At 68.2% G+C, this 56157-nt stretch carries 58 protein-coding genes, 1 tRNA gene and 1 pseudogene (1 of these 60 running past the window's edge); 23 read left to right on the plus strand and 37 right to left on the minus strand.

Annotation, left to right across the window (positions count from 1 at the left end):
* The 5 genes from NI2_RS02870 to NI2_RS02890 all read right to left on the minus strand — a co-directional run.
* Nucleotides 1-1119 carry the 5' portion of an MATE family efflux transporter gene (locus NI2_RS02870; RefSeq protein ID WP_067485545.1) on the minus strand. It extends 273 nt beyond the left edge of the window, so the window shows 1119 of its 1392 coding nt (coding positions 1-1119); the start codon lies at nucleotides 1117-1119; its stop codon lies beyond the left edge, outside the window.
* Between the two features lie 37 nt (nucleotides 1120-1156).
* Nucleotides 1157-2191 (minus strand): PLP-dependent cysteine synthase family protein, encoded by a 1035-nt coding sequence (locus NI2_RS02875; RefSeq protein WP_067485546.1) that lies wholly within the window; start codon nucleotides 2189-2191, stop codon nucleotides 1157-1159.
* A 24-nt stretch (nucleotides 2192-2215) separates the two neighbouring features.
* Complete coding sequence (locus NI2_RS02880) at nucleotides 2216-3514, minus strand: alanine racemase (RefSeq protein WP_067485547.1); 1299 nt, start codon at nucleotides 3512-3514, stop codon at nucleotides 2216-2218.
* Between the two features lie 77 nt (nucleotides 3515-3591).
* Nucleotides 3592-4602, minus strand: a complete 1011-nt coding sequence (locus NI2_RS02885; RefSeq protein ID WP_174552174.1) for an ornithine cyclodeaminase family protein — start codon at nucleotides 4600-4602, stop codon at nucleotides 3592-3594.
* Complete coding sequence (locus NI2_RS02890) at nucleotides 4574-5689, minus strand: TauD/TfdA family dioxygenase (protein ID WP_084475803.1); 1116 nt, start codon at nucleotides 5687-5689, stop codon at nucleotides 4574-4576. The genes NI2_RS02885 and NI2_RS02890 overlap by 29 nt, the downstream gene beginning before the upstream one ends.
* 302 nt (nucleotides 5690-5991) lie before the next feature.
* On the opposite strand from NI2_RS02890, the gene NI2_RS02895 reads away from it, so the two are divergent.
* The 9 genes from NI2_RS02895 to NI2_RS02940 all read left to right on the plus strand — a co-directional run bounded on the left by NI2_RS02895 (nucleotide 5992) and on the right by NI2_RS02940 (nucleotide 16888).
* The gene (locus NI2_RS02895; RefSeq protein ID WP_067485548.1) at nucleotides 5992-7500 is read left to right on the plus strand and encodes an ABC transporter substrate-binding protein; all 1509 of its coding nucleotides are present in this window, start codon (nucleotides 5992-5994) and stop codon (nucleotides 7498-7500) included.
* Entirely contained in the window at nucleotides 7497-8435 is a 939-nt protein-coding gene (locus NI2_RS02900; RefSeq protein WP_084475805.1) for an ABC transporter permease, read from the plus strand. The genes NI2_RS02895 and NI2_RS02900 overlap by 4 nt, the downstream gene beginning before the upstream one ends.
* Before the next feature lie 211 nt (nucleotides 8436-8646).
* Nucleotides 8647-11379, plus strand: coding sequence for an ABC transporter ATP-binding protein/permease (locus tag NI2_RS34870; RefSeq protein WP_243749752.1), 2733 nt, complete (start codon nucleotides 8647-8649; stop codon nucleotides 11377-11379).
* A gap of 210 nt (nucleotides 11380-11589) precedes the next feature.
* On the plus strand, nucleotides 11590-12579 hold the full coding sequence (locus NI2_RS02915) for a hypothetical protein (protein ID WP_067485550.1): 990 nt from the start codon (nucleotides 11590-11592) through the stop codon (nucleotides 12577-12579).
* 67 nt (nucleotides 12580-12646) lie between these two features.
* On the plus strand, nucleotides 12647-13357 hold the full coding sequence (locus NI2_RS02920; RefSeq protein WP_067485552.1) for a lytic transglycosylase domain-containing protein: 711 nt from the start codon (nucleotides 12647-12649) through the stop codon (nucleotides 13355-13357).
* Between the two features lie 115 nt (nucleotides 13358-13472).
* Complete coding sequence (gene eno / locus NI2_RS02925) at nucleotides 13473-14759, plus strand: phosphopyruvate hydratase (protein ID WP_067485554.1); 1287 nt, start codon at nucleotides 13473-13475, stop codon at nucleotides 14757-14759.
* A gap of 44 nt (nucleotides 14760-14803) precedes the next feature.
* Nucleotides 14804-15376: an FtsB family cell division protein gene (locus NI2_RS02930; RefSeq protein ID WP_067485556.1), complete on the plus strand. Its 573-nt coding sequence runs from the start codon at nucleotides 14804-14806 to the stop codon at nucleotides 15374-15376.
* Entirely contained in the window at nucleotides 15377-15898 is a 522-nt protein-coding gene (locus tag NI2_RS02935; RefSeq protein ID WP_067485558.1) for a DUF501 domain-containing protein, read from the plus strand. It begins immediately after the preceding gene.
* A 39-nt stretch (nucleotides 15899-15937) separates the two neighbouring features.
* A complete protein-coding gene (locus tag NI2_RS02940) occupies nucleotides 15938-16888 on the plus strand; it encodes a Ppx/GppA phosphatase family protein (RefSeq protein ID WP_067485560.1) in 951 nt (316 codons plus the stop codon).
* A 12-nt stretch (nucleotides 16889-16900) separates the two neighbouring features.
* On the opposite strand, the gene NI2_RS02945 is transcribed toward NI2_RS02940, so the two are convergent.
* From NI2_RS02945 to NI2_RS02980, 9 genes and pseudogenes are all read right to left on the minus strand, one after another.
* Nucleotides 16901-18439, minus strand: coding sequence for a molybdopterin-dependent oxidoreductase (locus NI2_RS02945; protein WP_243749751.1), 1539 nt, complete (start codon nucleotides 18437-18439; stop codon nucleotides 16901-16903).
* 48 nt (nucleotides 18440-18487) lie between these two features.
* Nucleotides 18488-19213 (minus strand): anti-sigma factor, encoded by a 726-nt coding sequence (locus NI2_RS02950; protein ID WP_084475807.1) that lies wholly within the window; start codon nucleotides 19211-19213, stop codon nucleotides 18488-18490.
* Nucleotides 19210-19860, minus strand: coding sequence for an ECF RNA polymerase sigma factor SigK (gene sigK / locus NI2_RS02955; protein WP_067485566.1), 651 nt, complete (start codon nucleotides 19858-19860; stop codon nucleotides 19210-19212). The genes NI2_RS02950 and sigK overlap by 4 nt, the downstream gene beginning before the upstream one ends.
* A 116-nt stretch (nucleotides 19861-19976) precedes the next feature.
* Complete coding sequence (locus NI2_RS02960; protein WP_067485568.1) at nucleotides 19977-20618, minus strand: fasciclin domain-containing protein; 642 nt, start codon at nucleotides 20616-20618, stop codon at nucleotides 19977-19979.
* Between the two features lie 87 nt (nucleotides 20619-20705).
* Nucleotides 20706-20786: pseudogene (locus tag NI2_RS35830) on the minus strand (YdeI/OmpD-associated family protein); the annotation flags it as partial.
* 8 nt (nucleotides 20787-20794) lie between these two features.
* Complete coding sequence (locus NI2_RS02965; RefSeq protein ID WP_067485570.1) at nucleotides 20795-22306, minus strand: flavin-containing monooxygenase; 1512 nt, start codon at nucleotides 22304-22306, stop codon at nucleotides 20795-20797.
* 64 nt (nucleotides 22307-22370) lie between these two features.
* A complete protein-coding gene (locus tag NI2_RS02970; protein WP_067485572.1) occupies nucleotides 22371-22937 on the minus strand; it encodes an NAD(P)/FAD-dependent oxidoreductase in 567 nt (188 codons plus the stop codon).
* Entirely contained in the window at nucleotides 22934-23857 is a 924-nt protein-coding gene (locus NI2_RS02975; protein WP_067485574.1) for a reductase, read from the minus strand. Before NI2_RS02975 ends, NI2_RS02970 begins: the two co-directional genes overlap by 4 nt.
* Before the next feature lie 22 nt (nucleotides 23858-23879).
* On the minus strand, nucleotides 23880-24707 hold the full coding sequence (locus NI2_RS02980; RefSeq protein WP_067485576.1) for an SDR family NAD(P)-dependent oxidoreductase: 828 nt from the start codon (nucleotides 24705-24707) through the stop codon (nucleotides 23880-23882).
* A gap of 108 nt (nucleotides 24708-24815) precedes the next feature.
* Between NI2_RS02980 and NI2_RS02985 the strand changes: the two genes are divergently transcribed.
* The 3 genes from NI2_RS02985 (at nucleotide 24816) to NI2_RS02995 (ending at nucleotide 27315) form a co-directional block, all read left to right on the plus strand.
* Nucleotides 24816-25460 (plus strand): TetR/AcrR family transcriptional regulator, encoded by a 645-nt coding sequence (locus tag NI2_RS02985; RefSeq protein ID WP_371851932.1) that lies wholly within the window; start codon nucleotides 24816-24818, stop codon nucleotides 25458-25460.
* Nucleotides 25461-25634: 174 nt separating this feature from the next.
* On the plus strand, nucleotides 25635-26369 hold the full coding sequence (locus NI2_RS02990; RefSeq protein WP_067485580.1) for a dienelactone hydrolase family protein: 735 nt from the start codon (nucleotides 25635-25637) through the stop codon (nucleotides 26367-26369).
* 310 nt (nucleotides 26370-26679) lie between these two features.
* Nucleotides 26680-27315 carry a class III extradiol ring-cleavage dioxygenase family protein gene (locus NI2_RS02995; protein ID WP_067485582.1) on the plus strand — a complete coding sequence of 212 codons (636 nt, stop codon included), beginning with the start codon at nucleotides 26680-26682 and terminating at the stop codon, nucleotides 27313-27315.
* A gap of 14 nt (nucleotides 27316-27329) precedes the next feature.
* Here the strand turns inward: NI2_RS02995 and NI2_RS03000 are convergent, their stop codons facing one another.
* Complete coding sequence (locus NI2_RS03000) at nucleotides 27330-27878, minus strand: carboxymuconolactone decarboxylase family protein (protein WP_067485958.1); 549 nt, start codon at nucleotides 27876-27878, stop codon at nucleotides 27330-27332.
* A gap of 70 nt (nucleotides 27879-27948) precedes the next feature.
* Here NI2_RS03000 and NI2_RS33505 point away from each other — a divergent pair, with 70 nt between their 5' ends.
* On the plus strand, nucleotides 27949-28098 hold the full coding sequence (locus NI2_RS33505) for a hypothetical protein (RefSeq protein ID WP_157104643.1): 150 nt from the start codon (nucleotides 27949-27951) through the stop codon (nucleotides 28096-28098).
* 87 nt (nucleotides 28099-28185) lie between these two features.
* On the opposite strand, the gene NI2_RS03005 is transcribed toward NI2_RS33505, so the two are convergent.
* The 4 genes from NI2_RS03005 to NI2_RS03020 form a co-directional block, all read right to left on the minus strand.
* Nucleotides 28186-28884: a class I SAM-dependent DNA methyltransferase gene (locus NI2_RS03005; protein WP_067485584.1), complete on the minus strand. Its 699-nt coding sequence runs from the start codon at nucleotides 28882-28884 to the stop codon at nucleotides 28186-28188.
* 206 nt (nucleotides 28885-29090) lie between these two features.
* A tRNA-Leu gene (locus NI2_RS03010) sits at nucleotides 29091-29164 on the minus strand.
* 116 nt (nucleotides 29165-29280) lie between these two features.
* Nucleotides 29281-30738: an amino acid permease gene (locus NI2_RS03015; RefSeq protein WP_133733927.1), complete on the minus strand. Its 1458-nt coding sequence runs from the start codon at nucleotides 30736-30738 to the stop codon at nucleotides 29281-29283.
* Between the two features lie 89 nt (nucleotides 30739-30827).
* Entirely contained in the window at nucleotides 30828-32315 is a 1488-nt protein-coding gene (locus NI2_RS03020) for a peptide MFS transporter (RefSeq protein WP_084475811.1), read from the minus strand.
* 124 nt (nucleotides 32316-32439) lie between these two features.
* On the opposite strand from NI2_RS03020, the gene NI2_RS03025 reads away from it, so the two are divergent.
* The gene (locus tag NI2_RS03025; RefSeq protein WP_067485588.1) at nucleotides 32440-32880 is read left to right on the plus strand and encodes an SRPBCC family protein; all 441 of its coding nucleotides are present in this window, start codon (nucleotides 32440-32442) and stop codon (nucleotides 32878-32880) included.
* Nucleotides 32881-32898: 18 nt separating this feature from the next.
* Here NI2_RS03025 and NI2_RS03030 read toward each other — a convergent pair whose 3' ends face one another.
* The 9 genes from NI2_RS03030 to NI2_RS03065 form a co-directional block, all read right to left on the minus strand.
* On the minus strand, nucleotides 32899-33108 hold the full coding sequence (locus NI2_RS03030) for a hypothetical protein (RefSeq protein ID WP_067485590.1): 210 nt from the start codon (nucleotides 33106-33108) through the stop codon (nucleotides 32899-32901).
* A gap of 29 nt (nucleotides 33109-33137) precedes the next feature.
* Complete coding sequence (locus NI2_RS34350) at nucleotides 33138-33293, minus strand: DUF6131 family protein (RefSeq protein ID WP_166655728.1); 156 nt, start codon at nucleotides 33291-33293, stop codon at nucleotides 33138-33140.
* A 175-nt stretch (nucleotides 33294-33468) separates the two neighbouring features.
* Nucleotides 33469-33741 (minus strand): hypothetical protein, encoded by a 273-nt coding sequence (locus tag NI2_RS03035; protein ID WP_133733844.1) that lies wholly within the window; start codon nucleotides 33739-33741, stop codon nucleotides 33469-33471.
* 61 nt (nucleotides 33742-33802) lie between these two features.
* Nucleotides 33803-34528 carry a GntR family transcriptional regulator gene (locus NI2_RS03040; RefSeq protein WP_067485594.1) on the minus strand — a complete coding sequence of 242 codons (726 nt, stop codon included), beginning with the start codon at nucleotides 34526-34528 and terminating at the stop codon, nucleotides 33803-33805.
* A 70-nt stretch (nucleotides 34529-34598) separates the two neighbouring features.
* Entirely contained in the window at nucleotides 34599-35897 is a 1299-nt protein-coding gene (locus tag NI2_RS03045) for a serine hydrolase domain-containing protein (RefSeq protein WP_067485962.1), read from the minus strand.
* A gap of 93 nt (nucleotides 35898-35990) precedes the next feature.
* A complete protein-coding gene (locus tag NI2_RS03050; RefSeq protein WP_067485963.1) occupies nucleotides 35991-36506 on the minus strand; it encodes an Rv2240c family protein in 516 nt (171 codons plus the stop codon).
* Nucleotides 36507-36624: 118 nt separating this feature from the next.
* Complete coding sequence (locus NI2_RS03055) at nucleotides 36625-37221, minus strand: DUF305 domain-containing protein (protein ID WP_067485596.1); 597 nt, start codon at nucleotides 37219-37221, stop codon at nucleotides 36625-36627.
* A gap of 60 nt (nucleotides 37222-37281) precedes the next feature.
* The gene (locus tag NI2_RS03060; RefSeq protein WP_067485598.1) at nucleotides 37282-37704 is read right to left on the minus strand and encodes a DUF6153 family protein; all 423 of its coding nucleotides are present in this window, start codon (nucleotides 37702-37704) and stop codon (nucleotides 37282-37284) included.
* Between the two features lie 62 nt (nucleotides 37705-37766).
* A complete protein-coding gene (locus NI2_RS03065) occupies nucleotides 37767-38345 on the minus strand; it encodes an AMIN-like domain-containing (lipo)protein (RefSeq protein WP_067485600.1) in 579 nt (192 codons plus the stop codon).
* 231 nt (nucleotides 38346-38576) lie between these two features.
* On the opposite strand from NI2_RS03065, the gene NI2_RS03070 reads away from it, so the two are divergent.
* The gene (locus tag NI2_RS03070) at nucleotides 38577-39725 is read left to right on the plus strand and encodes a class I SAM-dependent methyltransferase (RefSeq protein ID WP_067485602.1); all 1149 of its coding nucleotides are present in this window, start codon (nucleotides 38577-38579) and stop codon (nucleotides 39723-39725) included.
* 148 nt (nucleotides 39726-39873) lie between these two features.
* Nucleotides 39874-40728, plus strand: coding sequence for a Bax inhibitor-1/YccA family protein (locus NI2_RS03075; RefSeq protein WP_067485966.1), 855 nt, complete (start codon nucleotides 39874-39876; stop codon nucleotides 40726-40728).
* Between the two features lie 70 nt (nucleotides 40729-40798).
* Here the strand turns inward: NI2_RS03075 and NI2_RS03080 are convergent, their stop codons facing one another.
* Together NI2_RS03080 and NI2_RS03085 are read right to left on the minus strand one after the other, a co-directional pair.
* Complete coding sequence (locus tag NI2_RS03080; RefSeq protein WP_067485604.1) at nucleotides 40799-42019, minus strand: acetyl-CoA C-acetyltransferase; 1221 nt, start codon at nucleotides 42017-42019, stop codon at nucleotides 40799-40801.
* Nucleotides 42020-42068: 49 nt separating this feature from the next.
* A complete protein-coding gene (locus tag NI2_RS03085) occupies nucleotides 42069-42950 on the minus strand; it encodes an SGNH/GDSL hydrolase family protein (protein ID WP_067485606.1) in 882 nt (293 codons plus the stop codon).
* Between the two features lie 34 nt (nucleotides 42951-42984).
* On the opposite strand from NI2_RS03085, the gene NI2_RS03090 reads away from it, so the two are divergent.
* Both NI2_RS03090 and NI2_RS03095 read left to right on the plus strand, forming a co-directional pair.
* Nucleotides 42985-44388, plus strand: coding sequence for an MFS transporter (locus tag NI2_RS03090; RefSeq protein WP_067485608.1), 1404 nt, complete (start codon nucleotides 42985-42987; stop codon nucleotides 44386-44388).
* Between the two features lie 73 nt (nucleotides 44389-44461).
* Entirely contained in the window at nucleotides 44462-45844 is a 1383-nt protein-coding gene (locus NI2_RS03095) for a cystathionine beta-synthase (protein ID WP_067485967.1), read from the plus strand.
* Between the two features lie 94 nt (nucleotides 45845-45938).
* Here NI2_RS03095 and NI2_RS35520 read toward each other — a convergent pair whose 3' ends face one another.
* Complete coding sequence (locus tag NI2_RS35520) at nucleotides 45939-46238, minus strand: hypothetical protein (protein ID WP_174552175.1); 300 nt, start codon at nucleotides 46236-46238, stop codon at nucleotides 45939-45941.
* Nucleotides 46239-46942: 704 nt separating this feature from the next.
* Between NI2_RS35520 and NI2_RS03100 the strand changes: the two genes are divergently transcribed.
* Nucleotides 46943-47656 (plus strand): hypothetical protein, encoded by a 714-nt coding sequence (locus tag NI2_RS03100; RefSeq protein WP_067485610.1) that lies wholly within the window; start codon nucleotides 46943-46945, stop codon nucleotides 47654-47656.
* A complete protein-coding gene (locus NI2_RS03105) occupies nucleotides 47640-48083 on the plus strand; it encodes an XRE family transcriptional regulator (protein WP_208115318.1) in 444 nt (147 codons plus the stop codon). Before NI2_RS03100 ends, NI2_RS03105 begins: the two co-directional genes overlap by 17 nt.
* Before the next feature lie 199 nt (nucleotides 48084-48282).
* On the opposite strand, the gene erm is transcribed toward NI2_RS03105, so the two are convergent.
* The 3 genes from erm to NI2_RS03120 form a co-directional block, all read right to left on the minus strand.
* Nucleotides 48283-49104, minus strand: a complete 822-nt coding sequence (erm, locus tag NI2_RS03110; protein ID WP_067485612.1) for a 23S ribosomal RNA methyltransferase Erm — start codon at nucleotides 49102-49104, stop codon at nucleotides 48283-48285.
* 186 nt (nucleotides 49105-49290) lie between these two features.
* Entirely contained in the window at nucleotides 49291-50460 is a 1170-nt protein-coding gene (locus tag NI2_RS03115) for an NAD(P)-binding protein (RefSeq protein ID WP_067485614.1), read from the minus strand.
* Entirely contained in the window at nucleotides 50457-51095 is a 639-nt protein-coding gene (locus tag NI2_RS03120; protein WP_133733843.1) for a TetR/AcrR family transcriptional regulator, read from the minus strand. Before NI2_RS03120 ends, NI2_RS03115 begins: the two co-directional genes overlap by 4 nt.
* 199 nt (nucleotides 51096-51294) lie before the next feature.
* Here NI2_RS03120 and NI2_RS03125 point away from each other — a divergent pair, with 199 nt between their 5' ends.
* Nucleotides 51295-52164, plus strand: coding sequence for a mechanosensitive ion channel family protein (locus tag NI2_RS03125; RefSeq protein ID WP_067485618.1), 870 nt, complete (start codon nucleotides 51295-51297; stop codon nucleotides 52162-52164).
* A gap of 59 nt (nucleotides 52165-52223) precedes the next feature.
* On the opposite strand, the gene NI2_RS03130 is transcribed toward NI2_RS03125, so the two are convergent.
* A complete protein-coding gene (locus NI2_RS03130; RefSeq protein ID WP_067485976.1) occupies nucleotides 52224-52571 on the minus strand; it encodes a DUF6401 family natural product biosynthesis protein in 348 nt (115 codons plus the stop codon).
* Between the two features lie 161 nt (nucleotides 52572-52732).
* On the opposite strand from NI2_RS03130, the gene NI2_RS03135 reads away from it, so the two are divergent.
* Entirely contained in the window at nucleotides 52733-53041 is a 309-nt protein-coding gene (locus NI2_RS03135) for a hypothetical protein (RefSeq protein WP_067485620.1), read from the plus strand.
* 21 nt (nucleotides 53042-53062) lie between these two features.
* Here the strand turns inward: NI2_RS03135 and NI2_RS03140 are convergent, their stop codons facing one another.
* On the minus strand, nucleotides 53063-54244 hold the full coding sequence (locus NI2_RS03140; RefSeq protein ID WP_067485621.1) for an acyl-CoA dehydrogenase family protein: 1182 nt from the start codon (nucleotides 54242-54244) through the stop codon (nucleotides 53063-53065).
* Nucleotides 54245-54343: 99 nt separating this feature from the next.
* Here NI2_RS03140 and NI2_RS03145 point away from each other — a divergent pair, with 99 nt between their 5' ends.
* Nucleotides 54344-55486: a cystathionine gamma-synthase gene (locus NI2_RS03145; protein WP_067485623.1), complete on the plus strand. Its 1143-nt coding sequence runs from the start codon at nucleotides 54344-54346 to the stop codon at nucleotides 55484-55486.
* Between the two features lie 95 nt (nucleotides 55487-55581).
* On the opposite strand, the gene greA is transcribed toward NI2_RS03145, so the two are convergent.
* Nucleotides 55582-56073 carry a transcription elongation factor GreA gene (gene greA / locus NI2_RS03150; protein WP_067485978.1) on the minus strand — a complete coding sequence of 164 codons (492 nt, stop codon included), beginning with the start codon at nucleotides 56071-56073 and terminating at the stop codon, nucleotides 55582-55584.
* Between the last annotated feature and the right edge of the window lie 84 nt (nucleotides 56074-56157).

A 56157-nucleotide genomic window follows, 5' to 3' on the forward strand; every position in this document is an offset into this window, starting at 1 on the left:
GAAGAACTGCAGCACGATGCCGATGAGCAACAGCGTGTGAGCGATGTCCACGGTCGCGGTGTCGGAGGTGTCGAGGAACGGCGCGAGCACCACGTCGGGAGCAAGGACGTAGACCGCGCCCGTGACGACGGCGAGCACGCCCGCGTGGCGCAGGGCGAGCCAGGCCAGCGACCTGGCGTGGCTGTACTCGTCGCGCCCGACGGCGTGGCTGACCAGGATCGACGCACCGTGCGACAGGCCGATCGCGACCTGGAAGACGATGTAGATGATCTGGTACACGACGTTGTGCGCGGCCAGGGCGGCCGGGCCGAAACTGCCCATCACCAGCGCCAGCACCGAGAACATGCCCGCCTCGGAACCATAGGTCAGTGCGATGGGAGTGCCGAGGCGCAGTTCCTCGCGCACGGTCGCCCAGCGCACCGGCCACGGGGTTCGCGGCAGGGTGGCGCCGAGCTGTTCGTCGCGGCGCACCATCGCCCAGAACACCCCGAAGGTGATCAGGAAGACCAGTGAGGTGGCGATGCCGACGCCGGTCAGGCCGGAGGCCGGGATGCCTGCCCAGCCGTGGATGAAGGCGAGCGCGAGCACCAGGTTCAGCACGACCGAACCCAGCGTCACCATCAACAGCGCCTGGGGACGCTGCATGCCCACGGTGTACTGACGCAACACCTGGAACCACAGGCACGGCAGCAGGCCGGGGGCCAGCGCGATCATCATCGGCCGGGCCAGGTCGAGAACGGCGGTGTCCTGCCCGAGCCACGACAGTGCCCAGCCGAGACCGATCAGCACCGCACCGCCGAGCAGGCCGGCGATGGTGGCGATGACGAACGCCGCCCGGACCACCGCGCGCACCTCGTCGTCGGCCGACTCGCCGCGTTTGCCCGCCGCGCCGAGAGCGCCGGCGATCTGATTTCCGGTCCCGGTGATCAGGCCGACACACATGGTGCGGATCTGGTTGAACAACACCAGCGCCAGGCCGCCCGCCGCGACCTCCGCGACACCGAGCGTGCCCATCAGCACGAGATTGGTGGTCGACACCGCGATCTGGGCCAGCTGGGTCAACGCGATCGGCGTCGCCAGCTTGGCCAGTGCGTTGGTGTCGGTGTTCTTGCCGTTCACCAGCGCTCCCCGGTCTCCGTTTCGCGCGCGATCGCGCTCACCTGACCTCCATCAGTTCGTCGTGGCGCCGCAGCGGCGAGTACCGGCGCAGCAGTGTGGTGACCTCGCATTCGGCGGCCGGATCGAGCAACTCGCGCGCGCTCATCCAGTCGTCGTCGAACACGGTGTCCAAGTATTTCTCGCCACCGTCGCACACGATGGTGACCACGGTGGAACCGGCCGGGAATTCCTCGAGCCGGGCCAGAGCATTGTGCACCGAACCGCCCGCGGAACCACCGATCAGCAGCCCGTGTGTCCTGGCGACGGCGCGGGCGGTGGCGAACGCGTCGACATCGCTCACCTTCACCCCCTCGTCGAGCAGGCTGTAGTCGACCGCGGTGCCGATGGTCGCGCCCGGCGGGGTGCCGGTGCCCGACTGCCAGTACGGGCCGCCCTCGCCGCCGAAGGCGATCGACCCGACCGGTTCGACCCCGATCACCTTCGGCACGCAGCCCAGTTCGCGCAGGCGAGTGGCGGTGCCGAACAGCGACCCGCCGGTGCCGACCGCCGACAGCAGGATGTCGACCCGCTCCACCTCGGCCAGCAATTCCTCGGCGACCGCGTAGTAGCCGACGGCGTTGGCGTCGTTGTTGTGCTGTTCGGTGAAGAAGGCGTCGTCGCGGGCGGCGGCCATCGCCTCGGCGAGGTCCTCCCGTGCCGAGGTGGCCAGTTCGTCGTCACCGTCGTCGGCGACGAACACCAGGTCGGTGCCCATGGCCTTCATCGCGCGCAGTTTGTCCTTACAGGCGTGGTTGTCGACCACGGCGGTGAACCGATAGCCACGTTCGGCCGCGACCACCGCCAAGCCGAGCCCGGTATTGCCGGACGTAGATTCGATGATATGCCCGCCATCGCGCAGCAAACCGCGCCGCTCGGCATCGTCGACCATCGAGCGGGCCATGCGGATCTTGGCGGCGCCGGTGGGGTTGAACTGTTCGAGCTTGAGCAGCAGGCGGGTGCCGCTGTCGGTGACGGCCAGCTCGAACAGGGGAGTGCGGCCGATCAGATCCGTCACGCGCGTGACGAGAGCCATGGGGTTTCCTCCATCGGGAGTGGATCAGCGGGAAGTGGTGTCGAGGGTCCAGCGCAGCCGGTCGGCGCGCTCACGCAGCACGACCTTGGGCGGCAGGGGGAGTTCGTGGAACGGTGACTCGTTGGAATCCATCTGATACCCGGCGGTGTTCGGGTAGATCAGCAGGTCGCCGACGTGAGCGCGGCGGGGCAGCGGGATTCGCCGCCTGCTGAGGAGGTCGGATTCCAGGCAGGTCGTCGCGCCGACGCAGGTGGGGGTGGTTGCGCCGGGTCGCTGCGGCCACAGCACCGGGTCGGGGAGGTATTCGCTGGCGAACCACTGTTCGGACAGGCTCAGGCTGGTGCCGTCGACGGTGAGAATGTCGTACGGGTGACCCTGTGCCGTACGGGTTTTCACGCCTTGCACGCGAAATACGGAACTGCCCGCGCGATCGAGCAGAGCGCGTCCCGGCTCGACAGCCAGGCGTATATCGTTGTCGCGCAGCCTTTTCGCGAGGCCGTTGTGTGCAAGGACGGCGCTGAGCATGTCGGCACCCGGTGACGGGAAGTGATAGGGGTAGTAGTCCTCCGCAGGCGCGCCGCCGTGAAACCAGTTGTCGCTGAGCGTCTCCCGGAAACGAGACCACGAATCGGCATCGAGGTAGTCCACGCCGAAGCCGCCGCCGATCGAGATGATGTCGGCGGGATGACCCTCGGATCGTGCCCTCAGGCAGTGGTCGACCAGAGCTGTGGCTTGTTCGGCGCGGGCGGTGGCGTCGTACCCGGACAGGTGGAAGCTGAAGCCGGACAAGCTGATCGGGCCGCTCGAAGTCACGGCCCGGATCGCCTGCTCGAGTTCCCGGCGATCCAGACCGAACCGGCTCGTCGATCCCTCCGGCAGCACACGAAGCACGATCCGGGCAGGCGGGCCGAGCGCGGCGAGCCGGTCGAGTTCGTCGACGGCATCGATCGCGATGAGCGCGCCATGACGTGCGGCCAGCCACAGCAGATCGTCGGACTTCGCGGGGCCGGTGACCATCAGATCCTCACCGCGCACGCCCTGCGCCAGCGCCGCTACGAGCTCGCCGGTACTGGCCACATCCACTCCTGCACCGGATTCCGCGCAGGCCCGGACCACACAGGCCGCCTTGTTCGCCTTCTTCCCGAAGTAGACGAGCCCGTCGACCCCCCCTTCGGTGAACGCCGACTGGAAAGCCCCGACATTCACCGCGACCCGCTCCGGGAACAGCACGTGGAACGGTCCGCCGACCGCTTCGGCGATGTCGCCGAGCAGCAGTGGATCATCGAGCAGCCGTTGCTCCACCGCATCGATGTAGGCGGGCATCGGCGGTGCGCAATGGGGCAGGCCATCGGTTGCGCTGGAACGGTATTCGTCGACTGCCTGGGCGGAATCGGCTCCGGCTAATCCCACAGCGGCACCTCCGTGCCCCGCCCCTCGGCGATCGCGCGCGCCGCCAGCGCATGCGCTACCGCGATATCGGTGAGCACCAGCCCGCTGTTGTAGACGAAGATCTTCTCGTCGTCGGAGCGGCGAGCCGTGGCCGCGCGGGTGAGGATCTGGGGGAGTTCGGCGTCGACCGAGCGCAGTGTGCCGTCGGGGCCTGCCATGTCGGTGCCGGTCAGCGCCATCTGTGCGGCACTGGTCGCCACCACCCGATCGGCGTCGACCAGCGTCGACGGTGCCAGCCCGTATCCCACGAGCACCGCGACGGAGCCCGGTGCCAGATGGGAGGATTCGAGTGCGACCTCCGTGCCGGGACCGGCCGTCGCCAGCACCACATCGGCGGTGGGTGCCGCCGCGTACGGATCGTCCACCTGTTCCAGTACCGCGTGCGGCACCTCGGCGGCCAGTTGCGCGTGCACCGCCGCCAGGCCCTCGGCGTGCGTGCCGTACACCATCAGCTTGCGTAGCTGCGGGTTCGCCGCGAGCAGGTGTGGCAGCGCGTTGCGCCCCTGCGTTCCGGTACCGATGAGCAACGCGCTCTCCGCACCACGGCGGACCGTCTCGCGCACCAGCAGCGCCGATACCGCCGGAGTGCGCAACGCGCCGACCCGGGCGCAATCCATCATCGCGATGGGGGCGCCGGTGGTGTCGTCGTAGAGGGTGATGGTGGTGTAGTACCGCTTGGTGCTGCGGTCGTGTCCCGGGTCGAACTTGTAGGAGGTCTTCATCGCCACCACGCGGCGGCGACCGTCGCGGCCGAGCATCGCGTAGGACACCGACGAGCCACCCGGATCGGCGACGCTCAGCTTGCGCGGGTTGTCGGATTCGCCCGCGGCGAAGGCGAGATAGGCATCCTCGACGGCCCGTACCACCTCGGCGGGCGTGATCGGCACATCGGCCAGATCGCTGCGCGAGAGCACTCGGAGCCCGACGCTGCGGTCACGGTTGTTCAACGGATCCTCGTTCATCTGCACTGTCCTGCCCTGCCGTCCGATCGGTGCGCGCCCGATACGGCGCGATCACCTCTTGCCCGTACCCATTCTCGGACGCTTCCTCCCTCCGCCGACGACGTTCCGGCAGGCGGATATTGACGCGCTTGAGCCACCGATCGGTGCCGTCGTAGCGGGCGCGGAACGGCACCCGGCCGTGCACGGCCACATCGTTGTCGACGAGCAGGAGCTCGCCGGGGGCCAGTGCCGGAGCGTGACAGACGCGCGCGAGTTCGGCGGTGAGCCGGGCGTAGGCGGCGCGGAACGCCGGGTCCGCGTCGTCGAGCGGGGTATAGGCGGGGTCGTATCTAATTGTTTCGCAACCGTTTTCGTCCACCCAGACGGTAGGCAGCGGTGGCGCGAACGATCCGAAGTCGGTGCCGTAGGAGACATCGGGCAGGATCGGTACCGTCGGGGTGGCCAGGATGCGGCGGTCCTCGTCGCCGAGTTCGACCTCGCGGATCGAGGACACGGTGGTAGCCACGCGATCCGGATTGCGCACGCACGCCAGCATCAGCAGATTGGCGCGTTCGGCGTGGAAGGCGTCCTCGGAGTGCGGGCTCAGCAGCGTCGCGCTGCTGGCACCGGACTGTTCGTGTTCGTGTCCGGCGGCGGGCACGATGTTGTTGACCAGCCGTCCGTTCTGCTGACCGAGCCAGCCGAACAGCTCACCCGCGCACCGCGCGAGCAGCAGCAGGACGATGTCGAGTTCCAGCGAACCGAGGTGGGTCGAATCGCCCGCCGAGACGGCCGCGCGCTGCCAATCCGCAGGCGTCGGACCGAATTCGGCGTCGCTCACGCGCAGTCCCCGCACCACGGTCGCGCCCGCCGCGGTGGCGGGTGGGCGGACGGCGTGTCGCACGGATGCCGGGAGTTCGCCGGCGCGCCGATCGATCTCGGCCAGCAGGGCGGGATCGTGCAGGGTCTCGGTATGCGGTAGGTCACTCAGTTGATGTCGGATCTCGGCGGCGAGGCGGCGAACGGCCTGGGCGGCGTCCGGCTCGAACTCGCGGTACTCGATGTCGTGCAGGTGAATCGTTTTACGTTCGGAGAGAACGCTTTTCACCGGCCTTCCCTTCTTCGCATCGGTCGAACGCGGGTGGTGGAGACTCGATGAGCGAAGGTAATGCCTGGCAATGGATTAGGCAAGACTTACCTAACATGCTCTCATGGCAAATAGCTTATGGGTATGACGCCGATTTCTACCCGAAGTCGCTGGCAGTCGCCGAATCGGGGGCCGTGGGCGGCGTGGCGGAACGGTCTCGGTCGAAAGGAAGGCCACCACCGGGCCACTGTTTTAGGCTAGCCTCGCCTAGTTTGCGGCGCCCGGTGAAGGGGTTCGGCGCCCGCCGCTCGAGGAGGAACACCATGGGTTTCACACGCAGGCAGTTGCTGCAATCCGGCATCGGTCTCACCGCTGTGCTGCTGGCCGCCGCGTGCACCAGCGGCGAGGAGTCGAACGGAACCGTCGAGCCGGGCGGCACGCTGCGCGTCGGCGCGCTCGGCACCGCCGCGCGTAGTGAACGCGATCCGCACGCCAATCTCAGCAACGAGAGCGACTTCCTGATCGCCTCGCTCGTCTACGACGCGCTGACCGTCCCCGGCGACGACCCGAATGTCGTGCCGCGCCTGGCCTCGCGATGGGAGGCCGACGCCGAGAACCGCCGCTGGACCTTCACCATCGCCGAGGGCTCCAAGTTCCACAACGGCGCGCCGGTCACCGCCGAGGACGTGGTGTGGTCGATGCGGCGGCTGCGGTCGGTGGGCGGGGCGTCGAAGATGCCGGTCGCCGAGAACGACATCGTCGCCGACGGCCCGAACCGCGTGGTGTTCACCGTGCCCGCACCCAATACCCAACTGCCGCTGCTGCTTCGGCTGATGACCTTCACCGTCCCGCAGGGCACCACCGACTTCACCGCCGCCGTCGGCTCCGGTCCGTTCCGGCTCGAGTCCTACCAGAACGGCAACGCCCGCCTGGTGCGCAACGAGAACTGGCACGGCACCCCGCCGTCGCTGGACGCCATCGAGGTGACCATGTTCGACAGCGTCACCGCGCTCGGCAACGCGGTGCTCGGCGGACAGATCGACCTGGCCTCCAATGTGGGCGCCATCGCGGGCCGCACCGCCGCCGGTCGCGGCGACCTGCAGGTGATCCGCCGCCCGGACGACACCATGCTCGGTGTCGCGATGCGCGCCGCCGACGGGCCGTTCGCCGACGCGCGGGTGCGCACCGCGTTGCGGCTGGGCGTGGACCGGGAGGCGCTGGTCAACCAGGTGCACTCCGGGTTCGGCACGGTCGCCGCCGATGTGCTCGGTACCGCCGACCCGCTCTACGACACCTCGCTGCGCCGCGGTCGCGATATCGAGCGAGCGAAAGCCCTGCTGCGCGAGGCGAATTTCGATACCGGACGCAGCTACCCGTTCGTCACCAAGGCCGAGGTGCCCGGTGAGGTCGAGTCGGCGAAGGTGATCGCCACCCAGCTCGCCGAGATCGGTGTCCGCCTCGACGTGCAGACGGTGGAGTCGGCCGCGTTCTACGACCAGACCTGGTTGAACGCCCCGCTCTACACCGTGTCCTGGGGCACCAACGATTCGGTGCTTTTCCTGGCCGACAAGCTGATGACCTCCGGCTCCAACCGCAACGAAACCGCTTTCCGCGACCCGGAATTCGATGCCGCCAACGCCAAGGCGCTCGCCGCGACGGGCGATGAATACGGCCGTGCGGTGCGTGAGTTGCAGCGCATCCAGTTCGAGCGCGGTGGCTACCTGGTGTGGGGCATGGCCGACGGTGTCGACATCGCCGCCGCGTCCGTGCGCGGGCTGCCGACTCTCGGCGGTTTCGCCCGCGTCCAGCTGGAACGTGCCTGGCTGGCGTGAGTGCCGTGAGAGCGTTCGCCCTGCCCGCCCTGCGCCGGGTCGTGCTGCTGGTGACCCTGCTGGCCATCGTGTTCGTCGCGGTGGACCTGCTGCCCGGCAGCGCGGCCCGCTCGGTGCTGGGCAGGGAGGCCGGTGCGGCCGAGCTCGCCGCCAAGGAGCACGAGCTCGGCCTGGATCGCGCCCTGCCGGTGCAGTTCTGGCACTGGATCACCGGGGTGCTGACCGGTGATTTCGGCCGGACCGCACGCGGCAACTCGATCGGTGACATGCTCGCCGACAAGTTCCCGCAGACGCTGCTGCTCGGCGGGATCGCCCTGCTGCTCACGGTGGTGTGCTCGCTCGCCCTCGGCTGCTGGTGGGCGATGCGGCCCAAGGCTTTCGGCTCGCGAATCCTGCAGCCGACCACCACCATCGCCGTCGCCGTCCCCGAATTCGTCTGTGGCACCCTGCTGATCCTGGTGTTCTCTCTGGCCACCGGCTGGTTGCCCGCCGTGACGATCACCGACCGCTCCGGATTCCCGGCAGGCCCCGAGATGCTCGTGCTTCCGGTGCTCGCGCTCGCGATTCCCCAGATCGGCTGGAACACGCGAGTGGTGCGGTCGGCGCTCCTCGACGTCGCCGCGGCACCGCATGTGGAAAGTGCTGTCCTGGACGGTCTTCCGCGCCACACCATCCTGCTCCGGCACATGCTCCCCTTCGCCGCCCCCACGATCGTCGCCGGGTACGCGACCTCCGTCGGCATGCTCTTCGGCGGCGCCCTGGTCGTCGAAACCCTCTTCAACTACCCCGGCGTCGGCGCCGTCCTCGCGGGCTCGGTGGCCGACCGCGACACCGCGACCGTCGCCGCCGTGGTCGCCCTCACTGCCATCGTCATCATGGTCCTCCTCGCGTGCGCCGACTTCGTCCGCACCTGGTCCACCCGGGGCGCCCGATGACCGGCGCTCGAGATCACCACGCGCTGGTGGCGGGAGCTACTCGGCCGATGCTGCCACCAGAGCGTGGTGATCAAATGTCCAAGTCTTGTGGGGGTGAGGTGCACAGGACGGGCGGGTCGAGGAAGACGAGTGTGATCGGTGTGGACCGGTGGATTCCGAGGAGAGCCCGGCGTGAGGGCTGGGGCTTCGGGGAATCCGTGGAGGTGGCGTGATGGGTGCGGAAAGGTGGGGGCTCGGCCGGAGCGCTTCGCGCACGGCGGGGCGTTTCGGGGGAGTTGTGCGTTCGTGGCGGTGGGGTGCGGGTTTCGGGGTGGGGCTGGTGGTGTTGTGTGCGCTGGTCGGCCCGTTGTTCGCGCCGCATGGGGCCGAAGACGCGGTGGGGATTCCGTTCGCGGAGCCGGGTGGAGGCGCGGTGCTCGGTACGGATCGGCTCGGGCGTGATGTGTTCAGTCACCTGCTGACCGGTGGGACGCAGCTGCTCGTGGTCTCGGCGGTGATCGCGGTGGCGGTGACCGTGTTGTCGGCGGTGCTCGGGGCGGTCGCCGCGGTGCGGCCGCGTGCGGGTTCGGTGATCGAACTCGCGGGTGACCTCGTCATTCTCCTGCCCGCCGTGCTCGGCATCCTGCTCGTGCTCACCGCCTGGCCGCAGGGTGGGGTAGCGGCGTTGATCGTGGTGTCGCTGGTGTTCGGTGTGCCGTACTGCGCACGGATCTTCGCCGCCTCGGCCGCGAGCATCGCCGCCACCGGCTATGTCGAAGCAGCCGTCGCCAGCGGAGAATCACTGCCCTACTTGGTGTTCCGTGAGATCCTGCCCAACCTCCGCTCGGTCTTCACCACCCAGCTCGGCCTGCGTTTCGTCGTGGCGATCTACCTGGTCAGTACCGTCTCATTCCTCGGTGTGCCCGCGCTCGGGGCCGACAACTGGGCGATCATGGTCCGCGACAACGCCTCCGGCATCCTCCTCAACCCCTGGGCGGTGCTGGCCCCCAGCGCCGCCATCGCGATCGTCGCCGTTGGCGTGAACCTGGTGGTTACCGCCGGGTCCGCGCGTGATGGTGCCCGACGCCGACGGGCTGGAGCCACTGACTACGTCCCCGATCGAGGTGCGATGGTCGGCGCGGGCAGCCGCGGTGACGTGCGGCTTTCCGGTTTCGGCGGGCAGCGCGATCACGCGGGCAACCCCGCTGGGATGCCAGATGAGACAGCATCGCCCACTGACGTAGAGCAGGCGGTGATGGACGGACTCGTGTCCAGCGGGCGGCGGAATGGACACCTTGCGGCGGTCGACGCCGGGGATGCGGCGGTGGTGGATGGGCTGACGGTGGTGAGCGCTGCGGGGGCGGTGTTGTTGGCGCCGTTGTCCTTCCGGCTGAAGGCGGGATCCGTGACGGCGCTGACCGGTGCGTCCGGGGCGGGCAAGTCGACGGCGATGCGGGCGCTGCTGGGGCACGTGCCCGCCGGGATGCGGTGTGCGGGCACGGTTCTGGTGGCCGGACACGACGTCTTCGGGCTCGATCCCCGTGCGCTGCGGACTTTCCGGCGCGAGCGAATCGCCTACGTCGGCCAGGATCCCGGGTCCGAGCTGAACCCCCTCCTGCGCGTTAGTGCGCTCCTCGCCGAAGCCGCACCCACCAGTTCCGAGGCCGGACGACAAGCGATGCTCGATCGCGTCGGGCTTGACGAGACGTTCCTGCGGCGCCGCGTCGGTCGCCTGTCCGGTGGCCAGCAACGCCGGGTGGCACTGGCCCGCGCCCTCCTCCGCCGTCCGATCGTCCTCGTCCTCGACGAACCCCTCGCCGGTCTGCACGGCGCCTTGCGCACCGAAATAGCGCGGCTCATAGCCGATCTCGCCGTCACCGACGCCACCGCCGTCCTGCTATCCGGCCACGACACCACCACCGTCCATGCCATCGCCGACACGGTGATCGAAGTCCATCCACCCAGCGCCGTACCGCGATCCCGCCGGGTGGGCTCGGCGCCGATCGGGCACGATGAGAAGGCAACGCCGTACAGCCGCCCACGAGGTGACGCGTCGACGGGTGACGGCGCCACGGTTGCAGCTGTTCAGCGCACAGCCGGTCGCCGCACCGCTGAGCCCGAGGACGACCGGGCCGCTGGGTCGGCTGACCAGGCGCCGCGCGGCGAGATCCCGGTTGCCGAGGGTTTCGCCGGACCTGCGAGTCCCGCGACCGACGGCCGGGAATCGCCGGGAATCGCGCTGTCCGCCAAGGGGATCACCGCCGCCGCCGACAACCACCGGATTCTCGGTGAGATCGATCTGGAAGTGCGCGAGGGGGCGGCATTGGCGGTGGTCGGGCCTTCGGGGGCAGGCAAGACCACGTTGGCGCGGGTGATCGCCGGCTTGCAGATCGGGGTCGCGGGCGTTGTCGAAGCAGGCGCGGTGCGGGCGCCGGTCGGGAAACGGCGTCGGATCAAGCCGGGGGCCAAGGGTATTCAGCTGGTCACGCAGAATCCGTTGGCAGCGTTGAATCCTCGCCGAACCGTCGAACAGACCCTGGCCCGGCCACTGCGGCGGATCGCACGCGTGCCGAAACCGGATGTGCGCAAGCGGGTCGACGCCCTGCTCGCCGATGTGGATCTGCCTGCCGACCTCGCGAGCAGGCGACCACACGAACTGTCGGGCGGACAACGTCAGCGCGTCGCCCTGGCGCGAGCCCTCGCCGCCGATCCGGCCGTCCTGATCTGCGACGAGATCACCACCGCCCTCGACCAGCACACGGCCGCGGGCGTCATGACCCTGCTCGACCGCCTGCGCACCGAGCACGGTACCGCCATCCTGCTCATCAGCCACGACATGGCTCTGGTTGCCAGGCACTGCACCGACCTGCTGGTCCTCGACCACGGCGAGGTCGTCGAAAGAGGTGATCCCGCAATCGTTCTCGCCGCTCCGGCGCACCGCGCCACCGCGGAGCTGCTGGTGTAACGGCGCGGCGGCAGGAGTCGATCTCATCGGGTTGTCCCCCAAGCGTTTTCAAGGAGACGAACCCCGATGATCCACCCTGCCCCTCCGCATGAGGGCGCTGTGCCGCCGAGCCTGCCACCGTCGACCGACATTCCGGTGGTGCGGGCGTGGGGCGAATCGTCTCCGAACCCCGGGCCGGAACCCACCCCATCGCGTCGTAGATCCCCGGTGATGCTCGCGATCGTCGCCATCGTCGTATTGCTCACCGCCGCCGGAGCGGTCACGGGCTACCTCCTCACCAGGCCCGGGGAACCACGTATGGCCGTCGGCGATTGCGTGAGCCGAAACGAACTGCCCGTCGAATACGCCTGCGCCGACGACCTCGCCGTATACCGGGTGCACGCCAGGGAACCGATGCAGCACCCGTTCGCCCTGTCCTGCATGAAATTCGAGAAGGCGACCCGCGCGGTAGCGGACCCGAGCCCCACCGACGGCGAAACCGTGCTGTGCCTCGAACCGACCGAGAAGAACGCGACCGACGCGGGCGGTCTTCGCCCCGGCGACTGCATCGATGTGCGCAAGTCCGGCGGCGAAATCGAACGCAGTACATGCGGATTCACCGGCGGACCGCACGTTGTGATCGCCACCGAGCTGCACGTCAAGGTCCCGGTCACCGATCGGGCCTGCGAATCCCACCCGGAAACCCGCGAAGCCTACGCCCAATCGTCCCTGGGTGGCCGTGCCGTGGTGATCTGCACGAAACCCGCCGAGGACTCCGACTCGATGGCGGGAGCCTTTGTGGGCGAATGCGCTTCGAATGTGTCGATGAAAACGATCGCGTGCGCGCACCGCTCCGCCACGCACCGGGTGCTCTCGGTGCGCACCCAGTACACCGAACCGGCCGACCCGAAATGCGAGGAGGTCACCAACGCCAACGCGGCATCGGTCTCGCTCAACGACAACACCGACCTGCGCGTCGTCGTCTGCCTGGGGCCGATCGACCAGAACCACCTCGGTTACGCCCGGCCCGGCGACTGCGTCACCGGTTACGCGGGCACCGCCGGCCTGCCGAGGCTGGTGAGCTGTGACGACAGCAGTGCCGACGGTCGCGTCACGTCCGTGTACGACGAAGCGAACATCGGATGTTCGGCCGGCGAGGCGCGAATGTCACGCGAGACGGGCGTGTCCCACGGCTCGACCATCTGCCTCGTCGCGACCTGAGAACTCTGAGAAGTCACTGTGAGATGTGCATGGCGGCGCGCTGATCTGGATGATTGGTTGAGTGTCTGTGCAGAAAGCCGGCGTCATCGTCGCCGTGGCGGTGGCCGCGTTGCTCACGGGGTGCAGTTCGCTCGCGTCGATTCCCGGTGACATGCCACCGGGCCCCGGCGTGGCCTTACCCGTCATCGATATCGACGCACCGGGTCGCGCTGCCACGCAATTGCGCGGCTGGGCCGACGAGCAGTCCGACGCGCTCGGTATCGCACCGGTTGCCCTCGAGGCCTACGGCTACGCCGCCGCCGTGCTCGCCAGGTCGGCGCCCGAGTGCGGCATCGCGTGGACGACCATCGCGGGCATCGCCAGCGTGGAGAGCGGGCACGGCACCCACCGCGGCGCCGACGTGGACGCCGACGGAACCGTTCGCCCGCCGATCATCGGTGTCGCCCTCGACGGGACCAAGGGCAATGCCGTCATCCGCGACACCGACGGCGGCCGCCTCGACGGCGACACCACCTACGACCGGGCGGTCGGCCCGCTGCAGTTCATCCCCGAGACCTGGCAGCGCTGGGCCGTCGACGCCAACGGCGACGGCGTCCTCGATCCCCAGAACATCGACGACGCCGCCCTCACCGCCGCCCGCTACCTCTGCACCCGCGGCGGCAACCTGACCTCGGCCGACGGCTGGCAGCGTGCCCTGTTCGCCTACAACCAGTCGAACAAGTACATGCTGGTCGTGCGGGATCGGGCCGCCGCCTACAGCATCGGGCGCCGCGCCTAGTCGCCACCTGCCCGGAGTGCCGGTTACTGCCTGCCACCGCGAGACGATAGGCTCGGCTGCGCACGGACCATCCCGTGAGACCTACCGTGCCTTTCCGTCGTAAGGAGTCGTTTTCGTGGCCATCATCGAACAGGTCGGAGCTCGCGAGATTCTGGATTCGCGCGGCAATCCCACTGTCGAGGTCGAGATCGCCCTCGACGACGGCACCCTGACCAGGGCAGACGTGCCGTCCGGCGCGTCCACCGGTGAGCACGAGGCCGTTGAGCTGCGCGACGGTGGCGACCGCTACAACGGCAAGGGCGTCACCAAGGCCGTCGAGGGTGTCCTCGACGAGATCGCGCCCGCCATCATCGGCCTCGACGCCGTCGAGCAGCGCACCGTCGACCAGGTCCTGCTGGATCTGGACGGCACCCCCGACAAGTCACGCCTCGGCGCGAATGCCCTGCTCGGCGTCTCGCTGGCCGTGGCCCGCGGTGCCGCCGAGTCCTCGGGCCTCGAGCTGTTCCGCTACCTGGGCGGCCCGAACGCCCACGTGCTGCCCGTGCCGATGATGAACATCCTCAACGGTGGCGCGCATGCCGATACCGGTGTGGACGTGCAGGAATTCATGGTCGCCCCGATCGGCGCCCCCACCTTCCGCGAGGCGCTGCGCTGGGGCACCGAGGTGTACCACTCGCTCAAGGCCGTGCTCAAGGAGAAGGGCCTGTCCACCGGCCTGGGTGACGAGGGTGGCTTCGCTCCCGACGTCGCGGGCACCAAGGAAGCGCTCGACCTGATCAGCCTGGCCATCCAGAAGGCGGGCTACAAGCTCGGCACCGATGTCGCGCTCGCGCTCGACGTGGCTGCCACCGAGTTCTACACTCCCGGTGAGGGTTACAAGTTCGAGGGCAAGGTGCGCTCGGCCGAGGAGATGGGCCAGTTCTACGAGGAGCTGCTCACTCAGTACCCGCTGGTCTCCATCGAGGACCCGCTGTCGGAGGACGACTGGGACGGCTGGGTCGCGCTCACCGATGCCATCGGCGACAAGGTGCAGCTCGTCGGCGACGACCTGTTCGTCACCAACCCGGAGCGCCTGGAAGAGGGCATCGCCAAGGGCGCGGCCAACGCGCTGCTGGTGAAGGTCAACCAGATCGGCACCCTCACCGAGACCCTCGACGCGGTCGACCTGGCCCACCGCAACGGCTACAAGACCATGATGTCGCACCGTTCGGGCGAGACCGAGGACACCACCATCGCCGATCTCGCGGTCGCCGTCGGTTCCGGCCAGATCAAGACCGGCGCGCCCGCGCGTTCGGAGCGGGTCGCCAAGTACAACCAGCTGCTGCGCATCGAGGACGCCCTCGGTGATTCGGCACGCTACGCCGGCGACGTGGCCTTCCCGCGTTTCACCGGCGAGTTCTGAACAAGAAGTACCGCGGGACCTGGAGATGATGGGGTAGAGCGCCAATGACCGAGCGACGTGCGCGGGGGACCAGTCCGGGTGGACGAGGCGACCGGCGCACGTCGCGGGCCGCGCGCTCACGCCCCAGTCCGCTCGACACACCCGGCCGTCCGACCGCCGCCAAACGCACCACCCGGCGGCGGCCGGAAACGGCCACCCGCAAGCCGAGCGGCAAGCTGGAACGCACCGAACACACAATCCTCGGGCTCTCCACCGGCAAGGCGGTGATCCTGGCGGCCGTGCTGTGCGGGCTGGCGCTCACCCTGGCCGTGCCGACGCGCACGTATTTCAGTCAGCGTGCCGAGGCGGCCGCGCTGGCCGAGGAACGCGCGGAACTCGACGCCGACCTGGCCGCGCTGCGCGATCGTCGTGCGCAGCAACAGGATCCGGCCTACATCCGCACCGAGGCCCGTGAACGGCTGCGACTCGTGATGCCGGGCGAAACCCCTTACATCGTGCAGGTTCCCGGCATCGAGGCACCTGCACCGCCGCCGATGAGTACCCGAACAGCGGAGCCCGACCCCTGGTACACCGACCTGTGGCGCAGCATCTCCGAACCAGCACCGGAAGGACCGTAGGTGACCGCACCGAACGAGCGCGACCTCGAGATCATCGCTCGGCAACTGGGCCGCGAGCCGCGCGGAGTCCTCGCGATCGCCTACCGCACCCCGGACGGTCTGCCCGCCGTGGTGAAGACCGCGCCGCGCCTGCCCGACGGCACCCCGTTCCCCACGCTGTACTACCTCACCGACCCCCGGCTCACCGCTGAGGCGAGCAGGCAGGAGTCGGCCGGGGTGATGCGCGAGATGACCGAACGCCTCGCCCACGACCCCGAACTGGCCGCCGCCTACCGCGCCGCGCACGAGAGCTACCTGGCCGAGCGCAACGAGATCGAGTCGCTCGGAACGGATTTCACCGGCGGCGGCATGCCCGACCGGGTCAAGTGCCTGCACGTGCTGATCGCGCATTCCCTGGCCAAGGGGCCGGGCGTGAACCCGCTCGGTGACGAGTCCGTGGCCCTGGCCGCCGACGCCGGGCTGCGCGGGACCGCCGTTCCCGCCGACTGGCCCGCTGCCCGCAAGTCCGACGAACAGGCATAATCGCGGGACAGCAGCTGGTCGAGACCTGGAGGAACACTCATGAGTGAGCGCATCGCCGCAGTGGATTGCGGAACCAACTCGATCCGTCTGCTGATCTCCGAAGTCGGCGCCGACAACGCGCTGACCGACGTGCACCGCGAGATGCGCATCGTGCGACTCGGCCAGGGTGTCGACGCGACCGGACGACTCGCCCCCGAGGCGATCGAACGGACCCGCGCCGCGCTGGCCGACTACGTCGATGTGATGCTGGCGCACGGTGTTTCACGCGTGCGGATGGTGGCCACCTCGGCCACCCGCGACGCCGCCAACCGGGACGACTTCTTCTCCATGACCCGCACCGAGCTTGGCCGCGTGGTCGAGGGTGCCGTCGCCGAAGTCATCACCGGTGACGAAGAAGCTCGGCTGTCCTTCGCCGGCGCGGTCGGTGAATTGTCGGCCGATGCCGGACCTTTCGTTGTGGTCGACCTCGGTGGCGGCTCCACCGAACTCGTCGTCGGCGACGAAAAGGGTGTGCAAGCCGCCTATTCCGCCGATATCGGCTGCGTGCGCATCACCGAACGCTGCCTGCCGGGCAACCCGCCCACGGCCGAACAGGTCTCGGCGGCTAAGGAATTCGCGCAGGAGAAGCTCGACGAAGCGTTCGCGAAGGTCCCGGTCGACAAGGTGCGCACCTGGGTCGGTGTCGCGGGCACCATGACCACCATCACCGCCGTCGCCCTCGACCTTCCCGAATACGACTCGGAGCGTGTGCATCTCACCCGCCTGAGCCTCGACGAGGTGCACCAGGTGTGTGACCGCCTGGTCGCCATGAACCACGACGAGCGCGCCGCCCTCGGTCCCATGCACCCAGGCCGCGTCGATGTCATCGGCGGCGGCGCGGTGATCACCGAGGTGCTTGCCGACGAACTGGCCCGGCGGGCCGGTGTCACCGAGCTGATCGTCAGCGAACACGACATCCTCGACGGCATCGCGATGTCGATCCTGCGTTAGGAGCGAGCCGACTCAGCGGATGGTGACCACGCGGCTGTGGTGTCCGGTCGATCCGTCGGGGAAGGGCGTGGCCCGCTCGTCGGTCTGGATATAGCCGGTGGCGTCGATGGCGCGCACCCGAAGGGAATGGGTGCCGGGCGAAGCCTCCCACCGCCAGGTCCACTGACGCCAGGTATCGATGGAATACGCCTCGGCCAGGGTGGCCCGCTGCCAGGCGCCGTCGTCAACTTGAACTTCGACGGCGCTGATGCCGCGGCCCTGGGCCCAGGCGACGCCCGCGACGACGACTTCACCTGCGGGTAGGGTCGCGAACGCCGCGGGGACGTCGATGCGGGAGGCGGTCTTGATCGGCGCGACCGGTGCCCATCCGCGATTGGTCCAGTAGGCCTCGGCGCGATCGAAGCGAGTGACCTCGAGGTCGACGACCCACTTGGTGGCCGAGACGTACCCGTACAGGCCGGGAACGATCATCCGCGCCGGATAACCGTGCTGCACCGGCAGGGCGGCGCCGTTCATGGCCACCGCAAGCAAAGCATCGCGATTGCCTGTGAGAGCCGCCAGCGGGGTACTGGCAGTGAAGCCGTCGATACTGCGCGACAGCACCATGTCCGCGTCGGAAGACGGGCCGGCCTCGGCCAGCAGATCGGCCAGCCGGTAACCCGTCCAGCGCGCGGTACCGAGCAGGTCGCCGCCGACCTCGTTGGATACGCAGGTGAGCGTGATGACGGATTCGACGGCGTCGCGGGCCAGCAGTTCGTCGTAGTCGAGCCGGATCTCGCGCTCGACCATGCCATGGATGCGTAGTCGCCATTCGGCGCGGGTCAGCGAGGGCAGTTGCAGGGCGGTGTCGACGCGGTAGAAGTTGTCGGCATCGGTGACGAACGGGGTGATTCCCTGGACCGGCAGATCCATCGCCGCCGATACCGGAGGTGCGGGTTCGGCGACCCTGGGCAGGAGGAATGCGGCTCGGTCGGCGGCGATGTCGCGCAACCGGGTGGCGAGGTAGCGTCCCGCGGCGCCCGCCGCGACGACACCGGCGGTGACCCCGGCCAGCGCGAGGACGAATCCACGGCGGGTGGGGCCGGTCGTTTCCGATCGTTCGGCAGGCGGGAACCGCAGGAACAACAGGGCAAGGGCCAGGACACCCGCGAGGGTTCCGGCGAGCGTGGGGATCGCGAACCACGGTGTGGCGCTCGGCCGTCGCAGCGCCAGGAAGGCGACGATCAGGCCGAGCGCGGTGAGCACGCCTGCCGCGAGGGCGAAGCGACGGCGGGCGAGCTCACCGATCAGGCCGGCCGCGACCACCATGACCACGGCCATCGAGATGGCCAGTGCCAGTTTGTCGTTGGCTCCGAACCAGCGGATGGCGCTTTCTTTCAACCACTTCGGCGTGTTGTCGACCACCGTGGCGCCGAGCACGAAGAACGGTGACGCGGACGGCGCGACGACCACGGACACGAGATGACCGACAGTGAGTACGGCCGCCGCCGCCACCGTAGCGGCGGCCGCGGCCATGAGATGTCCGAGCCGCCGGGGTTCGGGGTGGACCATGCTGACCTCCTGAGGATGTGGCTGCCCCCACGGTCTTCCGCGAGCGGGTCAGTCGACCGTCATACCGGTGAGCACCGGTAGCGTCGGGGCTGACGAACCACCCGACGGTTCGACTGTCACGGCCAGTACGTCGGCCGATCGGACCGGGGTGACGATCATGGGCTGTCCGGCCAGCACGGCGACCGATTCCGGTTGCCCGCCGGGCGGCACCCGCCACAGCTGATACGCCCGATCAGCGGGCAGGGCCGGTAGATCGTGGAACTCCACCGCCGCGGCCCCGAGCTCCTTCGACAGGTGCACGACCATTTCACCGCCGCCGGTGACAGCGGCCGAACCCGACCGGCTGTCGGGTTGCTCGAGCACCTGTTGCGCGGTGACCGCGTCCGGTCCGTCGTTCGCCCGGTCTACGGCGACTGTGATACCCACCGCCGCACCCGCGAGCACGACCGCTGCTGCTGCCGCCGCGAGCCATCGCGCTGGGCGGCGCCCAGCCACGGAGTTCGTTCTCAGCGGCTGGGCGCCGCGCGGGTCCAACGCTTGCAAGATGGCTGCCTCCAGCCGGGCAGGCGGTGTCACCACGTCCATCGCTGTCAGCGCGGCGAGAGTTTCCTGAATACGCCGCACGTTGGCGTGGAAATCGGCAGCCACAACGGTTCCCGCGGCCGCTAGCCGCTCATCGATCTCGTGGCGTTCCCGGGCATCGAGTGCGTCCAAGGCGTAGGGGTACGCCTCGTCGAACCACGACCAAGGGGTCCGCCGATCTGTATCGCTCATCGGGAAGTCCCTCCGGTCAAACAGTTCTCGAGCCTCTTCAAACCGTCCCGGATCCGGCTCTTCACCGTCGGCAACGGTACTGCCAAGGTCTCGGAGACCTCGACGTATGTGCGCCCGCTGTAGTACGCGAGCGCGACCGCTTCGCGCTGCAGGGCGGTCATCGTTTCCAGGCAATCCAGCACCGACTGCTCGTCGAGTCGCTGGGTGACTTCCTCGGACACCACGTCGTGATCGCGTCCGAGATGACAGTGGCCGAACACGATGTCACGACTCGTGGCGGACTGCTCGGCGCGCACCCGGTCGACAGCACGTCGGTGGGTGAGCATCATCAGCCAACCGATCGGGCTCGCCTTGTCCGGGTCGTAGTCCGCGGCCAAGGACCAGACCTGCAGGAAGACTTCCTGCGCGATCTCCTCGGCGAGGGCATGACTACGCACGACCCGCAGTGCGAGCCCGAAGACCCGTGGACTGGTCGTCCGATAGAACTCGGTGAACGCCGGTCTACTGCCCGCGGCGACGTCGTAGAGCAGTGTCACCAGCCGAGCCTGCACAGCCCGGTCCGCCCGGCGGTCGGTGGGACAGGCGGGCGACGGATCGGTGGGTACCGATCGCAGGCGGATCGGCGAGGGTTCGGGGACATTCGTCATCGTTGATCCCCTGTTTCCATGCGCATGGGAGGGACTTCGCACCACCCATGCCGCCGGATGGGTGGTGCGACGAAATTCTTCTCCCGAGCGTACGGTCCGCGCTAGTGCCTGCGCGTTCACGCCGGTGGCATGAGCACTGTGTCGATCATGTACACGGTGGCGTTGGCGGTTTGCACCCCGCCGCACAGCACCTTCGCGTCGTTGACCGTCAGGTTGTCGCCGGAACCGCTCACCTTCACGTCGGCGCCCTGCACCGTCGCGTGTGTCCCGGCGATCTGCGGGGGCTCGATCCGACCGGGAACCACGTGGTAGGTCAGGATGGTCGTCAAAGTGGCCGAGTCGGTCTTCAACGACTCGATGGTGGCGGGATCGATCTTGCCGAACGCCGAATCGACCGGTGCGAACACGGTGAACTGTCCGCCGTTGAGCGTGTCCACCAGGTTCACATCGGGGTTGAGCTTGCCCGACACCGCCGACACGAGGGTCTTCAACATCGGATTGTTGGATGCGGCCACGGCGACCGGGTCCTGAGCCATGCCCGCCACCGAGCCGGGGCCGGAGGGGACCTGGGCCGCGTATTCCGCGCATCCGGGGCCGACAGGGCCCGAAGCCGCCGGGGTACCCATCGCCGACGACGTGGCCGTCGTGGTGCTCGCGGCGGTCGAGGTATCCGCCTTGTCGTCCTGCGAACAGGCGGTCAGGCCCACTACCGAGCCGAGCACCAAAGCCGCCATCAAAGAATTACGTACCGATCGCATCGTCTTCCATCATTTCCGTCGGGCGGTCACTGCCGCGCAGCTGTTTTGACGGAAGGATTTCGGCCAGCCACCCGGCCCGGATGGGCGCTACTTGCCGGTGCGTTCCCGATGCTGACATCCGGGCCAGCGGCACGGGCGCCGCTGCCCCTCTTCGAGCTGCTCCTGGGATGGACCACTCATGTTTCCACGGTAGCCCTGGCCGGTCGGCCGGCTGCGGTGAACATGTAGTCGGACAGGTCGAAATGGCCGCTGCGCCAGGCTGCCTCCAGAGTGGAGGACGGGCGAAGGGGCACATCGCCGTGTTTGTCGAAGTAGTAGCTGTTGGCAACGGCGCAGCTGTCCTGCCAGAACACCTGGCCGCCGCGGCGGGCCAGCACTTCACGGAAGAACCGGTCGTTGGCCTCGCGGCGAACCTCCACACGGGTGGCTCCGGTGCTGCGGGCGCGGCGCAGGCAGCGCAGGATGTGGCGGGTCTGGTTCTCGATGAGGGTGAAATACGAGGCGCCGTTGTAGCCGTAGGGGCCCATGATGGAGAAATAGTTGGGGAATCCCGGCACGCTGACGCCCTCGTAGGCCTGCAGCCGGTTCTCGTCCCACCACTTCTCCAGGTCGAGGCCGTCGACGCCGTGCAGGTCGTAGGTCGGCATATTGCCCGACTCCATCACCTTGAAGCCTGTCGCGAGAATCAGCACGTCGGCCGGATGTTCGGTGCCCGAGGTGCGCACGCCGGTGGCGGTGATCTCGGTGATGGGCGCGGTTTCCAGCGTGACGTTCGCGCGGTTGTAGGTGGCCAGGTAGTCGTTGGAGAAGCTCGGCCGTTTGCAGCCGAGGGCGTAGTTCGGGGTCAGCTTCGCGCGCACGGCCGGGTCCTTCACCTGGCGGCGCAGGTGGGCCAGCCCGGCGCGCTCGCCGATCGCGGCGGTGGGCAGCGAGCGGTGGTAGTGGGCGGCCAGGGGGAAGGTGACCTCGACGTAGGTCTGGCTGATGAGCCGCGTGAGGGTGCGGCCGCCGGGCAGGCGGAGCGCCAAGCGCGCGGGTGGCGGCATGGGCAGGTCGGGGCGGGGCAGGCACCAGATCGGGGTGCGCTGGAAGACGGTGAGGTGCTCGACCAGCGGCGCGATCTCCGGGATCACCTGCACCGCCGACGCCCCGGTGCCGATGATCGCGACTCGTTTGCCGCGCAGGTCGAGGCCATGATCCCAGCGCGCGGTGTGCACGGTGGTCCCGGCGAAGGTCTCGATCCCGGGGATGTCGGGCAGTTTCGGGCGGGTGAGCACACCGGTCGCGCTCAGCACGAACCGGGCACTCAGCTCGGCGCCGTCGGCGGTGCGCAGCACCCAGCGGTCGCCGTCGGCGTCGAAATCGGCGGCGACCACGGTGGTGCCGAACCGGATCCGCGGGCGCAGACCGTACTTGTCCACACAGGATTCGGCATAGGCCTTGAGTTCACGGCCCGGCGCGTACACCCGCGACCACTCGGTCCGCTGATCGAAGGAGAACTGGTAGCTGAACGACGGGATGTCCACGGCCACACCGGGATAGGTGTTCCAATGCCAGGTGCCACCGACTCCGTCGGCATCGTCGACCATCAGGAAGTCCTCGAAACCCGCCTCGCGCAGCGCGATCGCGGCGCCGATACCGGAGAAGCCCGCACCGACGATGATGATCTCGTGATCGATGGTGCTCATGCCGCTGCCTCGCCGAGATTCGGCCGCGCTGTTCGCACGGCGCGCAGGTAGCTGGTTCGCTCGCTCACGCTGATTCCTTTCTGTCGGCCGCGCCGACCCTGGCGGCTGTCGCGGGCAGATGGTGACCGCGGCCGATGGTGCGCACGACGTGGTGGGAGTCGTCGGCGAAGACGATGGTGTCGACCCGGTGCTCGATGCCGTCGACCGTGCGCACGCCGAGTGGGGCGAGCCGTGCGATCGGCCAGGAGACCAGCCGGCAGTGCGGTTGTCGCAGCGTGCGGTAGTAGCTGTCGTGCACCGCGACGCCCGCGTCGTCGTCGGGCGTGAGCCGGTACCGCAACCACGAATCACGCACTTGCCAACGGAGATTGGCGCGCGCGACGAGCCGCACCAGGCGATCCGGCGCGTGCCGCAGGGCAACGGGCGGCAGGGGTGCGCGCGGCACGATCCAGACGGCCTCGGTCTGGAACACCGTCACCCGCACCGCCTCGGCCGCGATGCCGGGCAGCAGTCGTGCCGCCGCCGCACCGGAACCGATGATCGCCACCCGCTCGCCGGTGAACTCCCGCCGCGGGTGGAATTCGCGGTGGTGCACGATCCGGCCGTCGAATGCGCCGGGGAGCCCGGTCATTTCGCGACCGGATCGTAGGTGAGCTCGCGGACCCACGACGGACGGTGACCGAGCACCCGGACCGGGAACCTGTCGATACAGGCACTGGACACATCGGCGAGCAACTGGAACGGCTGACGGTGGTCGATCGTCGCCTTCGCGTGCAACCGCACCACGTGATAGAGCGGCAGCCGCCGGATCCGCGGGCTGCGCTCGCCGACGGTCTCGTAGCGCCGCACCGCGTTCCACAGCTTTTCCTCGTCCAGACCGAGCGCCACGATATTGGCTGCCATCCGCGACAACAGCGGCGCGTAGAGCAGTGCGCCGAGTACGAAAGACGGGCGCGCCGCGAAACCCGCTGTCTCGATGGCGATCTTGCGCAGCGGTCCCGCGCCGAGTTGCTCGAGCACCTGGAAGCCGACGGCCAGGTGCCGGGACTCGTCGCTGTTGATGTGCCGGAACACCTCGTGGCACACCGGGTCGTCGACCTCGTCGAGCAGGAACTTCACCAGCGCGCCGTCCAGCGCCGTCTCCAAGGACGGGATGACGGTGCCGAGGACGGGCAGGGTCAGGTGTTCGGCATAGCGATCGAGCCAGCTGATCACCAGGCGAATGTTCTTGTTGGGCACCGGCATCGCGTCGTCGTCGAGCATGCCCCAGCGGCGCATCAGCGCCAGTTCGGCATTGGCGTGCTTCTGCTCCTCGGCGTGGAAGTGCCGGTAGATCTCGCGCAGCGCACCCGGTGGCGCCTGCTGGACCAGCGCGGCGAAACCACGGGCGCCGACGTGTTCGATCCACACCAGATCGGACATGAACGCGGCGAGTCGTGGCCGCTGCTCGTCGGTGATCAGCTCGGCACCCGGTGCGTCCCAGTCGATATCGGCCAGGGCCCACTGCTTGGCCCGCACCGTTGCGAGCATGTCGGGATAGGCGAACGTCATTGTCCGTCTCCTTCCGGTCGGTTCAGCGCACGACCCGCTCCAGCAGGCCCGCCGAACGGGTGTAGGTGGCGGGCATCAAGCGTTTGGCCTGCCACAGCACTTTGGCCTCCAGTTGCGGCACCACATAGAGGTCGCCACGGTCGACGGCGTCGAGGGTGGTCTTCGCGATACTCGCGGGCGAGCGGCCTGTCCACCGCAGTAGCGATTCGCCCAGGCGTTCGGCGGTGCCGTCCAGCGGCGAATCCGACCGCAGGATCCCGGTTTTCACGGCCGTGGGACAGAGCACCGTCACGCCGACGCCGGTCCCGGCCAGCTCGGCCGCCATCGTCTCCGACAGCGCGAGCACCCCCGCCTTGCTCACGTTGTAGGCGGCCATCCGTGGTGCCGCGCCGAAGGCGGCGGCGGAGGCGACATTGACCACCGTTCCCCGCCCCGCCGCACGCAGGATCGGCGTGAAGACGTGGCAGCCGTTGATGACTCCCCACAGATTTACCGCGAGGGTGCGTTCCCAGTCGTCGAGGCCGAACTCGCCGACCGGCGGCCCGCCCGCGCCGATCCCGGCATTGTTCACGACCAGACTCGGCGCACCACCGAACCAGTCCTGCGCCAGGGCGGCCAGCGCGGTGACCTCGTCGATCGCGGTGACATCGCAGCGGGCGCCGACGGCCTTGCCACCCGCGTTCTCCACCAGCACGGCGGTCTCGGCGGCCCGGTCGGCGTCGATGTCGGAGCACACCACCCGCGCGCCGCGACCGCCCAGTTCCACGGCGAACGCGCGGCCGATGCCGCTGCCCGCGCCGGTGACCACCGCATCGGCGTGTTCGGTTCGACGACGACGAAACAGGCGCATGGCGACTCCCTGGTTCAACCGGTCCGGTCGGAACTGGTGTCATCTGCCACCATTGGCCGCACCTGACACCAATTAGGCGCGTGACGGAGTACTTTGTCAACCATGGATGTGCGCGCACCGGCCCGGACCTGGGGCGGCCGCACCGCCGAAGAGCGCAGGGCACAGCGCCGCGCCGACCTGATCGCGGCGGCCCTCGAGATCTGGCTCGACAGCGGATGGGCCGCGGTGACGATGCGTGGCGTCTGCCAGCGGGCCGCGCTCAACGACCGCTACTTCTACGAGAACTTCACCGACCGCGACGACTTGCTCGCCGTGGTGTGGGACGAGGTGTGCGCGGAGGTCTTCGCCGACCTGGCGACCATCCTGGCCGACAACGCCGACCGCGCCCCCCTGGAAATCCTGCGCGCCGCCATCGTTCGCGCCGTCGAACTGCAGACCGACCTGCGTGGCCGGGCCCGCATCCTGCTCGCCGACCACGCGGGCAGCGCCGTCCTCGAACAACGCCGCAAAGCCATGCTCACCGACGCCACCGACCTCCTGCTCGCCGCCGCCTGGCCCCATCTACGCCCCGACGCCGACGAAACCGCCGTGCGCATGAGCACTTTGGCGGGCATCGGCGGCTTCATCGAACTGCTCACCGCCTGGCGCACCGGCGCCATCGACGTCGACGCCGCCCGCCTCGTCGAACACACCTACGCCATCGCTACCCAACTCGGCGCCATGTTCCTGCCCACGGACATCATCGGCGGTTGAAAATCCGTTGGCGAACGACGGCGCCCACTGCTACCTTTCACGAATTCCGTGACAGTGGACGAGGAGGTGGTACCCGTGAACGCAGTATCGACATGGGTGCTCTCCACTGGAGTCACGGTCGGGCGATAGGTCGTCCGGGAGCGCCGATCACCAGCACTCCCGAAAGGCACGACCGTGCGATTCATTACCGAACAACGCCTCGACGACGACATCCTCGAACGCGGATTCCTCCTCGGCGACATCCCCGGAATCCTGTGGACGCCGGCGTCTGTCCCCACGCCGACGCCCCTGATCCTCGTAGGCCCTCCTCCTATCGGCCTGCGCAACGCGTACCCGCGACTGCTCGCCCGGGTCCAGCCCACCGTGGCGGCAGGCTACGCCGCGGCCACCATCGAGCTCCCCGGCAGTGGTGACCGCCCCCGTTCGGCCGCCGCCGATCAGGCCCTCGCCGACCTGCGCCAGGCGCTGGCGGCCGGCGGGCCTGTCGATGACGGGATCGTCGACCGGCTCATCCTCCCGCTGGTCGACGCGGCTGTCCCGGAGTGGCAAGCCGCCCTGGACGCCCTCCTCGCGCTGCCCGAAATCAGTGGCCCGGTCGGCTACTCGGGCGGAGTCATCTCCATCGGCACCCGGCTGGCAGTCGTCGAACCACGCATCACCGCCGCCGTCCTGTTCGCCGGCAGCTTCGTGCCACGCGCCATCCTCGAGGAGGCCCGCAACGTCAGAATTCCGCTGCACGTCCTGCTGCAATGGGACGACGAGGGAAACGACCGCCAAAGGTCCCTCGACCTGTTCGACGCTTTCGGTTCCGAGGAGAAGACCCTGAACGCCAATATGGGCGGGCACATCGGCGTTCCGCCGTACGCCGGGGCGGAGGCAGGCCGATTCTTCACCCGGCACCTGACGTGAGGTCGGCTGTCAACGGCATGCGTTGCGTGAGGGCGCTCGAGTAGCCCCTCGTGCGGAAGTGTCTCCGCCGACCTGGTGTCGGCGCAGACACGAGCGCGGGCTCGGTGCCGTGCCACAGTGGTGGTAACCAAGATCGTCAGGAGTGCCCGTGCCGCTGATATCGGCCGCTGTCTGCCCGCACCCGCCCGCGCTCATACCCGCAGTGGGAGGCGCTGCAGCCGCTGAACTGGATGGGTTACGTGCGGCGTGTATCGAATCGATCCGCCGACTCAGGGTTCCCAAATTCGGCGCGGAATCCGACGGTTGGGCAGTGAGCACATCCGAGGAGTTCCACTCCGATCCGACTCTGCCCGACCTGTTGGTGATCGTCGGATGTGATGAGACGACAACCGCATACGAGTCGACCAAGACATTCGGTAGCCTTCGGCGTTACGGCATCGCCTGGGACTGGGATATCGCTTGGTGCCGGGACGACTTGTCGTCGCTCCCACTCCCGCTGTCCTTGTCGGTCGGCGTGTGGCTCCTCACCGCGCACGGCCCGACCGGAATGTTCAGCAGACGAGTTGACTACCAATCGATTTCGTTCGACGCCTCGGCGGAAGAGTGCGCGATATCAGGGAAGGACCTGGCCGCACAAGAGGCCAACGTGGCAATGCTCGTAGTCGGGGAAGCCGCGCCGCTCGAACAGCCGACCACTCACACGGCAATCCGGGCAGCCGACTACAACGACGCCCTCACAAGGGCCTTCGCCCAGGTGGATACCACCGCCCTCAGCCAACTGGATCCCGTGGAATCGCAGACGCTGAAGGCAACCGGGCGAGCAGCGTGGCAAGTTCTCGCCGGCGCGGCCGCAGGCCGAGAACTCGAGGGTCACGTGCTAACCGATTCCGCGTCCCACAACCGAGGATTCGTCGTAGCCAGCTGGACCAGGGCGGCCGGAACTTAGGGAAAGCGCTGCGATCACGGAGTGTGGGGACGCTCCGGCATCGCGCATGCCAGGCCGTCTGCCATCCCGGTCGGCTGCACCCCGAGCCCTTGATTGAGACGGGCCCGCTGGTTCTCCCAGGCGATAGTCGCGGCGAGTTCGGTCAGTTGCGCTTTCGTCAGATGGGTGAGCAGGCCGGCCCGTAATTCGTCGATGTCCACCGCGGGCGTCACCGTCATCGCCTCGGCGAACGCGATCACCAATTTCTCCAGCTCGCTGTAGGCGTCACTCGTGCGATAGCGAGGCAGATCGGTGATCTGCCGCTCGCTCAACCCACTCGTATGCGCCAGCGCCGACCCGATATCGAGACAGAACTGACAGGCCACCAGCCCCGCCGTCTTCAGCTCGGCGAGCTCTTTGAGCCGAGGGTCGAGCTTGTTGCTGAACAACAACGCCGTCTCGTACCCCGCGGTCGCCACTCCGATCTGCGGTCGCCGCCCCAGCCACCCCACCAGGTCCCCCCGATGCCGACGAGCCCGCCGAACCACCGTGGCATACCCCCGAATCCGCCCGATCACCCGCATCGTCAACACCCCTTCGTGCCCGTGATTCGCTTTCGGCTGAAGCTACGCCGCACAACCACCGAAACCCAGCGTGATCCGCACCACCCGTCCTCACTCGAGTTCGATGGTCGGCGGATACCGAGTCGCGGGACCCGCAGAACAGCGCCTCGTCGAACACACCTACGCCATCGCCACCCAACTCGGCGCGATGTTCCTGCCCGCGCACATCATCGGCGGTTGAACATGACACGGCGCAGCCGTCGCCGTCCCCGCTCGGCGCCGCAACATCGGAACGGCGTTGCTGGACAACTGTTCCACGATGACGCGGTCACGGCCGGGACCAGACCGTCGCCATGGTGAACGGGTGGCCGCGCAGGTCGGCCCACTTCGGTTTGCGCTCCAGCCAGCGGTCGTCCACCAACGCCTCGACCATCGCGGTCAGCGTCCAGCCCGCTGCGGTCGCCGCGGTGACGTGCTCGCTGATCAGATGCAGGTGGGTGCTGATCGCCACCGGTTCCCCGGACCCGCTGGTGTAGTGGGTCGGCATGCCGGTCACCATCATGAACTGCGGGTGATAACTGACCACCACGCAGTGGGCGTCCGGCGCGGCAAGCCGCCCCGCCTCGGCGTAGAACGGTGCCAGCTCGGGCAGGTGCTCGTCGATCAGCGATGCGATCACCAGGTCGTAGGTGTCGTCGGGCAATCCGGTGTCGCGCACGTCGCGCCGCCGCAGCGACGTGTGCGCGCCTCGGACCTCGGCGCGCTCCAGCATCCCCGCGCTCGCGTCGACCCCGTCGATGTGCGTGATCTTCCGCCCACGCAGCCAGCTTCCGGTCCGTCCGGTCCCACAGCCGAGATCGGCTGCCCGCCGCACCCGTCCCCACTCCGGACGGCGCAGCCGTTCCAGCAGCGCGAGATCCATCTCGTCCATCACGGTTCGCTCGTAGGTGGCTGCCCACCCGTCGTATCCTGTGACGGCATCGACGGTCCGATAATTGCGCCGGTCGAATTCTGCGAAAGTCGCCACGGGCGGAGTATTCCCGCACCGGACCGGCACGAGCAACCTGATTTCACCGACTCCTACACGCAGCGCTCGGCGCCGACCGCGAGTCTCCTGTCTCATCGGTAGGGCGCGATGGACGAGGGCGTGCGAGCCCTACGGGCTCACTGCGGACTGGACAGGCGAGCTGATCATAAGCGAGCACGTCAAGGCACCACCCAAAAGCACCGAAGTGCCCCCACTGGGACTCGAACCCAGACTCGACGGATTTTAAGTCCGCTGCCTCTGCCAATTGGGCTATAGGGGCGTCCGCCGACAGCCTAGCGACTCGTACGGGTGTACCGGAATTGTGGCGGTAGACCCGGTCGGATCGGCGTGTCGCGGGGGAGCGCGCCGATCCGACCGGGGAGCTATCGTCGCTGGTCAGTCTTTGGCCAACGCCTCCTTCTTGCCGAGCAGGGAGTGGTGACGGCTGTAGGCGAAGTAGATCACGAAGCCGAGCAGCATCCAGACCAGGAAGCGCAGCCAGGTTTCCACCGACAGGTTCACCATCAGCCACAGGCAGGCCGCGACGGCCAGGACCGGGATGAGGGGGACGAGGGGGACGCGGAAGCCGCGGGGCAGGTCGGGGCGGGTGCGGCGCAGGATGAGCACACCGACCGACACCAGCACGAAGGCGAACAGGGTGCCGATGTTGACCATTTCCTCCAGCGTGCCGAATTCGACGAAACCGGCGAGTACACAGCAGACGATGCCGACGATGACGGTCAGGCGCACGGGGGTGCCGCGCTTGCCGGTGTGGGCCAGCCAGCGGGGCAGCAGGCCGTCGCGGGCCATGGCGAACAGCACGCGGGTCTGGCCGAGGAACAGCACCATCACCACGGTGGTGAGGCCGGCCAGGGCGCCGATGGAGATGACGGTCTTGGCCCAGTCGACCCCGTGGATGGCGAAGGCCGTTGCCAGCGTGGCGTTCTCACCCGCGAGCTCGGTGTAGGGCACCATGCCGGTGAGCACGAGGGTGACGGCCACATAGAGCACGGTGACGATGAGCAGCGAACCGAGGATGCCGCGCGGCACCGCCTTCTGCGGGTTCTTGGTCTCCTCGGCGGCGGTCGCGACGACGTCGAAACCGATGAACGCGAAGAACACCAGGCTGGCCGCGGCGAGCAGGCCGTACCAGCCGAAGCTGCTGTCACCGGCACCGGTGACGAACGAGAACAGCGACTGGTGCAGGCCGCTCGCGCCGTCGTCGGCGGGCTGTGACGGCGGGATGTAGGGGCTCAGGTTCGACGCCTTGAAGTAGGTGATGCCGAGGACGAGCACCAGGGCGATCACACCGAGCTTGATGGCCACCGCGATCGCCGACACCCGCGAGGACACCTTGGTGCCGACCGCGAGCAGCACGCCGAGCACGATCAGCAGCGTCACCGCACCCCAGTCGAAGGTGATCGACCCCAATTGCACTGTGGCCGATTCGAATCCGAAGACGGTGCCGAGGTATTGCGACCAACCCTTGGCCACCACCGACGCGGCGAGCGCGAACTCCAGGATCAGATCCCAGCCGATGATCCAGGCGACCAGCTCACCGAAGGTGGCATAGGAATAGGTGTAGGCGCTGCCTGCGACCGGAACGGTCGAGGCGAACTCGGCGTAGCAGACCGCGGTGAGACCGCAGGCGATGGCGGCGAACACGAACGCCAGCGACACCGCCGGCCCTGCGACATTACCCGCGGTGCGGGCGGTGAGGGTGAAGATGCCCGCGCCGACGACGACGGCGACACCGAAGATCGTGAGATCCCAGGCCGTCAGGTCTTTGCGAAGTCTGGAGTCGGGTTCATCGGTGTCGAGAATCGACTGCTCGACCGATTTGGTGCGGAACATGCCGCCCCGTCGGCTCGGTGTCTCTGCCGGTGCCGGCACGTAGTTCTCCTTCTGCATGCGAACGTTGTGAGAAGAGTTACCCCGGCGGGTCAGTGCACACCCTGCATGTGCCGTTTGATCCACGGCGCGCAGGCCACGACGACGAGTCCGGCCGCGATGGCGGCCGCACCGCTGACGCCGAAGTACACGCCTTCGCTGTCGGGGCTGTAGTAGCGGGCCAGCGTGCCCGCCATCGACGTGCCGATGCCGACCGAGAAGAAGTACAGCGCCATCATCTGCGAGCGGAACGCGGCGGGCGCGAGGTGCGTTGTCACCGCGAGGCCGATCGGGGACAGCAGCAGTTCCGAGACCGCGAAACCGCCGAGGATGGCGAACACGGCGAGCACCGGAACGGTCCTGCCCTCGAAGCCCGACAGCAGCGCGAACAACCAGAAGGCGATACCCATGCCGATGACGCCGAGCGCGAACTTGATCGGTGTGGTCGGCGCCCGGTTGCCGAGTTTGGTCCACAGCAGCGCGAACAGCGGCGAGAGCGCGATGATCCACACCGGTTCCACCGAGCCGATCCAGCTGGCCGGTGCCTCCCAGCCGAAGATGCGCCAGTCGACGCGCTCGTCGGAGTACACCGCGAGCATGGTGAACATCTGCTGGAACAGCGACCAGAACACCGCGTTGGCCAGGAACAGCGGGATGAACGCCACCACCCGGGTGCGTTCGACCGGCTCCACCTTCGCGCTCGTGAGCATCACCGTGAAATAGGCGATGGACGCGACAACGATGACGCCGGTGGTGATATCGGAGAGATTGTCGAGGGTGATCCACCCGGCCCAGATCGCCAGGCCCGCTGCCACGGCGGCGACGGCCACGCCGGTCAGCACCGGCCGCAGTTCGGCGCGGGTCACCGGGTTGGGGACCTCACGCCCGTGCGTGCCGAGGTTGCGCCGGAAGATCACGTACTGGGTCAGGCCGAGCGCCATGCCGACCGCGGCCGCGCCGAAGCCGACGTGGAATCCCCATTCGCGCTGCAGCAGACCCGTGAGCAGCGGGCCGGTGAAGGCGCCGATGTTGATGCCGAGATAGAAGAGGGTGAAGCCGCCGTCCACGCGCGCGTCCGAGGGCGCGTAGAGGGTGCCGAGCAGCGAGGAGGCGTTGGCCTTCAACGCGCCGCTGCCGAGTGCCACGAGCACCAAACCCACACCGACACCGGCTAATCCGGGCAACACGGCCAGCGCGAGATGGCCTGCCATCACCACGACACCGCCGTAGAACACGGTGCGTTCCATGCCCAGCACCCGGTCGGCAATCCACCCGCCGAGGACCGTGGAGAGGTATACCAATCCGCCGTAGGCGCCGACGATGCCGAGCGCCGTGCTCTGCGCGATCCCGAGTCCGCCGTCCGCGGCGGTGTAGTACAGGTAGTAGCCGAGGATCGTCAGCATGCCGTAGAAGGAGAAACGCTCCCACAGCTCGACGCCGAACAGATTCGTCAGCCCGATCGGATGCCCGAACAGGGTGTGTTCGAGCGCCGGATCGGCGGGCCCTGGCTGGTCGCCGAGCCGGGTGTGTTGCGTGGACATAAGGGAACGATCCCACGTCGAAACGATGTACAGCAATTTTCCCGCATCTGTCTGCATTCGGCGTGCCGCAGGCCGGGGCCCGCGTCGCCGCGCCGACCGGGCGGACGGGAATTACGCTGGTCTGGTGCTGACTGCCGAGGTGACCGTGCCGGTGGCGTGCGAGGTCGCGTTCGCGACGCTGTCCGACGGCTGGCTCTACGCCAGCTGGGTGGTCGGTGCCTCGCACATCCGCGAAGTCGACCCCGAATGGCCCGCCGTCGGCAGCCGTATCCACTACCGCTTCGGGCTGTGGCCGGTGCTGATCGGCGACACCACCGAGGTGCGAACGGTCGAGCCGCCGCACCGGCTGGAATTGGAGGCGCGGCTGTGGTCGATCGGGTCGGCCTGGATCCGGATCACCCTCACCGAGGCCGAGCCGGGGCGCACGACGATCCGGATGACCGAACGTGCCGCGCGCGGCCCGGCGAGCCTGATCCCGGGACTGGCCCAAGACGTGGCCTTCGCCGCGCGCAATCAGGAATCTCTGGAACGGTTGGCAGCCCTGATCCGCGCGCGAGCACGGTAGCTCGCGCGCGGATTCCGGCTAGCTGGGTTGCGGGAGTTCGCAGTCGTCGACCTTCGGGTTGACGCCCATGTAGTTGAGCGGGCCCGCGATCATGGTAACCGCGATGGTGCCCAACGAAGCGCAATTCTGGTCGCGCTCGGTGTAGTAGCCGCGTTGACCTGCGGCAAGGACACCGATCAGTAACCAGACCAGCACAACGATCGAAACGATGCGCGGCGTATTCGTCATGATGTGTCCTTTCCGGTGGCAGGCCCGGCTCAGTAGTAGTGCCTGCGACCGGCGACCGGACGCCCGATGCTGCCCGCGATGAGTAGCGCGAGGCCGATGACGAGCACGATCACACCAACGGTGTTGAGAATCGGGATGCCGAAGACGAGGCCGGCGATGAGAAGAATTGCACCGAGAAGAATCATGTGAAGCTCACCTGTTCGGGTAACGATCAGACGCACCGGGTGGCGCGTCTCGTGGGGCGTATGCCCGGTTCGGTGAAGAGGAAACAGCTTCGGTTGCGCCGGAACGGATTCGCGGCTCGATCGGTGCCGTTCCGAGTGCGGCGCGTCACCTCTCCGAGATGACGCGCCACGCGAATCAGCCTGCGGAGCCCGGCATTACGGCCGAGCCCGAGGGCGGGGGCGGGGTGGGTGCGCTCGAGCCGAAGTCGGCGTCGACCGAACCGGTCGGCAGACCGATGTCGACCGAGCCCGCGCTGCCGGTCGGCGGGCCGATCACCACCGAGCCGGACGGGAGCAGATCCCAATCGGCGCTGCCGACGGCATTGGCGGTGCCGCCCGCGGTGAGCAAGGCGGTGGCGGCCAGCGCGGTCAGAACGCCCGCGCGGGTGAGGGTGGGGGACAGGGACACGGTGATACCTCCGAGCACTTCACTGTGATAGCGCCCATACGGTATCTGAAATACGAGTGTTTCAGGAGCTTCTTCCGACTTCCATCTGCACGCGGTACCGATCGGAGCGGTACCAGCTGTGGGTGTGCTCGATCGGCACGTCGGCGCTGAACGACACGCGGTCGAAATGCAGAACGGGGGCGCCCTTGCGGACGCCGAGCAGTGCGGCGATCCCGGTGTCAGCGGCTTGGGCGTCGACCGTCTGCTCGGCGCGTTCGATCGGCCTGCCGTAGCGGTCGGCGGCGAGGCGGTACAGCGAGCCGGTGAGGTCGTGGGCGATGAGGTCGGGGACGAGTTCGGGGTTGAACCACGCGTCGTCGACGCTCACCGCGTCGTCGTCGGCCAGGCGCAAGCGGCGCACGTGATAGGCGCGCGCGCCCTGGGGCAGCCGCAGCGCGCGGGCCGTCGGCTCGGGCGCGGTGGCCTCCTCGGCGACCAGCACCAGGGTGCTCGGCTGATGGCCGAGGGCGCGCATCTCCTCGGTGAAGGAAGCCAGATGCAACCGCGACTGCACCGGCCGGTGAGCGACGAACGTGCCCTTGCCGCGCACCCGGACCAGATAGCCTTCGTTCACCAGCTGACCGACCGCCTCGCGCACGGTGATCCGGCTGACGCCGTAGTCCTGCATCAGGTTTCGCTCGCTGGTGAGCAGATCGCCGGGTTGGAGTTCGCGCGTGCATTTCTGCAGCAGGATCGCGCGCAACTGTTCATGCTTGGGCACTGCGCTGTCTCGCAGCGGTGCTGGCATGGGGCTGGCTCCTCTCGACGAACCGGTCCCTACTGGTCCTGTCCGGTCGTTGTCGAGGATACGCCAGCCGTCAGCGGATGCCGGGAGTGCGCGGGTCGGGGCCGATACAGCCGAGCACCACGCAGCCGGGTGGGGTGTCGGCGAACGGGGCTTTCGGTGTCTCGCCGAGACATTCGACGAAACCGCAGCCCGGATAGGCGTAGGGGCCGAGGCCGAAGGTGCCGAACACCGGGTCGGGCCGGGCGATCATCGGATCGGTGACGCTCACGTCCGGCTTCTCCCGATACGGTCCCGGATCCGGCACCGCCACATCGCGGAACGACGAGACCAGCTTGCGCATCACGTCATGGGTGTAGGTCGTCGAGATGCCGGGGGTGGCGACGCCGGTCCAGTTCAGTACCAGTCCGAGGCTGGGCACGATGTAGCTGTCGTTGCGCAGCATTCCCGACATCTTCACGGCATCGTCGGGCAGGCCGGGGAATTCGAGGCGGCAGGGCGCGCCGTTGATGACGAACAGGAAGCCGTAACAGGGCATGGCCCGCGACGGCGACAACGCCTCGCGCAGGTAGGCGTCCGAGATCACCTGCTGCTCCTTCCATCGGCCCCGATTGCCCACGAGCAGACCGAGTTTCGCGAAGTCGTCCGGTGGGAGCAGCAGATGCGCGTGGCCGTAGGTGTTTCCGGCGCGATCGCGGGCCCAGTAGTAATCGGTGCGTTCGATGCCCAACGGGTCGAACAGCTTTCGCTGGGCGAAGTCCTGGAAGTCCTCGCCGACGGCCTGTGCGATGACGTAGACGAGCAGGTCGACCGCGCGCTGGCTGTAGCGGAACTGGGTGCCCTGCGGGCGTTCGATCGGCATCGCGAGCGCCTGGGCGACGACGTTCGGGTCCAGCTGGGCCAGCCCCGTCGCGCCCTCGGCGGCGATGGCCACCTCCATCCCCGAGGATTCGGTGAGCAGGTTGCGCACGGTGATCGCGCGGTGCCCTTCGTCGCCGAGCCCCTCGGGCAGGTAGCGGCCGATGGGCGCGTCGACGTCGAGGCGGCCCTCGTCGACCGCCGCGCCCGCGATCAGCGCGACGACACTCTTGGTCCCGCTCCACAGATTCCACGGCACCCCACCGGATTCGGCGTTGCGTGGGCCCGCCGCCACCAGGCAGTTGTTGCGGTAGAGCTGGATGTTGAAGCGGGTGGGGTCGACGGCCAGGCGCATGGCCTCGGCGACCCGATCGGGGTCGAGGGCGACCTCGGCGGGAGAGGCCGCCTGCGGTGTGCGTCCGGAGCTGACCTCGCAGTGCCGCGCGATCGGCGGGTCGGCCGCCGCGACGGGCAGCAGCGCCGCCGAGGTCAGCGACACTGCGGTAACCGCCACCGCCGCACCATATTTCAGGAACCCACGCACGCAACCCCTCCGATGACTTGTCTCGGAGTGGCAATCGCGAACGGTGATGTTCCTGTTACGTGCCTAGCGGCCGTAGGGTTTGCAGACCTCGATCGCCGCGTCCTTGGACGCGTTGAACTGATCGATCACACCGTTGAGTTCGTCGGTGGGCGCACGGCGCTCGAGGGTGTCGGCGAGCAGGTTGGTCTTGTCGCGGTAGGTGCGCAGCGGGTCGGCCAGCTCGGCGATGACATCGGTGGTGACCTTGCGATCGACGTCCTTGGCATTGTTGCGCAGCACCGGAACCGCCTCGTTGGCCTTGGTGTCGGTGTCGGGGGCGCGGTTGTTGCTCGCCTCGATATAGGCGTTGAACGAGGCGACCGAGCTCTTGTTGGCCGCGCGCAGTCCGTCGCAGGCCGAGTCGTTGGCCGCCTTCACCTTCGCGGTCGAGGAGGCCGCGACTTCGGAGGTGTAGGAGGCGAGATCGGTGAGGTTGGCCTCGGCGGTACCGGGTACCTGGTTGGTGCAGGCGGCCAGCGTGAGCGCGCCCGCTACGACAACCAGCGCGGTGCCGAGCCCCATTCGTTCCCGTACCAGCATCTGTCTCTCCTCCCTCGCCGGAGCGTCGGTCACCGTCGCGGTGGCCGAACACATCGACCGTACTGGCTTCGGGACGATCAGGTGGCGCCACGCCGGTCCGGCGCGGCGCCACCCCGGGTCAGCTCTGGCCGAGCATGCCGCGCATGGTCGCGATCTCACCCTCCTGATCGGCGACGATCTTGGTGGCGAGCTGCTTCGCCTCCGGGTTGATTCCCTCCGCCAGCTCGGTCTGGGCCATGGCGACCGCGCCCTGGTGGTGCTCGATCATCATCTGCAGCCACTGCCGGTCGAACTCGGCGTCCTTCGCCGCTTCCAGTGCGCTCATCTGTTCCTCGGTCATCATGCCCGGCATGCCGTGGCCGCCGTGGCCCTCGGCGCTCGGGGCGGGCTTGCCGAAGCTGGTCAGCAGGTCGGTGATCTGGCGCATCTCCGGTGCCTGCGCCTGCTCGATCTGGGCGGCCAGCGCGATGAGCTGCTGGTTCTGGGTCCGGCTCGGCACCATCTTCGACATCTCGACCGCCTGCGCGTGATGCGGGTACATCATCTGCAGGAAGGTCACGTCGGCGTCGTCGAAGTCGGTGCGAGCCGTGGCGCTCGTCGTGCTCGCCGTGGTCGTCGAGGAGTGCTCGGTGGTGTGCGTGGTCGAATCGTCGCCGCACCCGGCGGCGACCACGGCGACAGCGGCGAGGGCGAGAACGGTACGGGTGATGGACATGGGTGGTCCTCCTGGGGATTCGGATGTGTGGTGTTGGACAGGGCCGCGTGGGCCGACCTGTCAGATCCGCAGAATCGCCAGTTGGGAAAGAGAAAGGACGGTCCAGGGAGGTGGCCGTTCGCGGCGGCCACGCCAGGTTCTCGTCGCCCGGCGGATGGCGTCGCCGTCCTCGGTCAGCCGCGACAGCAGCATCCAGCCGAGCAACACGGTCAGGGCGACGAGGACGAACACGCATCCGTGGACGGCCGCGTGCTCGCCGCAACCGCTGCTGCCGCAGCCGTGATCCTTCGTCGAGTCGTTCTGCGCCGGTACCGCTTCGACAGCCGGACCGACGGCTGTGTGGGCGGCGTTTCCGTGCGCGTGAGCGGAGGTGTCGTGTGCGGAGGTGACGAATACCGCGGAGTGCATGGCGACGATTCCGGCCAGCAGCAGCACGACGGCGAAGGCCCTCGCGAGGCGCGCGTACGACAGCTGGACGGTCACGGCGACGAGTCTAACCAGTGCTCAGGGGCTCTCCGCAATACCCGCACGTGGTAGGGGTAGAACTAGTCGTTCGCGATGTCGACGACGAGGCGCGGTGGGTCGGCGAGGGTGCTCACGGTGAAACCGGGACGGTCGGCGTCGAGCCCGATGAACGACTGGGTGACGCCTTCGTAGACCACCGACTTGTAGACGCCGGTGATGCGCGGCGTACTGGGATCGGTGACCGGATCGGGCCCGGCGAACGGGGGAACGGGGGAGTCGAACGGGTAGGCCGAACCGAGGATGCGCACCTCCAGGATCGAGCTGCCAGCCACGTCCACGGCCTTGCCGCTGGCGTCCTGCACGGCGTTGTCGGTGTAGGCCACCTGCCAGCCGGGGGTGCCGGTGCCGCCGAGGGTGTAGACGACCCGGTCGTAGCCGGAGTGGTGGCCGAGGCGGACATCGGTGACGGTGAGTGCGGCGCCGTTGCTCGCCTCGCCCGACTTCGCGTCGTTGTCGCGCGGACCGGTGGCGTCGGCGAACGTGCTCGCGGTGCTCGTTGTCGTCGTCGAGGGAGTCGCGGCGGGCGCGTCGTCGGAACCGCAGCTCGGCAGGACCAGAGCCGCGGCGGCGATCAGCACGAGCACGGGGGCGTTGCGCATGTGACCGATGGTACTCAGGTGAACTCGCGGGTTGCGGGAATCAGCCGGGCGCGTGTCCAGGCTGTGAGTTTGCTGGGCGCGCGCACCGCGGTATCAGCGCGGTCGGCACGCATCGCTGTAACCCGTTCGCCGTCAGTCTTTTCCATGCTCGGTGCGCATATGTGGGCGCCGGTTCCGATGTGCGGCAGGGGCGGATGTGACGATGGGGCAACGATCTAGCACACTTGTCGCGTGGACAGTGTCGAGGACGTATTCACCCGGCTGCGCCGGTATCCGGACGTGGAGGCGCCGAACCTCTATGCCGTCGACGCCGCGGATCGGTTGATTCTCGATACCGCCGCCGACGCGCTCGCGGGCGCGGGCAGCGGCGAGGTGGCGGTGATCGGCGACGCCTACGGCGCGCTGACCCTCGGGGTCGCGGTGCGGCACGGACACAGCGGCATCCGGGTGCACCAGGACCTGCTCACCGGCGAACTCGCCCTGGCGGGCAACGCCAAGAACTTCGGTCTCGCCGACCGCTTCACCGTGCACGGGCTCGACGCGGACCTGCTCACCGGCGCCCGCGTGGTCGTGATGCGGTTGCCGAAAATGCTTGCCGGGCTCGCCGAGATCGCCGAGGCCATCGCCCGCTACGCCGCCGACGATGTGGTCGTCTACGCCGGTGGCCGCGACAAATACCTCACCCCGACCATGAACGACGTGTTCGCCGAAACGTTCCGCCAGGTGCGGGCGGGCCGGGGCAGGCAGAAGTCACGGGTGCTCGTCGTCAGCGAACCGCTACCCGTCGGCGAACCACGATTCCCGGTGCGCGAGAACATCATCGAGATCGACGGTGACGTGGTCGCCTACGGTGCGGCGTTCTCCGGCCCACGCCTCGACATCGGCACCCGGTTCCTGCTCGAACATCTGGACCGGATGAAGCCCGACGCCCGCGAGGCCATCGACCTCGGTTGCGGCACCGGCATTCTCGCGGTGGCCCTGGCCAAATCGCGTCCGCGTATCCGGGTGGTCGGCACCGATCAGTCCTGTGCCGCCGTCGCCTCGGCCCGGGCGACCGCCGCCGCCAACGGTGTCGACGACCGCGTCACGGTGGTGCGCGACGACGCCATGTCCTCGGCCGCCGACAACAGCGCCGACCTGGTGCTGTGCAATCCGCCGTTCCATGTGGGCGCGGCCGTGCACACCGGATCGGCCATCAAGATGTTCGCCGAGACCGGCCGGGTGCTCCGCCCCGGCGGCGAACTGTGGACGGTGTACAACTCGCACCTGAACTATCGGGGTGTGGTGGAACGGATGGTCGGGCGGACCGACGTGATCGACCGGAACCAGAAATTCACGGTGACGCGGTCTGTCCGTGGCCTGCGCGACGTACAACGATAGGGGCGCTCCGACGGGGTAGAGTCCGATTTGTCCGAACGGACGGTGATGCGATCAATGATCGCGCCGCCGGGAACTTTGTTCGTTCGCGACACGTTGAACAGGGCAGTTGGAGCTGTACGACGTTTCATCACTCCAGGAAAGGCGCACGGTGCGTACCTCATCGAATCCGGTGTTCAAGAACTTACCTCGCCAAGAGGGAGTCGGCGGTTACGCGAACTTCGGTTCGGGCGTGACCGGCGCAGGCCAGCTGGGCAACCAGTACGGCGAATACGGTCAGCAGTACGGGCAGCAGTACCAGCAGGCGCCCGCCACCCGTGCCATGACCATCGACGACGTGGTCACCAAGACCGGCATCACCCTCGCGGTGCTCACCGTCTCGGCGATCGTCTCCTTCGCGCTGTCGTCGGCGAACCCGTCGCTGGCGCCGCTGTTCGTCATCGGCGGCGGCCTGATCGGCTTCGTGCTGGTCATGATCGCCAGCTTCGGCAACAAGATGGACAACCCCGCGCTCGTACTGTCGTACGCGGCGTTCGAGGGTCTGTTCCTCGGCGCGCTGTCGCTGATGTTCACCGACGTCACCTTCGGCGGTGTGGGCGGTAGCGCCCTGATCGGCCAGGCGGTGCTCGGCACGTTCGGCGTGTTCTTCGGCATGCTCGTGGTCTACAAGACCGGCGCGATCCGGGTCACCCCGCGATTCACCCGCATGCTGCTCGGCGCCATGGTCGGTGTGCTGGTCCTGATGCTCGGCAACCTGATCGCCAGTTTCTTCACCGACGGCGGCTTCGGCCTGCGCGACGGCGGCCCGCTGGCCATCGTGTTCAGCCTGGTCTGCATCGCCATCGCCGCGTTCAGCTTCCTGCTGGACTTCGACTCCGCCGACCAGCTGATCCGCGCCCAGGCCCCCGAGAAGGCCGCCTGGGGCGTCGCCCTCGGCCTGACCGTCACCCTGGTCTGGCTCTACGTCGAGATCCTCCGCCTGCTGAGCTACTTCCAGCGGGACTGAGTCAAGCGATAGACCCAACAGCGGCTCCCCACCGATCCGGCGGGGAGCCGCTGTGCTATCCAAACGCTTCTCAGCTGAGGCGTTCGATGACCATGGCCATGCCCTGGCCGCCGCCGACGCACATCGTTTCCACGCCGAACTGCTTGTCGTAGGTCTGCAGGTTGTTCAGCAGGGTGGCGGTGATGCGGGCACCGGTCATGCCGAACGGGTGGCCGAGGGCGATGGCGCCGCCGGAGACGTTGAGCTTGTCCTCGTCGATCTTCAGCTCACGCGCCGAGCCGAGCACCTGCACGGCGAAGGCCTCGTTGATCTCGAACAGGTCGATGTCGGCGACCGACTTGCCAGCCAGGGCGAGCGCCTTCTTGACGGCCTCGATCGGGCCGAGGCCCATGATCTCCGGGGACAGGCCCGAGACACCGGTGGACACGATGCGCGCCAGCGGGGTGAGACCGAGTTCCTTGGCCTTGGTGTCGCTCATGATCACCAGCGCCGCGGCGCCGTCGTTGAGCGGACAACAGTTGCCCGCGGTGACGGTGCCGTCGGGGCGGAACACCGGCTTGAGCTGGCTGACGGCCTCGTAGGTGACGCCGGCGCGCGGGCCGTCGTCCTTGCTGACGACGGTGCCGTCGGGCAGGGTCACCGGGGTGATCTCCCGCTCGAAGAAGCCGTTCTTGATGGCTTCCTCGGCCCGGTTCTGCGAGCGCACGCCCCAGTGGTCCTGGTCCTCGCGGCTGATGCCGGTGAGCGAGGCGACGTTCTCGGCGGTCTGACCCATCGCGATGTAGGCGTCGGGCAGCAGGCCGTCCTCGCGCGGGTCGTGCCACGCGCCCGCGCCGCCCTCGGCGGTCTTGGCGGTGCGGGCCTCGGCCTCGGCGAACTCCGGGTTCTTGGTGTCGGGCGAACTGTCGGCCGAACCCTTGGCGTAGCGGGAAACGGTCTCCACACCGGCGGAGATGAACACATCGCCCTCGCCGGCCTTGATCGCGTGGAAGGCCATCCGGGTGGTCTGCAGCGACGAGGCGCAGTAGCGGTGCACGGTGGTGCCGGGGACCACGTCGAGGCCGAGCTTCACCGCGACGATGCGCCCCTGGTTGAAGCCACCCTCACCGGCGGGGGAGCCGGTGCCGAGGATGATGTCGTCGACCTGGGTGGGGTCGAGGGCAGGGACCTTGGCCAGCGCGGCCTGGACCATCTGCGCGGTCAGGTCGTCCGGGCGCATCCCGGCCAGGGACCCCTTGACGGCACGGCCGATCGGGGAGCGGGCGATGGAAACGATGACGGCCTCGGGCATGAGGACTCCTTTTCGGAAGGCTGGCGCGAACGGCTGTTGTACATACCGCTCATTCGTGAATGTACGTCTCGCTCTGCGCGACAGGAAGACCAGGGCGGCCACGCACCGCGGAGACGAGCACCGGCAACAACTGGGCGGCCGCGAGTTCGTAACCGGCTGCCGAAGGATGGAAGCCGTCGGTCGCGAAGAGGATCTCGGGAGCCGCCCGGAACTCCGAGGCCACCAGCGGCGAGCCCATCGGCACCGCGATTCCCCCGGCCAGCGTGGTCGCCACCGTCTGCGCCTTGCCGAGCCGCACACTCCAGTTCGCCACTACCGTGCGCAACGGCTGCGGGATGGCGGTGACAGTGCCGAGGTTGGGACACGTGCCGACGACGACCAGCGCGTCGGCCTCGCGCAACCGCGATACGGCCTGCGCGAGCCTGCGGGCCGAGGCACGGATCGAATGCTTCTTGGTGATGTCGTTGGCGCCGACCAGGATCACCGCCGCGTCCGGCGGCGGGCCCGCGATGAACATCGCATCGACCTGCCCGGCCAGGCCCTTGGAGGTTGCGCCGGAAATGGCCTTGGTACTCAACCGGATCCGCATGCCGGTGGCCTCGGCCAGGCCGCGGGCCAGGCGCACACCCGGCACCTCGGCGGCGCCGAGGCAGCCGAGACCGGCCGCGGTGGAGTCGCCGAAGATCATCAGGTGCAGGTCGAACGGGACGTTCTTGCGCCACGGCTCGGGCCGGCTCGCACCGGGGGCGTACACGCCGTCGGCCTCGGGCGGCTTGGAGGTGTCGCGGCCGATCACCGCGCGTGCGGCGCCTGCCTGGGTCATCAGCAACCGGTAGGTCGCCCAGGAGACGGTGCCCGCGCCCGACCCGGCGAGGACGGTCGTGGCGCCGGTGACCGCGGCCGTGCGCCAGCTGATTCGAGGTGCGCTCACATCCGAAAATTCTACGGCGGACTATGGTGCGGGAGTGGGGAAGGCGCCCGAGCTGTTGCGACTCGGCCAACCGGCCGGGCGACGGCTGCTCGCCGCCACTGTGCTCGGCTCGGGGATGGGGTTTCTCGACGGCACCATCGTCAACGTCGCGCTTCCCCGGATCGGCGCCGAACTGCACGCCGACCTGGCCGCGCTGCAATGGGTCATCAACGGCTACACCCTCGCACTCGCCTCGCTGATTCTCGTCGGTGGCGCGCTCGGCGACCGATTCGGCCGCAAACGGATGTTCGCCTGGGGTGTCGTCGCGTTCGCCGTCACCTCCGCGCTGTGCGCGCTCGCGCCGACGATCGAAACCTTGATCGCGGCACGGTTGTTGCAGGGCGTCGCCGCCGCCCTGCTGACCCCCGGCAGTCTGGCTCTGGTCGAGTCGTCGTTCGTTCATCACGACCGGATGCGGGCCATCGGCGCCTGGACCGGCATGCTCGGCGTCGCCACCGCGGCTGGTCCGGTGCTCGGTGGCTGGCTGGTCGGGCTGTCGTGGCGGTGGGCGTTCGCGATCAATCTGCCGCTGGCCGTGCTCACCCTGCTGCTGTTGCGCGGCGCGCCGGAGTCACGCGACGAACGCGCGGACGGCAAGCACTTCGACCTCCCCGGCATCGTGCTCGCGCCGGTGGCGCTGGCCGGGGTCACCTGGGCGCTGACCGCATGGCCCGGCACCGGCCCCACGCCCGCGACGGTCGGCGCCGCGGCGACGGGTGTGGTCGCCGCCGTGGCGTTCGTCGTCGTCGAACGGCGGGCGCGGTATCCGATGGTGCCGCCCGAGATGTTCGCCGACCGGGTCTTCAGCCTCATCAACGTGGTGACGCTGCTCGTCTACGCCGCGCTGTCCGGCTCGATGGTGTTCCTCGCCCTGTTCCTCCAGATCGGCGCCGGCTGGTCGCCGTTGGCGGCCGGGGCGGCGAGCGTGCCGATCAGTGTGCTGATGTTCCTGCTCGCGGCGCGTTTCGGCGCCGTCGCCACCCGGTTCGGGCCACGCGGGCCGATGGTGATCGGCGCGTTGGTCCTGGCCGGTGGGCTGGCGCTGCTGGCGGGTGCGCCGCGCGACCCCGGCTTCGTGACCGACATCCTGCCCGGGATGCTCGCCATGGGCCTCGGCCTCTCCATGCTCGTCGCCCCGCTGACCGGCACCGTCCTCGCCGCCGCACCGGCTGGTCGAGCCGGGGTCGCCAGCGGCATCAACAACGCGGTCTCGCGCACGGCGGGGTTGCTCGCCGTCGCCGCGTTGCCGCTGCTGGTCGGGCTTTCCGGGCACGCCTATGCCGACGCCGATGCCGTCACCGCGGCCTATCGCGGCGCGCTGTGGTGGTGCGTGGGCTTGGTGCTCGCCGGTGCAGTCGTCACCGCGGTCGGCCTGTCGGGGCGTCGCGCCGCCGGGTGATGGACCGGTGTGCTGGCACACACTGTCGGACCAGGTCGCGACCTGCGCGCGAGGTTCTGCAACTATGGAGCTCATGCGCATCGCGGATCATGTCGTCGACCTCATCGGCAACACCCCACTGGTTCGGCTGAACTCGGTGGTCGGCCCGAACGCGGGCCTGGTCGCCGCGAAGATCGAATACCTCAACCCGGGCGGCAGCTCCAAGGACCGCATCGCGGTCAAGATGATCGATGCCGCCGAGGAAGAGGGCCTGCTGAAGCCGGGCGGCACGATCGTCGAGCCCACCTCGGGCAACACCGGCGTCGGCCTGGCCTTGGTCGCCCAGCAGCGCGGGTACAAGTGCGTATTCGTCTGCCCCGACAAGGTGAGCGAGGACAAGCGCAACGTGCTGCGTGCCTACGGCGCCGAGGTCGTGGTCTGCCCGACCGCCGTGCCGCCGGAGCACCCCGACAGCTACTACAACGTCTCCGATCGCCTGGTCCGCGAGATCGACGGCGCCTGGAAGCCCAACCAGTACTCCAACCCGGGCGGCCCGGAAAGCCACTACGAGACCACCGGCCCCGAGATCTGGGCCGACACCGAAGGCAAGGTCACCCACTTCGTCGCGGGTGTCGGCACCGGCGGCACCATCACCGGCACCGGCCGCTACCTCAAGGAGGTCTCGGGCGGGAAGGTGAAGATCATCGGCGCCGACCCCGAGGGCTCGGTGTACTCCGGCGGCACCGGCCGCCCCTACCTCGTCGAGGGCGTCGGTGAGGACTTCTGGCCCACCGCCTACGACCCGGCCGTGCCCGACGAGATCATCGCCGTCTCCGACGCCGACTCCTTCGAGATGACCCGTCGCCTGGCCCGGGAAGAGGGCCTGCTCGTCGGCGGCTCGTGCGGCATGGCCGTGGTCGCCGCGATCGAGGTGGCCCGGCGCGACCCCGACGCCGTCGTCGTGGTGCTGCTGCCCGACGGTGGCCGCGGCTACCTGTCGAAGATCTTCAACGACAAGTGGATGAGCTCCTACGGCTTCCTCACCACCCCGCTCGAGTCGGGCCCGGAACCGCTGGTCGGTGACGTGCTGCGCGGCAAGTCGGGCGAGCTGCCCGACCTGGTGCACACCCACCCGTCGGAGACCCTGCGCGACGCCATCGAGATCCTGCGCGAATACGGTGTCTCGCAGATGCCGGTCGTCGGCGCGGAACCGCCGGTGATGGCGGGCGAGGTGGCGGGCAGCGTCACCGAACGCGACCTGCTCTCGGCCGTCTTCGAGGGCCGCGCCCAGCTCACCGACTCGGTGGCCCAGCACATGAGCCCGTCCTTCCCCTTGATCGGCTCGGGCGAACCTCTCTCGACCGCCACCAAGGCCCTGTCCGACACCGACGCCCTGATGGTCGTCGAAGACGGCAAGCCCGTCGGCGTCATCACCCGCCACGACCTGCTCGGCTTCCTGAGCACCGGCTCGATCTGAGGTCAGACCGCATGTGAGGCCGTGCGCAGACTTCGGCCAGCTGGAGTGCGTGTCGCCAGCTGACGGCCCGCTGTCCCGATGCGCTCGACGTCATTCATCGAGCAGCGACTCCGCGACCATCGAGCCAGTTCCACACGGTTTTCGGTGATGCGCTGGAACCAGGACCTGCCAGTGCAAGAACTGCCACAGCCTCACCCAAGTCGTCCATGCCTACGCCTGCCGCGTAGGTAGCGAGCGCGTTCATGTCTTTGTCGGCCTCTGCCCGCAAGCCTGCCAGGATTTCGGCATCGCGTTCGGCCGTCCGCCGCAGTCGATCCCGTTCCAGGGCCTGCTCGATGACAGCAGCGCGGCTGGGCGCCAGCCCGGCGGAAACCGTGCGGTCGAGGTAACTCACTGTGGCTTCGTCGGGCGAACAGTGATTTGCCTGCGCATCCCACTATTGTGCTCGATTCGGGTTTCGGCGCACGAACATACCGGCGGCGGCGCGGGCGGGCTGGACCAACTCGTGCACTCGTCGCACTGGAAACCTCAGTGCGCCAGGTGATTTGCGTAGTCGCCGAAGTTGCCAGACCGGTAAGATCCCCGGCGAGTCAGCGGAACGGCGGGGGATTCAACGAATACGGAACAGGCACGGCCACGATTGACGTTCGGCGCACATCCGCGGGGCAATGTGATGGCAACGCAAGGTTGGCACAACCACTCGAGCCCGCGCACCGGCTCTCCAGCCAGCAGCGGGCGCTGATATGAATCCAGCTCCGGGTGCTCGGGTGATGGTGGCAGGCCGAATAATCCTGCAATGCGTGGTGTGTCGCGGAGATCGATTCCAGTATCGCCAGGTCAGCATGAACACTCCGGGGATGACCATGATGGGCTGGGATTGGCTCAACAAAAGCGCCACCGGCGTGGTGTGTCTGCGGTGCGGATACGTTCACCAGTTCATGCAGCCGGTGCAATGGGAAACGCCGCCGCCAACGGGGTGACCGTCGGCCCAGGCTTGCCGGTCCGCAACGGGGCAGCGAACGGACGGCCTCACGTGGGGTGTGGCGACCAGCATCTCATGGCTTTACCTGACATTATCACATTTGATAATATCGCTTCATGGTGGGCGGCCCGAACGATGTCAGTGGCGAGCTTGCTGCCGTGCTCGAATCGGCCGCCAAGCTGCAGGACTTGGTCCCGGACGCGGTGCTGGTCGGGGGTTCGGCGGCAGCGCTCTATGCGGGGCACCGTGACTCCTACGATCACGATCATGACCTGCGCGACCTGCGGGACCGTTTCGACATGGTGCTCGAGGCGATCGAGTCCGAGGGGGAGTGGGTTACCAACCGGGTGCGGCCGGGAAAGTTGATACTCGGCCGATTGGGCGATATCGAAGCCGGGGTCCGGCAGTTGATTCGCGCGCGGCCGCTGGAAACGGCCACCGTCGAGCTTCCCTCCGGGCGCCGATTATGTGTACCGACCGTCGCGGAAACGCTGCGTATCAAGGCCTTCCTGATCGTGCGACGGAACCAAACCCGTGACTATCTCGATGTTGCCGCACTGACCGAGGCGATGGGGACCGCCGAGGCGGTCGAGGTGCTTGCGCATATCGATGAGTACTACGCCGACCAGCGGATCGACGGCATGCCCGTCTCCTCTCAGGTGGTGCGTCAGCTCGCTGATCCACGACCCGCTGATTCGTCGGTCACTCAGCAGCTGACGGCGTATCGCAACCTCGATCACCAGTGGCACGATTGGAATCGGGTGCGGGAGCGGTGCCGGGAAGTGGCGATAGCGCTCGTGGAAGGTGGGGATGATGGTCCAGTTTCGTAACTTGAATATCTCCCCGGACGCGCCGGTCTCGGAGTGGCCGACCGAGGCGGTGCAAACCGCGTTGGAGCGTGGTGACCTTCGTGATTGGCGGCGGATCGGTGCGGAGTTGCGGCGCGACCCGTGGGGGCGGATCGCGCGTCGGTTGGAAGAGATCCTTTCGCACAGTCGTCCCTACGGGGTCGCCGAGTTGATGGAAGGCCTACTCGAGCGGGCACGCGAGCGCGCCGAGGCCGACGAGCGAAGAGAAGTTGCCGACGAGGTGCGTCGGGCGGTCGCCGATTCTGGGTTGACCAGCGCCGAATTCGCCGCCAGCGTGGGAACTTCCGGCTCACGACTGTCCACCTACATGAGCGGCAAGGTTGTCCCCTCCTCGACGATGATGGTACGAATTCGTCGCGTGGCAGACCGCCACCGATCGGTCGCGTGACCCGCTCGGGACGCGGATGGTCGGTTGATACGGGCACAGCGGGATCGGTTGATCGAGCCGGCGCAGCGACTGCAGAGCGCGCACGGCGTCGTGCTTGGCAACATCGTCTGGGGTGAGCAGGGAGCGCAACGGCGGCGCGATCAGAGTGACGATGAAGTCCCGCAGGGCGGTCGCTGTGGACAGCCCTGCGGGATGTCGGTCAAGCCAACGCGGAGTGTAGTTTCACCCACTGCTCCGGGTGGACATAGGCGACAACCGTGTCGTGGGCGATGCCTGCGCTGTGCAGGGCCGTGTCCACGCCGTGGTAGCGGGTTCGCAGTGCGGTGCGGACCGAGCCGCCGATTCCGGAGTATGCGGTGCGTACCAGTTCGGTATAGGAGTCGCGGTGGGGGACAAGGGGTGTCGGGCGGCGGTCGAGTCGCAGGACGGCGGCGTCGACTGCCGGGATCGGGCGGAAACTCGTGCGGTGGATGTGGCCGCGTAGTTGCCAGTCGAACCACGGCCAGGTCAGGGCGGTTGTCAGGCTCCATCTTCCGTAGTCGCCGGTGTGTTTGCGGGCGTACTCGCGTTGGGTGAGCAGGGTCGCCGAGGTGAGGGCCGGTGCGCTCAGGCACCAGTCCACGATCCGTGTGGTTGCCGAGAACGGGATGTTGCCGACCACCGCGAACTCGGTGCGTGGTGTCTTGGCCTTGGTGAAATCACCTCGGACCACCTGGATTCCGTGCTCGCCTCTGGTCTGGGCCGAGAGTTTGGCCGCGAGCAGTGGATCGATTTCGTAGGCGGTGACTTCGGCCCCGCGCCGGGCGAGTGCCCGGGTGAGCACGCCCTCGCCCGCACCGGGTTCGAGCACGGTGCCGGCTGGATCGGCGACGGTCATCAGTAGTTCGACCGCATGTGGATCTACCAGGAAGTTCTGTGACAGCGTCCTTCTGTTCGAGTCACGCGACTTACGGTGGCCCCCATGCGCGGTGACCTTGCGCTGGGTGTGTGAATAGTTCTTGTGTGAATGGTCCTGCGCCACGGCAGTTGCCCCTTCGGGTCATCGAGTCGGAAGAGTCTCGATGGGCCCTGGGCGCGCCGGTGGACGCGAGAGTGCAGATCCGCGTCCGCTAGCGGGCCAGAGCCCGGGCGTGGCGGATGCGGATGAATACGGGGCACGACATGCGGATCACGCTAGAACTCGGTCTGTTCGGTTCGCAACCGAATTTCACGCCCCGCTGACCGTTCGTGTGCGCAGGGCGGCCACCGCCGACTCGGCGGCGATCAACGCGCTGTTGATGGAGATCTCCCCGCGCATGCCGGGCGCGGCGACCATGTCACCGGCCAGGTACACCCCGTTGCCCCGATCGACGGCCGGACGATCGTGCCAGGTGGTGCCCGGGAGGTCGAGGGCGCCGGTGCGGTTCTTCGCGGTGGCTTTGCGGTGGAAGGTCTTGCGGGAGCGCCAGTCCGGGATGGTGGCGTCGGCGAAGGCTTCGAGGCGGCGGTGGGCGGCATCGCGGGATTCGCCCGGGCGGACGGGCATCTGGAGTTGGTAGAGGGATTCGCCCGCGGGAGCGATGGAGTCGTCCTGCATGGTGTAGGACTCGTGGAAGCCGCCTTCGTCCAGGTCGAACACCAGGCTGCGGTCGCGGCGGTCCTTGGCGACGGCGATGTCGAGGAGAGCGGCGAACCCCGATGTGCCGCGCGGTATTTCGTCGCCGAGCAGACGGCGCGCCGAATCCAGGTCGGTCGCCACGATCACCGGGCCGTCGGTCGGCACGCTGTCCAGGCGTGAACCGGTTTCGATCGCGACGCCGAGTCCTGTTGCCCGCGTGACCATACGATCCACCGTGCGTTGCCACCCGCCGCGCACCCAGCGCACCGCCGGAACCTTCGTCCCGAGGACACGCTGGAAGAGGTCCCAGACGAACGCGGCCGAGAGCCGACCGGTTTCCGCGTCATAGGTGACCACACTGATCGCGTTGGCCATCCGGGTCGCGGTCCGCTCGCCCCAGCGCTCGGTCGCCCAGGTATGGAAATCGATGTCCACCGGGGCTGTCAGGCGAGTTCGGGCTTGTGCGCGGAGCATGGCGATCGGCGGCATCCGGCGCAGCGTGCCCTCGCACCGGAACGCGATCTTCGCCGCGTCGACGGGGGACGGCCAGCCGAGTCCGTCGACGAAGCCGCGCTTCTTCAGCCAGGTGTAGTGCGGTCCGTCGGCGTAGAACACATGCGCGCCCTCGTGCACCACATGTGGTGGTTCGGTGGCGCGGCCCCGACCGCCGAGCGTGCTGTGCGCGTCGTGAAGGCGCACGGCCGCACCGGTTTCGGCGACCGCGATGGCCGCTGTGAGTCCGGCCAGGCCGCCCCCGATCACCGTGACAGGTGTGTTCATGGTTGTTCCTCCTCGTTGCCCGCCCATTCGAGTCGGGCGGCGATCATTTCCGCGGTTGCTCTCAGATAGCTTTCGGCCTCGACATTCGCGGGATGGTCGCCGTCGAAGATGTCGCGGATCAGCCAGAAGTGCGCGATAGCGCCGACGAGTACGGCGGCGGTGGCCTCCCAGTCCTGTTCGCGCTCAGGGGTTCCGGCCAGCTCGGCGAGTCCTCGGGTGACCACCGGCATGACGACGCCGTACTCCTGTTGCCGGAAGACCTCGAGCATGTCGGCGGGAACCGAGTTGTCGCGCATCAGGATCCGGTTCACATCGCGATCGTGGTCGATCCGGTCCAGGCCGATCCGGCACAGCGCCGTCAGCTTGTCGACCAGTGAACCGGCGGGGGCGACCGCGGCGGTGATCGAGAAGTCCGGCGCCAGGAACAGCTCCAACGCGCCGCGTTCGGACAGTCGCGACGACACCGCCTCGACCAGCAGTTCGTCCTTGGACCGGAAGTGCCGGTACAGCCCACCGGCTCCGCTGGACAACCCCGCGGCATGCTCGATCTGAGCCACCGAGGTCTTGGCGAACCCCTGCTCGCCGAACAACCGCAGCGCCTCGGCCATGATCCGCTCGCGCGTCGACGGCGTCACCGGCACCTCCCGTCATAAGTAACCACTTACTTACAGACTGAACCGCTACCGCGCAGAGCGCAAGAGCGCATCGTGTGACACATCCCTTGTGCGACACGTAGGCAACTTTCTCGCAACCAGCTGGTTCGGACCGAGTCAAGGGGGTAAGACTGCGGTGACACTCTCGGCAAATCGGGCGGGAAGAGCGAAAGGAAGTGCTGTGGACAACTCCGTCGTCGCGATCGACTTCCAGCAAGGCTTCAATGACGCTTGGAGTTCGGTAGCGCAATTCGTGCCGAAATTGGTTGCCTTCATCGCCATCCTGCTGATCGGCTGGATCATCGCGAAAGTAGTGGCGAAGGTGGTGAACGCGGTGCTCGAGCGGGTCGGTTTCGACCGGCTGGTCGAGCGCGGCCAGATCAAGAAGATGATGGCCAAGAGCAAGTACGACGCCTCTGATCTGCTGGCCAAGCTGGCCTACTACGCGATCCTGCTGATCGCGCTGCAGATCGGTTTCGGTGTGTTCGGCCCCAACCCGGTCAGTGACCTGCTCACCGGCATCGTGGCCTGGCTGCCGAAGGCGGCGGTGGCGATCGTGATCGTGGTTATCGCGGGTGCGGTCGCGCACGCGGTGAGCGAGCTGGTCACCAACGCGCTCGGCGGCCTGTCCTACGGTTCGCTGCTCGGCAAGATCGCCTCGGTGTTCATCTGGGCGATCGGCATCATCGCTGCCCTGAACCAGATCGGTGTCGCCACCACGGTGACCACCCCGATCCTGATCGCGGTGCTCGCCACGATCGGCGGCATCCTCGTCGTCGGCGTGGGCGGTGGTCTGGTCCGGCCCATGGAGCAGCGCTGGAGCAGCTGGCTCGGCAACCTGGAATCGGAGATGCCCACACTGAAGGGCGAGGCGCAGGCCTACCAGCGTGGTCGTGAAGACGTGACGCGCGAGGGTCAGCGGGTGCCGGGTTCGCACACCCAGCAGACCCAGCAGGAATGGGCGACTCCCGGTGCGGGCGGCAGCCCGCAGGCCGGTGGCTACCCGCAGACGGGCCAGCAGCCCGGCTGGGGCGGGGAAACCATGAGGTAGGAACCGACCGGCGCCGGCGTTCCGTCACCGCTTCGGGTGGCGGAGCGCCGATTCCGGTGTCAGGCGCCGGCGTGGTGGCAGACGGCGGCGAGCCGGTACTGCAGCCAGTCGGCGTCGTGCCAGGTCTGCGGCGCCACTCCGGCGAACACACCCGCTCGCTCGGCGACGACCTGATCGAGCAGCCCGCGCACGTATCCGGCCAGCAGGATGGCGAGCGGAAGCCGCGCCGCCTCCTCGACCCCGTACTCGAGAATGTCGCGGACGGCGGCGGCGTGCTGGTCCAGCTGCGCCAGCACCCCGGGGTGCTGCGCCGCGGCGGCGGCCGCGGGGACGCCGTATTCGATGTTCAACTGTCGCAGATGTCGCCGTGCCGAAATTTCGAGCAGTGCGGGGCCGAGCGAAAACACCACCAGATGGTAGCGAATCCGTCATAGAGCGGCGAACGCGGCGCAACTTTACGATCCTGTGCACAGACTTGCGTGAAGTGCCGCCCCGATGGATTCTGGGCAGGTATAACCGATTCGGGAGAACTTTCGGCAAACCAGCTCGGCGAGCGAAAGGATCTACGGTGCACGTTACCGATTCGGCGGTTCAGCTGCTGTGGGCGAACCCTGTCGTCGCCGCGGGCGCCGGTTACACGGCGCGCTCCGGTGTCACGGGGCTGCTGCGTCACCGGCCTTACGCGCGGGTGCTCGGCCGATTCGTCGCGGCTTTCCTCTGGGGTAGCGGCGGAGTCGCCGCGCTCACCGCCCTCGGGGTTCCCCTCGGCCTCACCCTCCCGCTCGCTCTCACGGTGCTCACCGTGGTCGCCCTCACGCTCACCCTCGTCTTCGCCGGCGGAATGATCCGCCCCGCGCCCGCCGACTCGACGGACTGATCCGGCGACGAGTCGACCGGCCTAGCGGAAAGCGTTCGCGTCGGTGAGCGCCTTGCCCAGCACCAGTTGATGCACCTCGGCCGTGCCCTCGTAGGTCAGGACCGACTCCAGGTTGTTGGCGTGCCGCAGCACCGGGTAGTCGAGGGTGATCCCGTTGGCACCGAGAATCGTGCGGCATTCGCGGGCGATGCGGATCGCCTCACGCGTGCTGTTGAGCTTGCCCGCGCTGATCTGTTCACTCGTGATCTCGTGCCGGTCCTTCAACCGGCCGAGGTGCAGGGCCAACAGCTGTCCCTTGCCGAGCTCTAGCGCCATGTCGGCCAGCTTCGCCTGGGTGAGCTGGTAGCCGGCCAACGGCTTGTCGAACACCTCGCGGGTGCGGGCGTAGTCGACGGCGGCGGCGAGGCAGTCGCGGGCGGCGCCCAGCGCACCGAAGACGATGCCGAAGCGCGCCTCGCTCAAGCACGCCAGCGGCGAACTCAACCCGCGTGACTCGGGAAGTACCGCGTCGGCGGGCAGGCGCACGTCATCGAAATCCAGTGCGGCGGTCAGGGATGCGCGCAGCGACAACTTCCGGTGGATCTCCCGGGCGGTGAATCCGGGGGTGCCCGCCGGTACGAGGAACCCGCGCACCCGTGGCTTGTCGTCGCCGGGCTCCTCGGCATAGGCCCACACCACGGCGATATCGGCGACCGAGCCGTTGGTGATCCACATCTTCGACCCGTTGAGCACCCAGTCGTCGCCGTCGCGTCGCGCGCGGGTGCGCATGCCACCGGGGTTGGAGCCGTAGTCGGGTTCGGTGAGCCCGAAGCAGCCGATCAGCTCACCGGCCGCCATGGCGGGCAGGTACTGCTGCTTCTGCTCCTCGGACCCGAAGAAGTGGATGGCCGTCATGGCGAGTGAGCCCTGCACCGACACCATGCTGCGCACACCGGAGTCCACGGCCTCGAGTTCCTGACAGGCCAAGCCGTAGGCGGTGGCCGACGCGCCGGCGCAGCCGTACCCCTCGAGGTGCATGCCGAGCAGTCCGAGCTTGCCGAGTTCGGGCGCGATCTCGCGGGCGGGGAAGGTTCCCGCCTCGAACCACTCCGCGATGTGCGGGCGAAGGCGTTTCTCGCCGAATCGGGCGACGGTATCCCGGATCTCACGCTCCTCCGGGGACAGCAACGCATCGATCGCGAACAACTCTTCCACGGTCACCATGGCGTCAGCTTAACCGTGGCACCGTCACCGAATCGGGCACTTCGTGCAGGCGTGATACCCGTGCGCGAACGGCCGGATCCGGGCATCTAGTCTGAGTCCATGAGTGAGCTGGGATTCTCGACCAGGGCCGTGCACGCCGGATATGAACCCGATCCTCAGACCGGTGCGGTGAACGTCCCCATCTACGCGAGTTCCACCTTCGCCCAGGACGGCGTCGGCGGCATGCGCGGTGGCTACGAGTACGCGCGCACCGGCAATCCGACCCGCACGGCGCTGGAAGCCAACCTCGCCGCCCTCGAATCGGGCAGCTACGGTCGCGCCTTCGCCTCGGGTATGGCCGCGACCGACTGTGCGCTGCGCGCGGTGCTGCGCCCCGGCGACCACATCGTCATCCCCGACGACGCCTACGGCGGCACCTTCCGGCTCATCGACAAGGTGTTCAGCCAGTGGGGCATCGAGCACTCGCCCGCCCACATCGCGAACCTCGACGAGGTGCGGGCAGCCATCCGGCCCAACACCAAACTGGTGTGGATCGAGACGCCGACCAACCCGCTGCTGAGCATCGGCGATATCCCGGCCCTTGCCGACATCGCGCACGCGGCGGGCGCCAAGCTCGTCGTCGACAACACCTTCGCCACCCCGTACCTGCAGCAGCCGCTGCTGCTCGGCGCCGACATCGTCGTGCACTCGACCACCAAGTACCTCGGCGGTCACTCCGATGTCGTCGGCGGCGCGCTCATCACCAACGACGAGGAACTCGACAAGGCGTTCGCGTTCCTGCAGAACGGCGCGGGCGCGGTGCCCGGCCCGTTCGACGCCTTCCTCACCCTGCGCGGCATCAAGACCCTCGCCGTGCGCATGGAGAAGCACTGCGACAACGCCGAGGTGATCGCGGAGTTCCTCGCCAACCATCCGGCCATCTCGAAGGTGATCTACCCGGGCATGCCGTCGCATCCCGGCTACGAGGTCGCGCAGAAGCAGATGCGCCGCAGCGGCGGCATGATCTCGGTTCGCCTGGCCGGTGGCCGGGAGGCGGCGCTGAAGTTCTGCTCGCGCACCACGATCTTCACCCTCGCCGAATCGCTGGGCGGCATCGAATCGCTCATCGAGCACCCGGGCGCCATGACCCACGCGAGCACCGAGGGCTCGGCCCTGGAGGTGCCCGCGGATCTGGTGCGGCTCTCGGTGGGCATCGAGGACATCAGCGACCTGCTCGCCGACATCGAACAAGCGTTGAGCTGAGCGGGAACCAGAAAATGACGAAGCGGCCGCATCCGGTATCCGGGTGCGGCCGCTTGCGTTCGGGTTCTATTTCACGGGGCTCGAGGCGGCCGTGTTCAGCCGTGGTAGGGCTCCGCGCTGACCAGGGTCACCTTCATGGTGTTGCCGTTGGGCAGCGTGTATTCGCGGGTCTCGCCAACCTTGGCGTCGATCAGCGCGCCGCCGAGCGGGGAGTTCGGCGAGTAGGTCTCGAGATCGGTGGCGCCGAGGCCCTCTTCGCGGGTGGCGATCAGGAAGGTCTCGGTGTCGCTCTCGTCGCCGTCGTAGTAGACGGTGACGACCGAACCGGGCAGTGCCACACCGGACTTGGTGGGTGCCACGCCGACCTTGGCGTTGTTGAGCAGCTCCTGCAGCTGGCGGATACGCGCCTCCTGCTGACCCTGCTCCTCACGCGCGGCGTGGTAGCCACCGTTCTCCTTGAGGTCGCCTTCTTCGCGACGCTCGTTGATCTCGGCGGCAATGACCGGACGATTGGCAATGAGCGAGTCCAGCTCACTCTTGAGCCTGTCGTGCGACTCCTGGGTAAGCCAGGTCACATTCTCGGTCATCTCGATCACTCCCTAGTAGTTGTTCCCGGCGCACCGGGATTCCCTGAAACCGGCGCCCCGCCCCCCGGTAGGAGGGCATGCACC

It is taken from the genome of Nocardia ignorata NBRC 108230, from assembly GCF_001612905.1.
Classification (GTDB): domain Bacteria; phylum Actinomycetota; class Actinomycetes; order Mycobacteriales; family Mycobacteriaceae; genus Nocardia; species Nocardia ignorata.

Bases quoted from the DNA above. Each gene is read 5' to 3' on its own strand.
- NI2_RS02875 (WP_067485546.1), bottom strand. From the start codon at position 2,191: ATGGCTCTCGTCACGCGCGTGACGGATCTGATCGGCCGCACTCCCCTG.
- NI2_RS02880 (WP_067485547.1), bottom strand. From the start codon at position 3,514: ATGCCCGCCTACATCGATGCGGTGGAGCAACGGCTGCTCGATGATCCA.
- NI2_RS02885 (WP_174552174.1), bottom strand. From the start codon at position 4,602: ATGAACGAGGATCCGTTGAACAACCGTGACCGCAGCGTCGGGCTCCGA.
- NI2_RS02895 (WP_067485548.1), top strand. From the start codon at position 5,992: ATGGGTTTCACACGCAGGCAGTTGCTGCAATCCGGCATCGGTCTCACC.
- NI2_RS34870 (WP_243749752.1), top strand. From the start codon at position 8,647: ATGGGTGCGGAAAGGTGGGGGCTCGGCCGGAGCGCTTCGCGCACGGCG.
- NI2_RS02915 (WP_067485550.1), top strand. From the start codon at position 11,590: ATGCTCGCGATCGTCGCCATCGTCGTATTGCTCACCGCCGCCGGAGCG.
- NI2_RS02930 (WP_067485556.1), top strand. From the start codon at position 14,804: ATGACCGAGCGACGTGCGCGGGGGACCAGTCCGGGTGGACGAGGCGAC.
- NI2_RS02940 (WP_067485560.1), top strand. From the start codon at position 15,938: ATGAGTGAGCGCATCGCCGCAGTGGATTGCGGAACCAACTCGATCCGT.
- NI2_RS02945 (WP_243749751.1), bottom strand. From the start codon at position 18,439: ATGGTCCACCCCGAACCCCGGCGGCTCGGACATCTCATGGCCGCGGCC.
- NI2_RS02950 (WP_084475807.1), bottom strand. From the start codon at position 19,213: ATGAGCGATACAGATCGGCGGACCCCTTGGTCGTGGTTCGACGAGGCG.
- sigK (WP_067485566.1), bottom strand. From the start codon at position 19,860: ATGACGAATGTCCCCGAACCCTCGCCGATCCGCCTGCGATCGGTACCC.
- NI2_RS02960 (WP_067485568.1), bottom strand. From the start codon at position 20,618: ATGCGATCGGTACGTAATTCTTTGATGGCGGCTTTGGTGCTCGGCTCG.
- NI2_RS02965 (WP_067485570.1), bottom strand. From the start codon at position 22,306: ATGAGCACCATCGATCACGAGATCATCATCGTCGGTGCGGGCTTCTCC.
- NI2_RS02970 (WP_067485572.1), bottom strand. From the start codon at position 22,937: ATGACCGGGCTCCCCGGCGCATTCGACGGCCGGATCGTGCACCACCGC.
- NI2_RS02975 (WP_067485574.1), bottom strand. From the start codon at position 23,857: ATGACGTTCGCCTATCCCGACATGCTCGCAACGGTGCGGGCCAAGCAG.
- NI2_RS02980 (WP_067485576.1), bottom strand. From the start codon at position 24,707: ATGCGCCTGTTTCGTCGTCGTCGAACCGAACACGCCGATGCGGTGGTC.
- NI2_RS03000 (WP_067485958.1), bottom strand. From the start codon at position 27,878: ATGCGGGTGATCGGGCGGATTCGGGGGTATGCCACGGTGGTTCGGCGG.
- NI2_RS03015 (WP_133733927.1), bottom strand. From the start codon at position 30,738: ATGTTCCGCACCAAATCGGTCGAGCAGTCGATTCTCGACACCGATGAA.
- NI2_RS03020 (WP_084475811.1), bottom strand. From the start codon at position 32,315: ATGTCCACGCAACACACCCGGCTCGGCGACCAGCCAGGGCCCGCCGAT.
- NI2_RS03030 (WP_067485590.1), bottom strand. From the start codon at position 33,108: ATGACGAATACGCCGCGCATCGTTTCGATCGTTGTGCTGGTCTGGTTA.
- NI2_RS34350 (WP_166655728.1), bottom strand. From the start codon at position 33,293: ATGATTCTTCTCGGTGCAATTCTTCTCATCGCCGGCCTCGTCTTCGGC.
- NI2_RS03040 (WP_067485594.1), bottom strand. From the start codon at position 34,528: ATGCCAGCACCGCTGCGAGACAGCGCAGTGCCCAAGCATGAACAGTTG.
- NI2_RS03050 (WP_067485963.1), bottom strand. From the start codon at position 36,506: ATGCTGGTACGGGAACGAATGGGGCTCGGCACCGCGCTGGTTGTCGTA.
- NI2_RS03055 (WP_067485596.1), bottom strand. From the start codon at position 37,221: ATGTCCATCACCCGTACCGTTCTCGCCCTCGCCGCTGTCGCCGTGGTC.
- NI2_RS03065 (WP_067485600.1), bottom strand. From the start codon at position 38,345: ATGCGCAACGCCCCCGTGCTCGTGCTGATCGCCGCCGCGGCTCTGGTC.
- NI2_RS03080 (WP_067485604.1), bottom strand. From the start codon at position 42,019: ATGCCCGAGGCCGTCATCGTTTCCATCGCCCGCTCCCCGATCGGCCGT.
- NI2_RS03095 (WP_067485967.1), top strand. From the start codon at position 44,462: ATGCGCATCGCGGATCATGTCGTCGACCTCATCGGCAACACCCCACTG.
- NI2_RS03100 (WP_067485610.1), top strand. From the start codon at position 46,943: ATGGTGGGCGGCCCGAACGATGTCAGTGGCGAGCTTGCTGCCGTGCTC.
- NI2_RS03105 (WP_208115318.1), top strand. From the start codon at position 47,640: ATGGTCCAGTTTCGTAACTTGAATATCTCCCCGGACGCGCCGGTCTCG.
- NI2_RS03115 (WP_067485614.1), bottom strand. From the start codon at position 50,460: ATGAACACACCTGTCACGGTGATCGGGGGCGGCCTGGCCGGACTCACA.
- NI2_RS03140 (WP_067485621.1), bottom strand. From the start codon at position 54,244: ATGGTGACCGTGGAAGAGTTGTTCGCGATCGATGCGTTGCTGTCCCCG.
- NI2_RS03145 (WP_067485623.1), top strand. From the start codon at position 54,344: ATGAGTGAGCTGGGATTCTCGACCAGGGCCGTGCACGCCGGATATGAA.
- greA (WP_067485978.1), bottom strand. From the start codon at position 56,073: ATGACCGAGAATGTGACCTGGCTTACCCAGGAGTCGCACGACAGGCTC.